55 protein-coding genes and 2 pseudogenes (1 of these 57 only partly in view) are annotated in these 55,094 nt (G+C 61.7%); 34 read left to right on the forward strand and 23 right to left on the reverse strand.

All coding sequences use genetic code 11. From position 1 onward, the window contains the following. The 5 genes and pseudogenes from ROSMUC_RS21345 to ROSMUC_RS11250 form a co-directional block, all read left to right on the forward strand. Positions 1-293 (forward strand): annotated as a pseudogene (locus ROSMUC_RS21345) (S-(hydroxymethyl)glutathione dehydrogenase); the annotation flags it as partial. A 111-nt stretch (positions 294-404) separates the two neighbouring features. Beyond that, positions 405-2,207 carry a lanthanide-dependent methanol dehydrogenase XoxF5 gene (gene xoxF5, locus ROSMUC_RS11235; RefSeq protein ID WP_037273091.1) on the forward strand — a complete coding sequence of 601 codons (1,803 nt, stop codon included), beginning with the start codon at positions 405-407 and terminating at the stop codon, positions 2,205-2,207. A gap of 82 nt (positions 2,208-2,289) precedes the next feature. Next, complete coding sequence (locus ROSMUC_RS11240) at positions 2,290-2,826, forward strand: c-type cytochrome, methanol metabolism-related (RefSeq protein WP_037273093.1); 537 nt, start codon at positions 2,290-2,292, stop codon at positions 2,824-2,826. After that, complete coding sequence (locus ROSMUC_RS11245; RefSeq protein WP_037273095.1) at positions 2,810-3,637, forward strand: substrate-binding domain-containing protein; 828 nt, start codon at positions 2,810-2,812, stop codon at positions 3,635-3,637. Before ROSMUC_RS11240 ends, ROSMUC_RS11245 begins: the two co-directional genes overlap by 17 nt. Beyond that, complete coding sequence (locus tag ROSMUC_RS11250) at positions 3,634-4,182, forward strand: PQQ-dependent catabolism-associated CXXCW motif protein (RefSeq protein WP_037273097.1); 549 nt, start codon at positions 3,634-3,636, stop codon at positions 4,180-4,182. Before ROSMUC_RS11245 ends, ROSMUC_RS11250 begins: the two co-directional genes overlap by 4 nt. Positions 4,183-4,317: 135 nt before the next feature. Here the strand turns inward: ROSMUC_RS11250 and ROSMUC_RS11255 are convergent, their stop codons facing one another. The 7 genes from ROSMUC_RS11255 to ROSMUC_RS11285 all read right to left on the reverse strand — a co-directional run bounded on the left by ROSMUC_RS11255 (position 4,318) and on the right by ROSMUC_RS11285 (position 9,287). Next, positions 4,318-5,133: a quinoprotein dehydrogenase-associated SoxYZ-like carrier gene (locus ROSMUC_RS11255; protein ID WP_037273099.1), complete on the reverse strand. Its 816-nt coding sequence runs from the start codon at positions 5,131-5,133 to the stop codon at positions 4,318-4,320. A 1-nt stretch (position 5,134) separates the two neighbouring features. Further along, the gene (locus tag ROSMUC_RS11260; protein WP_037273101.1) at positions 5,135-5,653 is read right to left on the reverse strand and encodes a DUF3280 domain-containing protein; all 519 of its coding nucleotides are present in this window, start codon (positions 5,651-5,653) and stop codon (positions 5,135-5,137) included. Positions 5,654-5,713: 60 nt separating this feature from the next. Next, a complete protein-coding gene (locus ROSMUC_RS11265; protein WP_037273103.1) occupies positions 5,714-6,898 on the reverse strand; it encodes an amino acid aminotransferase in 1,185 nt (394 codons plus the stop codon). Beyond that, positions 6,898-7,749 carry a 3-mercaptopyruvate sulfurtransferase gene (gene sseA / locus ROSMUC_RS11270; protein ID WP_037273989.1) on the reverse strand — a complete coding sequence of 284 codons (852 nt, stop codon included), beginning with the start codon at positions 7,747-7,749 and terminating at the stop codon, positions 6,898-6,900. The genes ROSMUC_RS11265 and sseA overlap by 1 nt, the downstream gene beginning before the upstream one ends. 80 nt (positions 7,750-7,829) lie before the next feature. After that, a complete protein-coding gene (locus ROSMUC_RS11275) occupies positions 7,830-8,090 on the reverse strand; it encodes a hypothetical protein (RefSeq protein ID WP_037273105.1) in 261 nt (86 codons plus the stop codon). Between the two features lie 16 nt (positions 8,091-8,106). Continuing rightward, a complete protein-coding gene (smpB, locus tag ROSMUC_RS11280; RefSeq protein ID WP_037273107.1) occupies positions 8,107-8,583 on the reverse strand; it encodes an SsrA-binding protein SmpB in 477 nt (158 codons plus the stop codon). 47 nt (positions 8,584-8,630) lie between these two features. Next, positions 8,631-9,287, reverse strand: coding sequence for a GntR family transcriptional regulator (locus ROSMUC_RS11285; RefSeq protein ID WP_037273109.1), 657 nt, complete (start codon positions 9,285-9,287; stop codon positions 8,631-8,633). Between the two features lie 136 nt (positions 9,288-9,423). Here ROSMUC_RS11285 and dctP point away from each other — a divergent pair, with 136 nt between their 5' ends. From dctP to ROSMUC_RS11350, 13 genes are all read left to right on the forward strand, one after another. Further along, on the forward strand, positions 9,424-10,410 hold the full coding sequence (dctP, locus tag ROSMUC_RS11290) for a TRAP transporter substrate-binding protein DctP (protein WP_037273111.1): 987 nt from the start codon (positions 9,424-9,426) through the stop codon (positions 10,408-10,410). Between the two features lie 73 nt (positions 10,411-10,483). Then, positions 10,484-11,032 carry a TRAP transporter small permease gene (locus tag ROSMUC_RS11295; protein ID WP_037273113.1) on the forward strand — a complete coding sequence of 183 codons (549 nt, stop codon included), beginning with the start codon at positions 10,484-10,486 and terminating at the stop codon, positions 11,030-11,032. Next, positions 11,032-12,348 (forward strand): TRAP transporter large permease, encoded by a 1,317-nt coding sequence (locus ROSMUC_RS11300; protein WP_037273115.1) that lies wholly within the window; start codon positions 11,032-11,034, stop codon positions 12,346-12,348. The genes ROSMUC_RS11295 and ROSMUC_RS11300 overlap by 1 nt, the downstream gene beginning before the upstream one ends. After that, positions 12,345-13,586 carry a malonyl-CoA decarboxylase gene (locus ROSMUC_RS11305; protein WP_037273117.1) on the forward strand — a complete coding sequence of 414 codons (1,242 nt, stop codon included), beginning with the start codon at positions 12,345-12,347 and terminating at the stop codon, positions 13,584-13,586. The genes ROSMUC_RS11300 and ROSMUC_RS11305 overlap by 4 nt, the downstream gene beginning before the upstream one ends. 12 nt (positions 13,587-13,598) lie before the next feature. After that, the gene (locus ROSMUC_RS11310) at positions 13,599-15,116 is read left to right on the forward strand and encodes a malonate--CoA ligase (protein ID WP_037273119.1); all 1,518 of its coding nucleotides are present in this window, start codon (positions 13,599-13,601) and stop codon (positions 15,114-15,116) included. A 246-nt stretch (positions 15,117-15,362) separates the two neighbouring features. Beyond that, positions 15,363-16,544 (forward strand): ABC transporter substrate-binding protein, encoded by a 1,182-nt coding sequence (locus ROSMUC_RS11315; RefSeq protein ID WP_037273120.1) that lies wholly within the window; start codon positions 15,363-15,365, stop codon positions 16,542-16,544. A 10-nt stretch (positions 16,545-16,554) separates the two neighbouring features. Next, positions 16,555-17,520, forward strand: a complete 966-nt coding sequence (locus ROSMUC_RS11320; RefSeq protein ID WP_037273122.1) for a YVTN family beta-propeller repeat protein — start codon at positions 16,555-16,557, stop codon at positions 17,518-17,520. 34 nt (positions 17,521-17,554) lie between these two features. After that, positions 17,555-17,995: a cupredoxin domain-containing protein gene (locus ROSMUC_RS11325; RefSeq protein WP_037273124.1), complete on the forward strand. Its 441-nt coding sequence runs from the start codon at positions 17,555-17,557 to the stop codon at positions 17,993-17,995. A 48-nt stretch (positions 17,996-18,043) separates the two neighbouring features. Continuing rightward, positions 18,044-18,763 (forward strand): ABC transporter ATP-binding protein, encoded by a 720-nt coding sequence (locus ROSMUC_RS11330; RefSeq protein WP_037273125.1) that lies wholly within the window; start codon positions 18,044-18,046, stop codon positions 18,761-18,763. Then, positions 18,760-19,551, forward strand: coding sequence for an ABC transporter permease (locus ROSMUC_RS11335; protein WP_037273126.1), 792 nt, complete (start codon positions 18,760-18,762; stop codon positions 19,549-19,551). Before ROSMUC_RS11330 ends, ROSMUC_RS11335 begins: the two co-directional genes overlap by 4 nt. Before the next feature lie 58 nt (positions 19,552-19,609). Next, positions 19,610-20,332: a response regulator gene (locus tag ROSMUC_RS11340; RefSeq protein ID WP_037273128.1), complete on the forward strand. Its 723-nt coding sequence runs from the start codon at positions 19,610-19,612 to the stop codon at positions 20,330-20,332. A gap of 46 nt (positions 20,333-20,378) precedes the next feature. Continuing rightward, positions 20,379-21,545 carry an FIST N-terminal domain-containing protein gene (locus ROSMUC_RS11345; RefSeq protein WP_052115325.1) on the forward strand — a complete coding sequence of 389 codons (1,167 nt, stop codon included), beginning with the start codon at positions 20,379-20,381 and terminating at the stop codon, positions 21,543-21,545. 3 nt (positions 21,546-21,548) lie between these two features. Next, on the forward strand, positions 21,549-23,756 hold the full coding sequence (locus ROSMUC_RS11350; RefSeq protein ID WP_037273129.1) for a hybrid sensor histidine kinase/response regulator: 2,208 nt from the start codon (positions 21,549-21,551) through the stop codon (positions 23,754-23,756). A gap of 10 nt (positions 23,757-23,766) precedes the next feature. Here the strand turns inward: ROSMUC_RS11350 and ROSMUC_RS11355 are convergent, their stop codons facing one another. From ROSMUC_RS11355 to ROSMUC_RS11365, 3 genes are read right to left on the reverse strand one after another with little or no spacing between them, the layout of a single operon-like run. Then, positions 23,767-24,915 carry an alpha-D-ribose 1-methylphosphonate 5-triphosphate diphosphatase gene (locus tag ROSMUC_RS11355; protein WP_037273131.1) on the reverse strand — a complete coding sequence of 383 codons (1,149 nt, stop codon included), beginning with the start codon at positions 24,913-24,915 and terminating at the stop codon, positions 23,767-23,769. A gap of 2 nt (positions 24,916-24,917) precedes the next feature. Then, on the reverse strand, positions 24,918-25,646 hold the full coding sequence (locus ROSMUC_RS11360) for an alpha/beta hydrolase (RefSeq protein WP_037273132.1): 729 nt from the start codon (positions 25,644-25,646) through the stop codon (positions 24,918-24,920). A gap of 39 nt (positions 25,647-25,685) precedes the next feature. Next, the gene (locus tag ROSMUC_RS11365) at positions 25,686-27,371 is read right to left on the reverse strand and encodes a thiamine pyrophosphate-binding protein (RefSeq protein WP_037273133.1); all 1,686 of its coding nucleotides are present in this window, start codon (positions 27,369-27,371) and stop codon (positions 25,686-25,688) included. A gap of 124 nt (positions 27,372-27,495) precedes the next feature. Between ROSMUC_RS11365 and ROSMUC_RS11370 the strand changes: the two genes are divergently transcribed. Continuing rightward, positions 27,496-27,939, forward strand: coding sequence for an NUDIX domain-containing protein (locus tag ROSMUC_RS11370; protein ID WP_037273994.1), 444 nt, complete (start codon positions 27,496-27,498; stop codon positions 27,937-27,939). On the opposite strand, the gene ROSMUC_RS11375 is transcribed toward ROSMUC_RS11370, so the two are convergent. The 3 genes from ROSMUC_RS11375 to ROSMUC_RS11385 all read right to left on the reverse strand — a co-directional run bounded on the left by ROSMUC_RS11375 (position 27,906) and on the right by ROSMUC_RS11385 (position 30,941). Then, positions 27,906-28,784: a DMT family transporter gene (locus tag ROSMUC_RS11375; RefSeq protein ID WP_037273136.1), complete on the reverse strand. Its 879-nt coding sequence runs from the start codon at positions 28,782-28,784 to the stop codon at positions 27,906-27,908. The two genes, ROSMUC_RS11370 and ROSMUC_RS11375, sit on opposite strands and share 34 nt — an antisense overlap. Positions 28,785-28,958: 174 nt before the next feature. Then, on the reverse strand, positions 28,959-30,599 hold the full coding sequence (groL, locus tag ROSMUC_RS11380) for a chaperonin GroEL (protein ID WP_037273138.1): 1,641 nt from the start codon (positions 30,597-30,599) through the stop codon (positions 28,959-28,961). A gap of 54 nt (positions 30,600-30,653) precedes the next feature. After that, on the reverse strand, positions 30,654-30,941 hold the full coding sequence (locus tag ROSMUC_RS11385) for a co-chaperone GroES (protein WP_008281664.1): 288 nt from the start codon (positions 30,939-30,941) through the stop codon (positions 30,654-30,656). A 257-nt stretch (positions 30,942-31,198) separates the two neighbouring features. Between ROSMUC_RS11385 and ROSMUC_RS11390 the strand changes: the two genes are divergently transcribed. Continuing rightward, the gene (locus ROSMUC_RS11390; protein WP_037273141.1) at positions 31,199-32,119 is read left to right on the forward strand and encodes a manganese-dependent inorganic pyrophosphatase; all 921 of its coding nucleotides are present in this window, start codon (positions 31,199-31,201) and stop codon (positions 32,117-32,119) included. 152 nt (positions 32,120-32,271) lie between these two features. After that, positions 32,272-34,299: an NADPH-dependent 2,4-dienoyl-CoA reductase gene (locus ROSMUC_RS11395; protein WP_037273142.1), complete on the forward strand. Its 2,028-nt coding sequence runs from the start codon at positions 32,272-32,274 to the stop codon at positions 34,297-34,299. A gap of 6 nt (positions 34,300-34,305) precedes the next feature. On the opposite strand, the gene ROSMUC_RS11400 is transcribed toward ROSMUC_RS11395, so the two are convergent. Then, positions 34,306-34,749: a DUF4399 domain-containing protein gene (locus tag ROSMUC_RS11400; RefSeq protein WP_037273143.1), complete on the reverse strand. Its 444-nt coding sequence runs from the start codon at positions 34,747-34,749 to the stop codon at positions 34,306-34,308. 193 nt (positions 34,750-34,942) lie between these two features. Between ROSMUC_RS11400 and ROSMUC_RS11405 the strand changes: the two genes are divergently transcribed. Next, the gene (locus ROSMUC_RS11405) at positions 34,943-35,848 is read left to right on the forward strand and encodes a LysR family transcriptional regulator (protein ID WP_037273146.1); all 906 of its coding nucleotides are present in this window, start codon (positions 34,943-34,945) and stop codon (positions 35,846-35,848) included. Positions 35,849-36,030: 182 nt separating this feature from the next. Continuing rightward, positions 36,031-36,570, forward strand: coding sequence for an NADPH-dependent FMN reductase (locus tag ROSMUC_RS11410; RefSeq protein ID WP_037273147.1), 540 nt, complete (start codon positions 36,031-36,033; stop codon positions 36,568-36,570). 51 nt (positions 36,571-36,621) lie between these two features. Here ROSMUC_RS11410 and ROSMUC_RS11415 read toward each other — a convergent pair whose 3' ends face one another. After that, on the reverse strand, positions 36,622-38,265 hold the full coding sequence (locus ROSMUC_RS11415; protein WP_037273149.1) for an ABC transporter substrate-binding protein: 1,644 nt from the start codon (positions 38,263-38,265) through the stop codon (positions 36,622-36,624). 263 nt (positions 38,266-38,528) lie between these two features. On the opposite strand from ROSMUC_RS11415, the gene aroC reads away from it, so the two are divergent. Then, complete coding sequence (gene aroC / locus ROSMUC_RS11420; protein ID WP_037273150.1) at positions 38,529-39,632, forward strand: chorismate synthase; 1,104 nt, start codon at positions 38,529-38,531, stop codon at positions 39,630-39,632. A gap of 53 nt (positions 39,633-39,685) precedes the next feature. Here aroC and ROSMUC_RS11425 read toward each other — a convergent pair whose 3' ends face one another. After that, entirely contained in the window at positions 39,686-40,555 is an 870-nt protein-coding gene (locus ROSMUC_RS11425) for a DMT family transporter (RefSeq protein WP_037273996.1), read from the reverse strand. Positions 40,556-40,638: 83 nt separating this feature from the next. Further along, a complete protein-coding gene (locus tag ROSMUC_RS11430) occupies positions 40,639-41,280 on the reverse strand; it encodes a ribonuclease T2 family protein (protein WP_037273152.1) in 642 nt (213 codons plus the stop codon). A gap of 131 nt (positions 41,281-41,411) precedes the next feature. On the opposite strand from ROSMUC_RS11430, the gene ROSMUC_RS11435 reads away from it, so the two are divergent. Further along, positions 41,412-42,179 carry a DUF1013 domain-containing protein gene (locus ROSMUC_RS11435; RefSeq protein WP_037273155.1) on the forward strand — a complete coding sequence of 256 codons (768 nt, stop codon included), beginning with the start codon at positions 41,412-41,414 and terminating at the stop codon, positions 42,177-42,179. A gap of 69 nt (positions 42,180-42,248) precedes the next feature. Here the strand turns inward: ROSMUC_RS11435 and ROSMUC_RS11440 are convergent, their stop codons facing one another. The 4 genes from ROSMUC_RS11440 to ROSMUC_RS11455 all read right to left on the reverse strand — a co-directional run bounded on the left by ROSMUC_RS11440 (position 42,249) and on the right by ROSMUC_RS11455 (position 45,533). Further along, a complete protein-coding gene (locus ROSMUC_RS11440) occupies positions 42,249-42,605 on the reverse strand; it encodes a DUF1294 domain-containing protein (RefSeq protein ID WP_037273158.1) in 357 nt (118 codons plus the stop codon). A 51-nt stretch (positions 42,606-42,656) separates the two neighbouring features. Then, on the reverse strand, positions 42,657-43,250 hold the full coding sequence (recR, locus tag ROSMUC_RS11445) for a recombination mediator RecR (RefSeq protein ID WP_037273160.1): 594 nt from the start codon (positions 43,248-43,250) through the stop codon (positions 42,657-42,659). Positions 43,251-43,317: 67 nt separating this feature from the next. Next, the gene (locus ROSMUC_RS11450; RefSeq protein WP_037273999.1) at positions 43,318-43,662 is read right to left on the reverse strand and encodes a YbaB/EbfC family nucleoid-associated protein; all 345 of its coding nucleotides are present in this window, start codon (positions 43,660-43,662) and stop codon (positions 43,318-43,320) included. A 104-nt stretch (positions 43,663-43,766) separates the two neighbouring features. Next, on the reverse strand, positions 43,767-45,533 hold the full coding sequence (locus ROSMUC_RS11455; RefSeq protein WP_037273162.1) for a DNA polymerase III subunit gamma/tau: 1,767 nt from the start codon (positions 45,531-45,533) through the stop codon (positions 43,767-43,769). Positions 45,534-45,666: 133 nt separating this feature from the next. Here ROSMUC_RS11455 and ROSMUC_RS11460 point away from each other — a divergent pair, with 133 nt between their 5' ends. The 9 genes and pseudogenes from ROSMUC_RS11460 (at position 45,667) to ROSMUC_RS11500 (ending at position 53,720) form a co-directional block, all read left to right on the forward strand. Next, the gene (locus ROSMUC_RS11460; RefSeq protein WP_037273165.1) at positions 45,667-46,155 is read left to right on the forward strand and encodes a phosphatase domain-containing protein; all 489 of its coding nucleotides are present in this window, start codon (positions 45,667-45,669) and stop codon (positions 46,153-46,155) included. 115 nt (positions 46,156-46,270) lie between these two features. Continuing rightward, positions 46,271-46,648, forward strand: coding sequence for a fluoride efflux transporter CrcB (crcB, locus tag ROSMUC_RS11465; protein ID WP_037274002.1), 378 nt, complete (start codon positions 46,271-46,273; stop codon positions 46,646-46,648). Continuing rightward, a pseudogene (locus ROSMUC_RS11470) lies at positions 46,645-47,689 on the forward strand (RluA family pseudouridine synthase). The gene crcB and the pseudogene ROSMUC_RS11470 overlap by 4 nt, the downstream one beginning before the upstream one ends. Next, positions 47,686-48,360, forward strand: coding sequence for an HAD-IA family hydrolase (locus tag ROSMUC_RS11475; RefSeq protein WP_037273168.1), 675 nt, complete (start codon positions 47,686-47,688; stop codon positions 48,358-48,360). The pseudogene ROSMUC_RS11470 and the gene ROSMUC_RS11475 overlap by 4 nt, the downstream one beginning before the upstream one ends. 3 nt (positions 48,361-48,363) lie before the next feature. Then, positions 48,364-49,086, forward strand: coding sequence for an ATP12 family chaperone protein (locus ROSMUC_RS11480; protein WP_037273170.1), 723 nt, complete (start codon positions 48,364-48,366; stop codon positions 49,084-49,086). Positions 49,087-49,290: 204 nt separating this feature from the next. Beyond that, positions 49,291-50,310, forward strand: coding sequence for an amino acid ABC transporter substrate-binding protein (locus ROSMUC_RS11485; RefSeq protein WP_037273172.1), 1,020 nt, complete (start codon positions 49,291-49,293; stop codon positions 50,308-50,310). Positions 50,311-50,431: 121 nt separating this feature from the next. Then, entirely contained in the window at positions 50,432-51,646 is a 1,215-nt protein-coding gene (locus tag ROSMUC_RS11490; RefSeq protein ID WP_037274004.1) for an amino acid ABC transporter permease, read from the forward strand. A gap of 2 nt (positions 51,647-51,648) precedes the next feature. Further along, positions 51,649-52,938: an amino acid ABC transporter permease gene (locus ROSMUC_RS11495; RefSeq protein WP_037273175.1), complete on the forward strand. Its 1,290-nt coding sequence runs from the start codon at positions 51,649-51,651 to the stop codon at positions 52,936-52,938. A 14-nt stretch (positions 52,939-52,952) separates the two neighbouring features. Beyond that, positions 52,953-53,720: an amino acid ABC transporter ATP-binding protein gene (locus tag ROSMUC_RS11500; protein WP_008281687.1), complete on the forward strand. Its 768-nt coding sequence runs from the start codon at positions 52,953-52,955 to the stop codon at positions 53,718-53,720. A 99-nt stretch (positions 53,721-53,819) separates the two neighbouring features. On the opposite strand, the gene ROSMUC_RS11505 is transcribed toward ROSMUC_RS11500, so the two are convergent. Both ROSMUC_RS11505 and ROSMUC_RS11510 read right to left on the reverse strand, forming a co-directional pair. Beyond that, on the reverse strand, positions 53,820-54,935 hold the full coding sequence (locus tag ROSMUC_RS11505) for an acetoin utilization protein AcuC (protein WP_037273177.1): 1,116 nt from the start codon (positions 54,933-54,935) through the stop codon (positions 53,820-53,822). A gap of 7 nt (positions 54,936-54,942) precedes the next feature. Then, on the reverse strand, positions 54,943-55,094 hold the 3' portion of the coding sequence (locus ROSMUC_RS11510; protein ID WP_037273179.1) for a SixA phosphatase family protein. 337 nt of this gene lie beyond the right edge of the window; 152 of the gene's 489 nt are visible here — the last part of the coding sequence; its start codon lies beyond the right edge, outside the window; the stop codon is at positions 54,943-54,945.

Raw genomic sequence — 55,094 nt, forward strand, 5'->3', positions numbered from 1 at the left:
CGCTTGAGGCGGCGCACAAGGGCTGGGGCGAGAGCATCATCATCGGCGTGGCGCCTGCGGGGGCCGAGATCAGCACGCGGCCGTTCCAGCTGGTCACGGGGCGGTCCTGGCGCGGCACGGCATTCGGCGGCGCGCGCGGGCGCACCGATGTGCCGAAAATCGTCGACTGGTACATGCAGGGCAAGATCGAGATCGACCCGATGATCACCCACACCATGCCGCTCGAGGACATCAACAAGGGCTTCGACCTCATGCACGCCGGCGAAAGCATCCGCAGCGTGGTGGTTTACTAAGCGCGGCCCCGAAGAGGGGCTGCAACCCAAGAAATGTGCCCCGGTTCCATCGCAGAGGAGGGCGGTGCGGGGCAACAGACAGACGACAAAGTTTCATCCAGGGAGGAGAAAATGAAGAAATCACTCTTGATGTCGGCGGCGTTCTTTGTCGGCGCATCCGGCATGGCCACGGCCAACAGCGATCTTCAAGCGCTGATTGACGATCCAACGCAATGGGCGATCCAGACTGGCGACTACGCCAACACACGCTATTCCGAGTTGGAGCAGATCAACAAGGACAACGTGGGCAAGTTGCAGGTCGCCTGGACATTCTCGACCGGCGTTTTGCGCGGGCATGAAGGCTCGCCGTTGGTGATCGGCGACATCATGTATGTCCACACGCCGTTTCCGAACATCGTTTATGCGCTCGACCTGAACGACAACGGCAAGATCATCTGGAAATACGAGCCCAAGCAGGACCCCAACGTGATCCCTGTCATGTGCTGCGATACGGTCAACCGAGGCGTGGCCTATGCCGACGGCAAGATTTTCTTGCATCAGGCGGATACCACCGTGGTGGCATTGGATGCAAAGACCGGCGAGGTTAAGTGGACGGCCGTGAATGGCGACCCCTCGATTGGCGAGACCAACACCGCGACGGTGCTGCCGGTCAAGGACAAGGTGATCGTTGGCATCTCGGGTGGTGAATTCGGTGTGCGCGGCCATACAACCGCCTATGACATGAATACTGGCGAACTTGTCTGGCGAGCCTATTCGATGGGGCCAGACAGCGACACGCTGATCGACCCGGAGAACACCACCCATCTGGGCAAGCCGGTGGGGCCGGATTCGGGCACCAACACTTGGGAAGGCGATCAGTGGAAGATCGGCGGTGGCGCAACCTGGGGCTGGTATTCCTATGACCCGGAGCTTGACCTCTTCTATTACGGCACCGGCAACCCCTCGACCTGGAACCCGGCGCAGCGTCCCGGCGACAACCGCTGGTCCATGACCATCATGGCGCGTGATCCCGATGACGGGATGGCCAAATGGCTCTATCAGATGACCCCGCATGACGAGTGGGATTATGACGGCGTCAACGAGATGATCCTGACGGATCAAGAGGTGAACGGTCAGATGCGCAAGCTCTTGACCCACCCGGACCGCAACGGTCTGGCCTATACGCTGGACCGCGAGACCGGCGAATTGCTGGTGGCCGAGAAGTTTGACCCGGCGGTGAACTGGACCACGGGCGTGGATATGGACCCGGCCTCCGAGACCTACGGCCGCCCGGCTGTGGTGGCGCAGTATTCGACCGAGCAGAATGGCGAGGATGTGAACTCGACCGGTATCTGCCCGGCGGCACTTGGCACCAAAGACCAACAGCCCTCGGCATTCAGCCCCAAGACCGGGCTGTTCTATATCCCCACCAACCACGTCTGCATGGATTACGAACCGTTCCGTGTGAGCTATACCGCCGGTCAGCCCTATGTGGGTGCCACGCTGGCGATGTATCCCGCACCGGGCAGCCATGGCGGCATGGGCAATTTCATCGCTTGGGACAATATCGAGGGCAAGATCAAGTGGTCGATCCCCGAGCAGTTCTCGGTCTGGTCAGGTGCTCTGGCCACGGCGGGCGATGTGGTGTTCTATGGCACGCTTGAGGGCTATCTCAAGGCGATTGATGCCTCGACCGGCGACGAGCTTTACAGCTTCAAGACGCCATCGGGTATCATCGGCAACGTGATGACCTATGAGCATGGTGGCAAGCAATATGTCGGTATCCTGTCGGGTATCGGCGGCTGGGCCGGGATTGGCCTTGCGGCTGGTCTGACCGATCCGAATGCCGGCCTGGGGGCCGTGGGCGGCTATGCGGCGCTGAGCGACTATACTGCACTTGGTGGTCAACTCACTGTCTTCAAACTGCCGGATTGATCGCGAATCCGACCAACTGACTGGCGGCGCGGCACCTAGATGTGCCGCGCCGCCGAACCTAAGAACCCAGAAGGAGCTACGAATGTTGACGTCCCGCCGCCTCTTGTCCGCCGGTCTGGCCGCATCTCTGGCGCTTGTTGCGCTACCGGTCCTCGGCGAAGAGGCCCCGTCGCCCGATGATCCAAAGTTCGCCGCCTCCTACGAACAGGAGGGGCGCTATTTCACCGCCGATGATATTCCGACCTTTAACGTGGCCGAGGATGGCACGGTGGATTGGCGTACATTCTCCGGGTTTCGGCGCTATCACGCGGAATGCCATGTCTGTCACGGCCCGGATGGCGAAGGCTCGACCTACGCGCCGGCGCTCAAGAATTCGGCTGTGAAGATGGATTACTACGACTTTTACGGGGTCGTGGCCGAGGGGCGGCAAAAGGTGAATGCGTCGGAAAATTCGGTAATGCCGTCCTTTGGCACCAATCCAAATGTGATGTGCTACCTCGATGACATCTACGTCTATCTCAAGGCGCGCGGTCTGGGTGTGGTCGAGCGTGGCCGCCCGGCCAAGAAAGAGGCCAAGTCAGAGGGTATACAGGCGGATGAAGATGCCTGCATGGGTTAAGGCACTGGCGTTTATCGCGGCTCTGTTGCCAGGGGCTGCGGGCGCGCAGATGGCGGAGTTGGTTTCGCAATCGGCGCTGCGGGTCTGTGCCGATCCGGCCAATGATCCGATGTCGACCGAGGCGGAAACCGGGTTCGAGAACAAGATCGCCGATCTTCTGGCCGCTGCGTTGGAGCGACCGGTTGAATATACTTGGTTTCCGATGGCGACGGGTTTCGTGCGCCGGACCTTGGGCGAAAAGCGGTGTGACGTAATCATCGGTTTTGCGCAGGGGCATGAGCTGGTGCAAAACACCAATCATTACATGGTCTCGGCCTATACGCTCATCCTGCCGCAGGCGGGGGATTTGTCGGATGTGGTGACGCTGGCGGATCCGCGCCTCAAAGGCAAGGTGGTGGGAATCATCGCGGGTAGTCCGCCGGGCACGCATATGGCGCGCAACGGGCTGATGGCCAAGGCGCGCGCCTATCCTCTGTTCGTGGATCGACGCGTGCAGTCGCCCGCGCAGGATATGCTGCGGGATCTTGAGGCCGGAGAGATTGACGCCGCCGTGCTCTGGGGGCCAATCGGTGGCCCGTTGGTCAAGCGGGAGCATCCCAGTTTGAAGGTGGTGCCGCTGATGCAGGAAGCGGGTGCGCCCAAGATGTTCTACCGGATCACCATGGGGGTGCGTCTGGGCGAGGATCAGTGGAAGCGACAGCTGAATTCGCTCATTCGGCGCAATCAGGCGGGGATTGACGCAATCCTGGTCGAGGCAGGGGTGCCGCTGCTCAATGACATGGGCACAGAGGCCAAGGTGCTCTTGCAATGATCCGCGCAGCTCTGGCCGTGCTGATGCTGCTGACTGGACCGGTGGCGGCGCAGGGCGTGGCAGAGCCCGAGGGCTATCGCGGCGAGCCCTACCGCGCGCCGGTGCCCAAGACATTGGCGGGGGCAGTTGTGGTCGATGCCGGCGCTGCGCATGACCTCTGGCAGGGGGGAGAGGTGGCTTTTGTCGACGTGCTCCCGCGCCCGCCCAAGCCTGCGAACCTGCCAGCGGGCACGCTCTGGCGCGACAAGCCGCGGCTGTCCATTCCAGGTGCCATCTGGTTGCCAAATACCGGATACGAGCGGATTGCACCCGAAACGGAGACCTATCTGCGGGAGGGGCTGGCAGAGGTGACGGGGGGCGATCCGAACCATCCGGTACTGTTCTTCTGTCTGGCGGACTGCTGGATGTCGTGGAACGCGGCCAAGCGGGCGCTGGAGATGGGATACTCCGAAGTTTACTGGTTCCCAGAAGGCACCGATGGCTGGGATTTTGAAGACCATCCTCTGGAAAAGATCGAGGCCCGGGCAGGCGAGCCGGGGACGTAGGCTGTCGCGATTGGCGTTGAGCGACGTTGCTCGCACATGGTGAACCGCGCGATGCATGCTGCGCCTTGGGCCCGCGCTTTGATGGTTGGGGACGACGTCAGCTCAAGGCCCGATTTCCACTATCCTGCCGTCTTCTCAATACGCCGCAAGGCTGGTGCGGGCGCTGGTCTCGGTTCCGTCGGTATCGCGCAGGCCAACCTCTGCTGTCGTGGTGCCTGTCGGTATCGAAACCCGCAAACGCGGGTTCTCAGAGAGGGAGATGCTTCCCGTCATGGTGAGATAGGGCCGGTCGTCGAGTGTGATCGCGATCGTATCCACCACGCGCATCGGCGTGAAAAGCAGCGTGATCTGGTCCATTGCCAACCCGGAATGGCTGGGATGGCTGATGTCCACGTCAAGCGCACGAACCTTGCCGGCGAGGGTGGCAAGGCGCGTGTTCACGCTCTTGCTGGCGGCGGTGAGGTCGGGCAAAAAGGCCAGTTCCATTTCGCCCAATGTGGCAAGAGCCGCGATGGGATCAGTGCCAGGCGGTGCGGCGCAGGCGCCTTGGCCCGAAGTCTTGAGAAACGCCTCAGCCATGTGCCGCTCGCCGGTATCGGTGAGGGCCACGAGGTGTAGCGGCGTTTGCCCGTTGAGCCGGGTCGTGAGGGAAAAGGCAAATTCGGCTTGTGGGGCGGTCAATTGGAATTCGGCGGCCACGGGCGCCGGGTTTTCGTCGATCACAAGCGTTACTGAGGTGATCTTTTGCCCCGGTGGCGCAACGACGTGCCCGCCCAACACGGTGCGCGCATCATCGGTGGCGCGGTAGGGCGCATCAAGCGTGACATGCGCGCTTTGCGCGAGGAGGGGCGCGTCGCCATAGAGAGCGGTCTGAATGTCGGGCCAAGCGGACTGCGCCAGTGCGGGGCCAGAAAGCAGCAGGGCCGCAAGGGCCGGGGCCAGATGTTTCATGTCATCCCTCCGCAAAAATATGGGTCTTGAAGATATAGCGCATGCCGCGCAGCCAGGAGTCATCGGTGTTTGAGCGGATATCGACCGCGCGGGCGCGCACCACCTCGCCGTCTGGCACGGCGCGCAGCACGAGGTTCATCGACAGGATCAGGTTCGAAACCTTTTGCACCTCTCCCACCAGCACGTAATCGGCATCCAGCCGCGCGGCGAGGCGGGTTTCGCAGCCGTAACAATCGGCAGGGTTGGTCACGCTGGCAAGCTCAGTGGAAATTGGCGCAAGATCGACGATGGTAAACCCATCTTCGGCAAAGCGGGCCTCGACATAATCGCGCACAAGCGCCAGTCGCGCGGTCTCATCGGAACGCACAGGGTTGTAGGCCCCTTCGGTCGATGTGTCGATGAAGGTGATCCCGAGAAAGGCGACGCGCGCCCCATCGCGCAACGGCACAAGCCCCTGCGCCGTGGCGGCGGAGGCCGACAGCAACCCGGCCAGTAGCCAGAGGAAAAGTGCCCGTTTCATGCGGCGATGTTATGCCGCGTCGGGGTGGGGCGCTATGCGACTTTGGGTGGAGGGGGCGCCCTAGACGCCCACCTCGATCATCGCCTTGGCCAAGATCGGCACTGTCTTCGCGTTGAGCCCCGCGATATTGATCCGGCTGTCGCCGATCATGTAGATCGCGTGATCGGCGCGCAGGCGCTCGACCTGTTCGGGGGTGGCCCCGAGGCGCGAGAACATTCCACGATGCTGTGCGATAAAGCCGAAGCGGTCCGAACCTGAGAGGCGCTGCAACTCTGCCGCAAGGGATTCGCGCAGCTTGAGCATGCCAAGGCGCACCTCCTCAAGCTCTGACTGCCAGTCGGCACGCAGGGCGGGATCGGTCAGCACCATTGTCACCAGTCGCGCGCCGTGATCGGGCGGGAAGGAATAGTTCTGGCGGTTCAGATAGGCGAGATTGCCTTGGGTAACTTTCTGCAAGGCGCGGTCCTGCGCCACGGCCATCAGAATTCCGGTGCGCTCGCGGTAGATGCCGAAATTCTTGGAGCAGCTGGCCGCAATCAGCATCTCGGGGCAGTTTTCCGCCACGAACCGCACTGCGGCGGCATCCGCCTCGAGACCGTCACCGAAACCCTGATAGGCGATGTCGATCATTGGCAGCGCGCCGCGCGCATTGAGCAGATCCACCACGGCCCGCCACTCGGTCATGTTGAGATTGGCGCCGGTCGGGTTGTGACAGCAGCCGTGCAAGAGCACCACATCGCCCGCGCGCAGACCGTCGAGATCGGCCATCATGCCGGTGAAATCGACGCCCACGGTTTCAGGGTCGAAGTAGCGATACATCACCACCTCGATGCCCATATGTGCCAGAATGCTCAGGTGGTTCGGCCATGTCGGATCAGAGACAAAGACGCGGGCACCGGGGCTGGCCATCTTGATGAGATCAAAGGCCTGACGCACGGCACCGGTACCGCCCGGCGTGGCAATGGCAGAAACCTGATCGCGCGCGACCGCATCACCCAGAACGAGCGCAATCATCGCGTCTGCAAAGGCCGGATCCCCGGCGAGGGCGGTATAGGCCTTGGTGGTCTCGGACTCCCAAAGCTGTTTCTCGGCGGACTTGACCGCGCGCATGACCGGGGTCACGCCCTCGGGAGTTTTGTAGACGCCGACTCCAAGGTCGATCTTGGTCTCGCGCGGGTCCTCGCGGAACGCCTGACCGAGGGCCAGAATCTTGTCGGCGGGTTTTTCTTTCAGTGCGTCAAACATCAGGCTTCTCCAGTGGCGACAGGCAGGGTGGGGAACGCGCCCCATTCGGTCCAGGACCCGTCATACAGCGCATGGTCGGTCTTGCCGATCCGCTCCAGCGCCAGATTGATGATGGCGGCGGTCACGCCAGAGCCGCAGGAGGTGATGACCGGCTTGGTCATATCCACCCCGGCGGTGGCAAAGACGGCGCGCAGAGCGTCCGGCCCTTTCATGGTCATGTCGGCGTTCAAGAGGTCCGTGTAGGGCACGTTCTTGGAGCCGGGGATGTGGCCGGCGCGCAGGCCGGATCGAGGCTCGGGCGCATCGCCGCGAAAGCGGGCGGCAGAGCGGGCATCGAGAATTTCGTAGTCGCCCAGCTTGGCTGCGGCAGCGACCTGGGTCACGTCCTTGACCATCTGGTTCTGGCGCCGCACGGTCATGTGGCGGTCGCGAATGATGGGCGGCATATCCTCGATCGGGCGACCTTCGGCCTGCCATTTCGGAAAACCGCCATCGAGCACGGCGATATTGTCCTGACCCATCAGGCGGAACAGCCACCAGACGCGGGCCGCGGAAAACAGCCCCTTGGCGTCGTAGACCACAACCTGATGCCCGTCACCTACGCCCATGGCGCGCAGTTTCGACATGAATTTCTCGACGGGCGGGGCCATGTGGGGCAAGTCCGAGCGTGCATCGCTGATGTCGTCAATGTCAAAAAAACGTGCGCCGGGGATATGCGCCGCGTCGTATTCCGCTTGCCCACTGCGCCCCTCAGAGGCCATGAACATGGTGCCGTCGAGAATACGCAGGTCTGGGTCCTTGAAATGTGCCGCCAGCCAGTCGGTGGAAACAAGCGTTTTAGGATCGTCCATGGCCATTTGCCCCCCGGTTCAAACGATTTCTGCCTACAGTCTGAGGGGCAAAAGGGCAAGACCGCGCAGCATAAGTGCGGTCATCTGCGCAACAGGCGGGCGATGGCCCCAATGGCCCAAAGTGTGACGGTGCCGCTCGCGGCGGCGACGGCGACAAGCCGGATCAGATAGGCCACGTCACCGCCTGTGGCCGGGACGATGTTCAGGAGATAGGTGCCAACAGCGCCACCGAGCGCGCCCAGGCCCGCATGAATGAGCCATCCCAGACGCGGCGAGAGCCAAATTGACGCGGCGATCATCGCCGCCGTGGCGCCGGTCAGAAGGGCGATCAGCAATTCCATCCGCCGCTCCCTTGCCCTAGCCGTGATCCTTGAGCAGGCGCTGTTTCTGCCGGGCCCAATCGCGCTTGGCCTCGGTTTCGCGCTTGTCGTGGTTCTTCTTGCCCTTGGCGATGCCAATCTTGAGCTTGGCGATGCCGCGATGGTTGAAATAGAGCACGAGGGGCACCAGCGTCATGCCCTTGCGCTGGGTCTCGCTCCAGAGGCGGGAGAGCTCTTTTTTGGACACAAGCAGTTTGCGCCGCCGTTTTTCCTCGTGGCCAAAGGTCTTGGCCTGCTCATAAGGCGCGATGTAGGAATTGACGAGCCAGAGTTCGCCAATCTCGACCATGGCATAGCTCTCGGCGATATTGGCACTGTTGACGCGCAGCGATTTCACCTCGGAGCCTTCGAGGATGATGCCACATTCGAGATCGTCCTCGATTGCATAATCATACCGCGCACGCCGGTTCTCGGCGATCACCTTGTAATTCGGATTTTCCTTTGCCTTGGCCATTGCGCTTACCTAATGGCGCGCGCGGGCGCTGTCCAGCGGGGGTGATATCATTCCGCAGCGCGGCGGAGGCTTGCCATCAGGAGATGGAATTTCTCGCCTTGAATGGCGACATGACCGCGCAACACCTCGGCGGCGCGCTCTGCCTCTCCGGCGCGCAGCGCGGCGACGACGGCCTCGTGTTCGGCCATGGATTGCGCCATGCGCCCGCGCAGGCGCAACTGCATCCGGCGAAACGGTTTCAGGCGGCGGTGCAGGCGCAGCGCCTCTTGTTCGAGAAAGCCGTTGCCCGCGTGACGATAGATCATGTGGTGAAACCGCTCGTTCTCGCGGTAGTATCCGTCGGCATCGTCTGCCGCGATGGCCTCCGTGCAGCGGGCGTTGGCGGTGTCGAGATCGGCGAGAGCCTCTTCCGAGATGCGATGCGCGGCGAGGCGGCCGCAAACTCCCTCGATTTCGGCCATGGTCTCGAACATTTCCATCAGTTCGACAAGGCCAGGCTGGCGGATGAAAACCCCGCGGCGGGGGATTTGCACCGCCAGGCCAGAGGCCACAAGCCGTTGCAATGCCTCACGAATCGGAGTGCGCGAGACATTGAATTGCCTGGCGAGGCGGATTTCATCCAGCCGGTCGCCATCGCTGAAATCGCCAGTAAAGACCAGCTCTTCCAGTGTATCGGCGATCATGTCTGCGCGGCGTATCTCCATGAAAAAATCGTAGCGAGGGCAGGGTTTGTGCGCAAGTGGGAAAATCTTGTATACAAAAATCTTGACTCTGAATTCAAAACACCAAACACTCGTCGCACGGTCCGGGCCACACGTTCGGGCAGAATGGGAGGAAGATATGAACAAGATGACTTTCACGGCGGCTGCTGCTGCCGGGATGATGCTGCTGAGCAGCGCAGCCTTTGCCACCGAACTGCGCCTGTCGCATCAGTGGTCCAACAGCGATGTGCGGCACAAGGTGGCGCAGATCGTGGCTGATGAGGTGGCCGCTGCCGGTGTCGATCTCGACATCAAGATTTTCGGATCGCAATCGCTATTCAAGGCCCGCGAGCAATACACACCGCTCAGCCGGGGTCAGCTTGACATGACCGTGCTGCCGCTCAGCTATGCCGGGGGGCAACAGCCTGCCTATAACCTTACGCTGATGCCTGGTCTCGTCAAAAACCATGACCACGCAGCGCGCCTGTCCGACAGCCCCTTTATGGAGGCGATCGAGGCCAAGATGGCCGAAGATGACGTGATGGTTCTGGTCCATGGCTATTTGGCTGGTGGCTTTGCAAGCACCGACAAATGCATCACCAAGCCCGAGGATGTGGCAGGTATGCAGACCCGCGCCGCGGGCAAGGCGTTTGAGCAAATGCTGGCCGGCGCAGGCGCGTCCATTGCGTCGATGGCCTCGTCCGAGATTTACAACGCCATGCAGACCGGCGTTTTGGATGCGGTCAACACCTCATCCTCTTCTTTCGTGTCTTTCCGTATCTACGAGCAGGTGAAGTGCTATACCCCTGCCGGCGATGTGGCGCTGTGGTTCATGTATCAACCGCTCTTGATGAACAAATCTACCTTTGACGGGTTGAGTGCCGAGCAACAAGCGGCTCTGCTGACTGCGGCGGAAAAAGCCGAAGCCTTCTATCTGGAAGAGGCTAAGAAAGAGGATGCCGCGTCGGTCGAGGTGTTCCGCAACGCTGGTGTCGAGATCGCAGAGATGACCGAAGCGGATTTCGACGCATGGCGCGCATTGGCGCAGGAAACCTCCTATAAGGCATTCGTTGAAAGCGTGCCGGACGGACAGGCGCTGCTTGACATGGCGTTTGCCGTCGAGTGATCCCCTCGGGCTGCCGCGCAGGTCGCGCGCGGCAGCCGCTTACATGCCCTCCCCCCCTGACATGAGGTAGACCATGGCTGGCCATGCATCGGGTGCCGTTGCGCGCACCGGACAAAACCCTTTTCTGCGTGCGGTTGCCGCGCTCTCTACACTGGCGGGGTGGATCTCGGCGGCGATGATCGTTGCCTCTGTGGTCATCACCTGCCAGATGATTTGGGTGCGGTTCGTACTGAACGGCACGACCGTTTGGCAGACGGAGGCAGTGGTTTATCTGATGATAGCGGCCACGCTTCTGGGCCTGTCGTATGTCCAGCGGTTGCGGGGGCATGTGAACGTGGACCTCATCCCTCTGGCTGTGCCTCGCCGTGCGCGCAAAGGGTTGGCAGTGGTGACGCTTACGCTGTCCATCGCGATTGTCGCAGTCATGCTCTGGTACGGCTTTGAGTTCTGGCATGTCGCCTGGGCACGCGGTTGGACCTCGGACACGGTTTGGGCAATTGATCTGTGGATCCCCTATCTTGCCATCCCCGTGGGCCTTGGCCTCTTTCTCTTGCAACTGGTTGCCGATCTCGTGGCGCTGCTCTTGAACATTGATGCGCCCTTTGGGCTGGAGGATGTCTGATGGACCCGCTTTTGCTTGGCCTGATTGTCGCGGTCGCGACCATCATGGTGTTGTTCTCCGGGGTATCTGTTGCCTTGGGTCTGCTGATCGTCTCGGGCGGGTTCCTGATCGTGTTCGACGGGATGCGCTCGCTTGAACTCATGCCGGAAATCTTTTTTGGCAAGCTCGACAATTTCGCCCTTCTGTCGATCCCGATGTTCATCATCATGGGGGCCTCTATTGCCTCGACGCGTGCGGGTGCTGACCTTTACGAGGCGCTGGAGCGGTGGCTGACGCGCGTGCCCGGCGGCTTGGTGATCTCGAACCTCGGAGCTTGCGCACTTTTCTCGGCAATGTCGGGGTCAAGCCCCGCCACCTGCGCCGCGATTGGCAAGATGGGCATCCCCGAGATGCGTAAGCGTGGCTACCCCGATGCGGTTGCCGCAGGCTCTATCGCGGCGGGGGGCACCTTGGGGATTCTCATCCCGCCCTCGGTGACGATGATTGTCTACGGTATCGCCACCGAGACCTCGATTGGGCGGCTGTTTCTGGCCGGGGTTATTCCGGGCCTGATGCTGGTGGGTCTCTTTATGGCGTGGTCACTCTATTCCACATGGCGCTCGGGGGATATCAACCTGCTCACGGGGCGCAGCTATAGCTGGCGCGAGCGGATCGAGATCCTGCCACGCGTCCTGCCGTTTCTCTTCATCATCCTTGGTGTGCTCTATGCAATGTATGGCGGGATCGCCACGCCATCCGAAACGGCGGCAGTGGGCGCGCTCTTGTGCCTCGTGATTGCGATGGTGATCTACAAACTGTGGTCGCCTGTGGCTCTCTGGGTGGTGCTGCGCGACAGCACGCGCGAGAGCGTGATGATCCTCTTCATCATCGCGGCGGCTGGGGTCTTCTCCTATATGCTGTCGTCGCTCTTTATCACGCAATCCATCGCCGAATGGATCGGCACGCTGGATGTGAACCGTTGGGTGTTGATGGGAGCGGTCAATGTGTTCCTTCTCGTCGCTGGCTTTTTCCTGCCGCCTGTGGCGGTTATCCTGATGGCGGCACCGATCTTGTTGCCGATCATCACGACGGCGGGATTTGATCCGATCTGGTTTGCCGTAGTGCTGACGATCAACATGGAAATCGGGCTGATTTCGCCGCCTGTGGGCCTCAACCTCTATGTGATCAACTCCATCGCGCCGGATATCAAGCTCAAGACCATCCTCTATGGCTCTTTGCCCTATGTGGGCTGCATGGTGTTGGCGATTGTTCTCTTGTGTCTCTTTCCCGGTCTGGCGACGTGGCTGCCGGATGCGGTGATGGGAGCAACACGATGAGCGTTCTGGCCGATCTGCTGGCGACCGTGTTCGAGCGGCGCTATCGCGGCGCGTCAGAGCCGGATCACAAGAACCGTAGCATCGAGAACCTGTGTCGTGACCTCCTGGGTAGTTCTGGCGAGGTGTCGGGAATGGCGCTGGCGCGGCTCATCCTGGATCGTTATGCCGGGATGGAAGGTGATGAGAAGCTGAGCTTTTTCAGGTTTCTGACCGACGGCATGGGCGTAGATCCCGAGAGCGTGCGCAACGCGCTGGACGCATTTGAGGCAGGGCCGGACCGGGACAGCTATCGCGCCTTCATGTCAGCAGCGGAGCCACCAAGGCAGGAATTGGCGCGCCGCCTCAATCAGGTGCCGGGGGCCACGGCGCAGCTTGTGGCGATGCGGGCCGATCTCTTGCGGTTGGCGCGGGACAACCCGGCGCTGGCCGTGGTTGACTTGGACCTCAAACATCTGTTCGCCTCATGGTTCAATCGCGGTTTTCTGGTGCTGCGCCCGATCAATTGGTCATCGCCCGCCGATGTGCTGGAAAAGATCATTGCGTATGAGGCGGTGCATGCCATTGACAGCTGGGACGACCTGCGTCGGCGGCTCGCACCCAAAGACCGCCGCTGTTTCGGGTTTTTCCACCCTGCCATGCCAGACGAGCCGCTGATTTTTGTTGAGGTGGCGCTGAGCGAGGGGATTCCGGGGGCGATTCATGACGTGTTGTCCGAAGAGCGGGCCGTGATTGGCGCGCATGAGGCGGATACGGCGGTGTTCTATTCAATTTCCAACTGTCAGTCCGGGCTGGCGGGAATTTCCTTTGGCAACTCGCTGATCAAGCAGGTGGTGGCGGACCTTTCGCAGGAACTGCCGGGGCTTAAGACCTTTGTCACGTTGTCGCCGATTCCGGGGTTGACCCGCTGGTTGAGCGAGACCCGTGCCGTGCTGCCCGAAGAGGCAGAGACCCGCCGCGCCGTGACGGCCCACTATCTGCTCAAGGCCAAGCGCCCGGACGGCGGTCCCTATGATCCGGTCGCGCGGTTCCATCTGGGCAACGGCGCCTCGGTGCACGCCATTCATGCCGGTGCAGACCTGTCGCCCAATGGTCAAAAACAATCAGGCGGGGTGATGGTGAATTACCTTTACGACCGCACGCAGATTTCGCAGAACCACGAGCGATTTGCAGGGGCAGGCGCGATTGCCGCCTCTGCCGAGGTGACAGCGTTGGCCGCCGCCGCGAAAAAGACAGAGTGAAGGACAAGAGCCATGGCCAATCCCCTCTACGATAACCTGTTCGGACGCCATGCCGGGCAAACTGCGCCTTTCCTGCATTTGGCGGATGGCGCTGTAGTCAGTTATGACGCGTTCCTGCGTCTGACGGCACGCTATGCCCATGCGCTGCGCGGCGCAGGATTGGCCCCCGGCGACCGTCTGGCGGCGCAGGTCGAGAAATCGCCCGAGGCGCTCGCGGTCTATGCCGCCTGTGTGCAGGCGGGGATCGTGTTTCTGCCGCTCAACACGGGATATACCGGCGATGAGTTGGGTTATTTCGTGGGTGATAGCGGTGCCAAGGTTCTGTTGTGTGACGAGGCGAAAGCGGGCGCACTGCAGGGGGTGGCGGAGCGTGCCGGGGCGGTGCTGATGACGCTCAACGCCGATGGCACGGGCACATTGCCAGAGGCGGCCAAGGATCTGCCCGAGCGTTTCGAGACCACCGCGCGCGGGCCGGATGACCTGGCGGCGTTTCTCTATACCTCGGGCACGACAGGGCGCTCCAAGGGGGCGATGCTGACACAGCGCAATCTGCTCTCCAACGCCGAGGTCTTGGTGGACTATTGGCGGTTTACGGCTGATGATGTGCTCTTGCATGCGCTTCCGATCTTTCACACTCACGGCCTCTTTGTGGCGACCAACATCATCCTCTTGGCGGGCGGGTCGATGATATTCCTGCCCAAATTCGATCAGGATCAGGTGATCGTGCAATTGCCGCGCGCCACCTCGATGATGGGGGTGCCGACATTCTACACGCGCCTTCTGGATGATCCGCGTTTTACCCGTGATCTGGTGGCGCATATGCGGCTGTTTACCTCGGGTTCCGCGCCTTTGTTGGCGGAAACCCATGTGGCGTTCGAAGAGCGCACGGGCCATCGCATCCTCGAGCGTTATGGCATGACCGAGACCAATATGAACACCTCGAACCCCTATGAGGGCGCGCGGCGGGCGGGCACGGTCGGCTTTCCCTTGCCGGGGGTGGAACTGAAGATCACCGATCCGCAGACAGGTTCCGAGGTGCCGCAAGGCGAGATTGGCATCATCGAGGTGCGGGGGCCGAATGTCTTTGCGGGCTATTGGAACATGCCCGAAAAAACCGCCGAGGAATTGCGCGAGAATGGGTTTTTCATCACGGGCGATCTGGGGCTGATCGACGATCAAGGCTATGTGCAGATCGTCGGGCGCAACAAGGACCTGATCATTTCGGGTGGGTACAATATCTACCCCAAGGAAATCGAGTTGTTGCTGGATGAGCAGCCCGGTGTCTTGGAAAGCGCAGTTGTCGGCGTGCCGCATCCCGATTTCGGCGAGACGGTGGTTGGGTTTCTTGTGCCGCAAAAGGGGGCGGCGCTTGATCTGGAGGCGATTGCCGGGGCGGCCGCCAAAAGCCTTGCGCGGTTCAAGCATCCCCGGAAATTGATCGTGCTCGACGAATTGCCGCGCAACACCATGGGCAAGGTGCAGAAGAACATCCTGCGGGCAGAGTATGCGGGATTGTTCACCCCGGCGTGAGAGGGGCGGAATCGGAGGGATCAAGGCCCGGCTGCCGATGGTGCCGGGCCTTTTCATCTCGGCCTGTGCGACCAAAGTATGATCCATATCAAGTGTCTGAAATAGTTATAAAATAATCCGTTTCATCTGCGGCTATCCGCGCGGCGGCGCGTGGCCGGGCGAAAATGCCTTACAAACCCGTCGGTTTTGCTAGGATACCCGCATGGGGCGATCCCGCCACCGCCATGACATTGACGGAGACCGCGCATGTTCCGCTTAGCCCTGCTCGTTCTTGCGGGCCTTATGACCCTCGCACAGCCCGCCCAAGCGCAAGAGGTCAAGGCCGTCGTGCTGCGGGTGGATTACCCGGCGCTGTTGCCTGTGTCGCGGCTTGATCTGCGGCCTGAGGATCTGGGATTTGCCGGTGCGCAACTGGCGACCGAGGACAATCAGACCACAGGTCAATTCATGGGCCAGACCTATGTGACACAAGAGGCGACTGCGACGCCCGAGACAGCGCTGGCTGAGTTCGAGCGCTTGCAGGGCGAAGGGCTGCGGTTCTTTGCGGTGCAGGCGCGGGCCGAAGAGTTGCTGGCGATGTCAGAGGTGGCGGTACCGGATACGCTGATCTTCAACACTTTGGCACCGGATACCGCGCTGCGCAGCGCCGAATGTCGGGGCAATATCCTGCATATCGCCCCTTCACGGCAGATGCAGAGCGATGCCGTGGCGCAGTTCCTGATCTGGAAGAAATGGCCGCGCTGGGCGCTTATCCATGGCTCCCACCCCGAGGACGTGGCGCTGGCCGAGGCCTACCGCGCCTCTGCCGTCAAGTTCGGCGCGAAAATCGTGGATGAGCGTGAGTTCACCGACACGGGCGGCGCGCGGCGCACCGATACCGGGCATGTGCAGGTGCAACGACAGCTGCCGGTCTTAACGCAGGACTTGAAAGAGCATGACGTGATCATCGCGGCGGATGAAACCGATGTTTTCGCCACCTACCTGCCGTTTCACACATGGCGGCCCTCGCCCATTGTCGGATCGGCGGGGCTGCGGCCCTTGGCCTGGCATCCGGCGCTGGAGGCCTGGGGCGGAACTCAGTTCCAGAATCGGTTCGAAGAGTTGACGGGCCGCTACATGCGCCCCGAGGACTACACCGCCTGGCTTGCGCTGCGGGTGCTGGGCGAAGCGGTGACGCGCACCAAGAGCGCCGATCCCGCCGAAATCCGCGCCTATGCGCTGAGCGACAAGTTTGAATTGGCGGCGTTCAAGGGGCAAAAGCTGACGTTTCGGGCGTGGAATGGCCAATTGCGCCAGCCGATCCTGCTCGCCGATGGGCGGATCATGCTGAGCGTGTCGCCGCAAGAGGGGTTCCTGCATCAACGCTCGCTCTTGGATACGCTTGGGCTGGATCAGCCCGAGAGCGCCTGCACCGCCTTTGATCAATAGGAGAGAGCACATGAACCGAGTGGCCCTTGCGACCGCCCTTCTTGCCCTGATGACCGGCCCTGCGCTGGCGGGCAAGGTGTTTGTCAGCAATGAACGCGGCAACACCATCACCGTGGTCGATAGCGAGACATGGGAGGTGATCGCCGAATTCCCCGCCGGAAACCGCCCGCGCGGGATCACCGCAAGTCCCGATGGCAAGCATCTCTATGTCTGCGCCTCGGATGACAATGTGGTGCGGGTGTTTGATACGGCGACGTATCAGGAATTGCACACGCTGCCCTCTGGCCCCGACCCCGAGCTTTTTGTGCTGCACCCTTCGGGCAACCCGCTTTATATCGCCAATGAGGATGACAACCTAGTCACAGTGACGGATGTGAACACACACACGATTCTGGCCGAAGTGCCGGTGGGGGTGGAGCCGGAGGGCATGGGGATTTCGCCGGATGGCAAATATGTGGTCAACACGTCCGAGACCACAAACATGGCGCATTTTATCGACACCACGAGCTATGAGATCGTGCAGAATACGCTGGTGGATCAGCGTCCGCGCTTTGCGCAGTATACGACGGATGGCAAATACCTGTTTGTGAGCGCCGAGATTGGCGGCACGGTCAGTGTAATCAATCCCGATGGCGGTGAGATCGTCCACAAGGTGACGTTCGAGGTGCCCGGCATCCCGCCGGAACTGTTACAGCCGGTGGGGGTGCGCGTTACCTCGGACGGCAAGAAAGTCTTTGTGGCTCTGGGCCCGTCGAATCGAGTCGCGCTGGTCAATGGTGAGACCTTCGAAGTCGAGAAATACCTGCTGGTTGGACAGCGCGTCTGGCAACTGGCCTTCGATGCCGAGGAAAAATACCTCTACACCACCAACGGCAATTCCAACGATATTTCGATCATAGATGTCGCGGCCGAAGAGGTCGTTAAATCGGTGCAGGTGGGGCAACAGCCATGGGGCGTCGTCGTCGTGCCCGATTGATCCGAGCCAATCCAACAGCAAAGAGGAAAGAGTGATGAAACATCTGTTGACTGCCGCTGCGGTTGCCATGCTGGCAGTACCCGCCCAAGCCGCACCGCTCTGTGATGATCTGGGCTTTGCCGGGCTTTTGGCGAAATGCAACCGTGGGGATGAAATCGAGGTCACTCTGGCCTCGGGCAAGCCCTTGGGCGAGGGGCCGATCACCCTACAATCGGGGGCCTATTACGAGATGGAGATCACCGCCGATGGCAGTGCAGAACTGGCGCTGACGGGGCCAGAGTTCTTTCGCGCGATCTGGATGGACGAGATCGTGATCAATGACATCGAGATCCGGCCAATGGCAATCGACAGTTTCGAGTTTGACGATGCGGGCACGGCGGAGTTTTCCTTTATCGCGATCAAGCCGGGTCGGTATAACCTCTTGATCCCCGGCACGACGGGTGAGAGCCAGCGGCTCGAGTTCATCATTCAATAAGGTCGCGCTCGGGTCTATGGTAGCCCCCAAAGCAGGTAGGAACGCGGCATGACGGGGCTGAGGATCGAGGGGCTGGGATTTTCCTACGGGGCCAAGCGGGCCTTGGACGATGTGAGCTTTGAGGTGGCGCAGGGCGCGTTCTGCGCCCTTCTTGGCCCCAATGGTGCGGGGAAATCGACACTCTTTGCCCTGCTCACGCGGCTTTTCACGACGCGTGAAGGGCGGATCCGGGTGGCGGGCCATGACATAGCCACCCATCCCCGCCAGGCGCTGGCGCGGATCGGGGTGGTGTTTCAGCAACAGACGTTGGATCTCGACCTGAGTGTGCGGCGCAACCTGCGCTATTTCGCGGCCCTGCACGGCCTTGCGGGGCGCGCTGCGGAGATGCGGATCGAGGCGGCGCTGGAGCGGATGGCGATGCTTGAACGTGCGGATGAGTTGGCGCGTGATCTCAATGGCGGGCACCGCAGGCGCACCGAGATTGCCCGCGCGCTGGTGCATCAGCCAGCGGTTCTGCTGTTGGATGAGGCGACCGTGGGGCTGGATGCAGAGGCGCGGCGCGCGATTACGGGCCATGTGCATGATCTGTGCGCGAATGACGGGCTGACTGCGCTCTGGGCCACGCATCTGACCGATGAGGTCTGGCCGGAAGATCGCTTGGTCATTCTGCACCGGGGCCGCGTGCTGGCCGACGGCCTCTCACGTGAGATTGCCGGGCAGGACGGGCTGACCGAGCGTTTCCTGAGCCTGACAGGGGCGCCCGTATGAGGCCGCTCTTGATCGCTCTGGCGGCAATTGTGACGCGCGAGGCGTTGCGCTTTGCGCGGCAACGCTCGCGCTTTGTCTCGGCCCTCGTGCGGCCCCTCGTCTGGCTGGTGGTCTTTGCCGCCGGCTTTCGGGCCGCACTCGGACTTTCGATTATCCCACCCTATCAGACCTATATCACCTATGAGACCTATATCGTGCCGGGGCTCTGCGGCATGATCCTTTTGTTCAACGGGATGCAATCGTCGCTCAGTCTGGTCTATGATCGCGAAATGGGCTCGATGCGGCTGTTGTTGACCAGCCCTTTGCCGCGTTGGTGGCTCTTGTTCGCCAAGATCCTCGCGGGGACCGCCGTGTCGGTGCTGCAATGCTACGCATTTCTGGGCATTGCGGCGGCGATGGGGATCAAGATGCCGGTGATGGGCTATGTCTACGTGCTGCCCGCGCTGGTCCTTGGCGGGGTGATGCTTGGCGCGCTTGGTGTGGCGCTCTCGTCTTTTATCAGTCAGATGGAGAATTTCGCAGGCGTGATGAATTTCGTGATTTTTCCCACGTTTTTCATGTCCACGGCTCTCTACCCTCTGTGGCGAATGGCGGAAAGCTCTATGCTGTTGCGCGACATATGTGCGGTCAACCCGTTCAGCCATGCCGTCGAACTGATCCGCTTTGCGCTCTATGAACAGTTCAACGGTATGGCGCTGTTGTGGACGGCGCTGGCAAGTCTGGTGTTCCTTGGTCTGGCGCTCTGGGGCTATGATCCGGGGCGCGGGTTGATGCGGCGGCGGGGCTGAGAGGTCTCAGACCTTGGTGTGAGTAGGCCCGCGCGTGGGCCTTTGCTAGGATAATAGAATGACACCGAAAACGGCGCATATTCCCGGCACCCGTCCCGCACATGCGGGACCGGGGCGTTTTACAACGGCGCTCATTGTGGATGATCATCCGCTGTTTTGCGATGCGCTGTCGATGACGCTGAAATCGGTGGCCGGCATTGCCCGGATCGACACCGCGGAGAGCCTCGATCAGGCGCTGGCGATGGTGGCTGAGAATGGCCCACCCGACATTATCGTGCTCGATCTCAACCTGCCGGACGTGAGCGGGCTGGATGGTCTCGCGCGGCTGAGGGCGGTCGCGGGCGCGACACCGATTGTGGTCGTATCCTCGATGTCCGAGAGTCGGATGGTCTGTTCGGTCATTCACGCAGGCGCGGCGGGGTTCGTGCCCAAACACAGCCAGCGGCCGGTATTTCGTGCCGCGTTCGAGGCGATTGCCGCGGGCGAGATTTTCCTCCCCGAGGGGGTTGTCCTGACCAAGACGCAAGAACAGCCGGTGAATGATCGCGACGAGGCGGTTGAACGTCTGGCGCATCTGACGCGGCAGCAGGCGCGCATCCTTCAGTTGATCTGCGAGGGGCGGTTGAACAAGCAAATCGCCTATGAGTTGTCGATTGCCGAAACCACGGTCAAGACCCATGTCACCGCCATCATGCGCAAACTGGGGGTGCAGACCCGCACCCAGGCGGTGCTGATCGCGCAGATGGCCAGCTTCTCTAACGTCTTGCGCGAGGCGGAGTAAGCGGATTACGCTCTGACTGGGGTGGAGGACCCCGAGGGGAGGAGCCATGGACAGCAGCCTGTCAGAGCTGGCGCTGTGCGATCACGCTATCGTTGCGCGTGCAGAGGTGCCGCATGATTCCGACGACGCCATTGGCACCCTGCGCCGGGCCATGGGTGACATGCGGCTCGCATTGGTGCTGTTCTTTGTCACGCCAGAGGCGGATTTCGAAGGGTTGATGGCTGAGGCCGCGCGCATCTTTGTCGATAGCCGCTGTGTCGGCTGCACCACCGCCGGTGAGATCGGGATGAGCGGCTACGCAGAGGGCAGCATCGTTGCCGTGGGGTTTGCCGCCGATCATTTCCACGCGGTGTTGCAAGTGGTGACGCCGCTGTCAGAGCTGGACAGTACCGCCTGTGTCTCCCAGACGGTGCGGGCGCGGGCGTGGCTTGCCACGCAGGCGGGCGAGAGCCTGCCCAACGAATTCGCCTTTCTTGCGGTCGATGGCTTGTCGCTCAAGGAGGATGAACTGGTTGCGGCCATCGCGGCGGGGCTTGGGCCGATGCCGCTCTTTGGTGGATCGGCGGCGGATGGTGAGCGTTTTTCGCAGACGCTGATTTCCTGTGACGGGGTGACGCTGCGCAATGCCGCCGTGGTTTGCCTCATGCGAACCGATTGCCCGGTGCGGGTGTTTCGGCTCGATCATTTCCAGCCGACCGACCGGCGCATGGTGGTGACGGATGCCGACCCCGCGCGCCGCATCGTCCATCAGATCAACGCCGAGGTGGCGGCACAGGAATATGCCCGCATTCTTGGCTGCCGGATCGACGAGCTAACACCCTCGACCTTTGCCGAAAACCCGGTGGTGGTGCGGATCGGCGGTCAGCATCACGTGCGCGCCATTCAGCGCGCCGAGGCGAATGGCGACTTGCAGTTCTTTTCCGCGATTGACGAAGGGTTGGTTCTTACCCTGGCACAATCGCAGGACATGGCAGCGCATCTGGATCGCGAACTGGCCGGGCTGGGGATTGAGACTGCGCCGCTGACGGTGCTGGCCTGCGACTGTATTCTGCGCCGGACCGAAGTGCAGCAGCGCCAGATCGGCCCCGAGATTTCGCGCATTCTGGCCGCGCATCGTGTGGTGGGATTTTCCACCTATGGCGAGCAGATCAACGGCCTGCATGTCAATCAAACCATGACCGGGGTGGCGATTTATCCCCCCATCGGGCGCTAGGCCATGTCGGCGGCGCTGATTGACAATTCCGACCCGCTGGATCGGCAGAACGGCAAACTGCTCAAGATCATCGAAGTGTTGATGCGCCGGGTCGAGCAGGTGACGGATGACGGCGGCGCGGCCTATGCGCATTTCGAGCGGGCGGTCATCCTCGAAGATCAGATCAGCGAACGCACCCGCGATCTCGAACACGCACTTGACCTGCTGAACGAATCCAACGCGCAACTGGCGCAGGCGATCCGGCAGGCAGAGCGGGCGCGCTCGGACCTCGCCAATGCGATCGAGACGATTCAAGAGGGCTTTGCGCTCTTTGACAGCGACGGGCGGCTGGTGCTGAACAACAGCCGCTTTGGTATGTATATGCCCGACTTGGTGGCAGAATTGCGCCCCGGTCTGGAGTTTGCCGATTACGTTCGCCACGCGAGCCAGAGCCGGTTTCTGGAATTGCCCGACATGCAGAGCCGAGGTGATTGGGCGGCGCGACGGATGCAGTTGCATCAGGAAAAGCATGTGATGTTCAACCTCAACCTGACTGGCGATTGCTGGGTTCAGGTCAGCGAGCATCGCACCCGCGACGGACAAACGGTGATCCTGCAAACCGACATCACCGATATAATCCGGCTGGAACGGCGCGAGCGTGGCAAGCTTTTGGACGATCAGGCGCAGTTGATCCGGGCCACGTTGGAGCACATTGATCAGGGGGTGTGCATCTTTGATCGAAGCGGGCAGTTGCGCGGCTGGAACCAGAACGCGGGCAGCATGTTGTCGATCCCGATCTCGCGGTTTCGGGTGGGGATCGAGTTTGATGTCATTCTGCGACGCATCGGCAGCGATTTCGAGATCGAGGGCGGTCTGACCGCGCGTGACATTGCAGCTTGGGTGGCGGCACAGGATCGGCGCGCGCCGCTGCGGTTCTATATGCGCTCAGGCACGCACAAGACTCTGGATGTCTTTGCCCGGCAAATGCCCGACCGGGGCTTTGTCATCAGCTTCTCGGATGTGACGGCAGAACGTGCTGCTACGCGCGCGCTTGCCCATGCCAATGAGCGGCTGGAACAGCGGGTGCGCGACCGCACGCTGGAGTTGGAGGATGCGCTTGGCAAGGCCGAGCGCGCCAATGCCTCGAAATCGCGGTTTGTAGCGGCGGCAAGCCATGATCTGCGCCAGCCGCTTTCGGCGGCGCGGCTCTATCTTGCGTCCTTGCAAGAGGATCTGACCAGCGACGATCACCGGGTGTTGATGGATAAGGCGCAGCGGGCGTTAACCAGTGTCGAGGATATCATCGACGCGCTTCTGGATATTTCGCGATTGGAATCGGGGCATGTCGAGGTGGATGTGACCCACGTGCCGCTGCGCCGGATCACCGATCAACTGATCGACGAATTCGCGCCTATAGCCGCACTCAAGGGGTTGGATCTGCGCTATGTGCCCCGCGACGCCGTGGTTGAGAGCGACGCAAGCTATCTGCGGCGCGTGTTGCAGAACCTGATTGCGAATGCGATCCGCTACACGCCCTCTGGCCGGGTGCTGGTGGGCGCGCGGCGGCAGGGGCGCAATCTGCGGCTTGAGGTGCGCGACACCGGACCGGGGATAGCCCCCGCTGATCAGGATCGTATTTTTCAGGAATTTCATCGGCTTGATGCCCATGTCAGTGCAGCTGAAGGCATGGGGCTCGGGCTGGCTATTGTGGATCGGGCCTGTGCACTCTTGGGGCATCCGTTGGAACTGCGGTCTGATCTGGGCTGTGGGGCCTGTTTCAGCGTGACCGTCCCGTTGGTGTCTGTGGGGCGGAGCGGACCAGAGACCCGGGGCGGTGGCGGGGCAGTACGCGTGCGGGACACGTTTGAAGGGCGGATCGTGCTCCTGATCGAGAATGACCCGGACTTGCGCCACGCTCTGACCCTGCTCTTGCGCGGTTGGGGCGCGGATGTGGTCGAGGCGGGCAATCTCTTTGAGGCGTTGACGCAACTGGCAGATCTTGGGCTCAGCCCCGATGCGATGCTGGTCGATTACGAGCTGGACGAGGGCGTGCGTGGGCCGGATGTGATCGCGCGGATTATTGCGCGGCACGGGGCCATCCCTGCGCGGATCATCACCGGGCATCTGACGGCGGACATGCGCGCACATTGTGACGGGGAGGGGCTTGAGGTGTTGCCAAAACCTATTGATCCGGCACAGCTTGAGGCGTTTTTGGCGGCGGCGGTGGGGTGAGGCACGCGGCCTATCCGACAAAGCGGCTTGCCGCGTCGCCCGCCATGTAGCTGATCCGACCCTGCGCGATGGTCGCCATTACGCGGCGCGTCTCTGGCGCTAGGACAACCAAATCGGCCCGCAGACCTGGCCGGATCGCGCCGCGGTCCATCAGCCCCAAGAGCTGCGCCGGACCCGTTGAAATCAGCCCCCAGGCGGTCGACAGATCGCAAATTCCGCCATCGGCCAAGAGAAAGGCCGCGCGTCGCAGTGAGGGGTAATGATAATCCGAGGCCAGCGCATCCACCAGCCCCATGGCCACCAGATCGACGGCGCTGACATTGCCCTTGTGTGACCCACCCCGCACCAGATTGGGCGCACCCATGATGACATGATCGCCGCCCGCGCGCGCCTCTTCGGCCGCCTCAAGCGTTTCGGGAAACTCGGCGATGGTCATGCCGCGCGCGCGCGCGCGCCTGCGGCCCTCGGCCGTGGAATCGTCATGGCTTCCCAGTCGGACGCCGCGCGTGGTCAGGCGGGCGGCGAGACGCTCCAATGCGGGCCCGACCTCGGGCATGCGGTCATGCAGGCCTTGGATGAATTCCAGATGCTTTTCGGGGTTGCGCCCGATGCGCAGCGCCTGTCCGGTCAGCCCCTGTGGACGCTTGCCCGCTGCAAGCGCCTTGTGCGGCAGGTGATCGTTGAACACGAGATAGCCGATGCCATGCCGCGCGACCATGTCTTCGACCGCGCCATAATCGTCGAGCAGCGATATCTCACAGCGCAATTGGGCGTGTAGGTCGGTTTCGACATGATCGCGCACCTCGGCCAGGGCCGCAAAGACCTGATCGGCGAACTCTGGTCCCCGCATGCCGCCTTCCCAGCTATAGAACTGCGCCAGAACGGCGGTGGTGATGCCATTAGCGGCCAATTCCGCCTCGGTCGCGATCATGCCTTGGGCGAGGTCCTTCATCGCGCCGCGCCGGGGGGCCAGATGCCGTTCGAACCCGTCGCCATGGACATCGACGATGCCGGGCAGGATCATGTAGCCGCTCAGGTCCACGATACGGCCCTGCGGGGTATCGGCAATCCGCCCGCCACTAAGCGAGAGGTCGCAGATGCTCAGCCCCTCTGGCGTCAACACCTGTGCCCCGCGCAGTGTGATCTCGAGCGCCGTCATCGTCACCTCCGTCCCAAGAGCACATCGCCAAGGGTCAAGCCATGGTTGAACTGCCCATGTTCCAAAAACTCCTCGACCTGCGCGATCACGAGGGGGTTGTTCATCAGAAATGTATGCGTGACCGGAAGGGTGATGTGATCCGCCATCCCTTCGACCCGTGTCGAGGCGACCGAGACCTTGCCATCGTCTGGCCCCTCGATCAGGCTGGAAAAATAGGGGTTGAGCGAACGGGTGCCTGCGATCACCCCCAGCTCGAAATCCACCGGCGGCAGGTTTTCCGGCACACCGCCGGGCCCGGTTTTCAATTGCAGCCCCGCTGGTCCGTTGAGCCAGCGAAAGAGCTCGAGCCCGCCCAGTTCATCGACCAATTCGCTACCATGGTTCGGCGGAGCAAGCATCACGACGCGCCCCATCTGTGCGGGCCGGTTATCCTTGAGCCAGAGCCGCAAGAGGATGCCGCCCATGGAATGCGTGACGAAATGCACCCGCGTCGCGCCACAGACCCGCACCGCAAAGGGCAGGGTTTCGCGCGCGAGCCGTTCGATTTCCTCTTCTGTAGAGGGGTAATCGGGGCTGAACACGTCATAGCCGCGCGCTTCGAGCACCTCTTGCAGGATCACAAAGGACGCATCAGAGCGCGCCAGCCCATGCAACAGCACCACGCAATCGGCCCGCGCCGCCGTTGTCCAAAGGGCCAGGATAAGGCCGGTAAGGATGCTCCATCTGTTCATGCCGACCCCATAGGCGCAAATGCGCGTTGTGAACAGAGGTTACATGCCGTCACGTTTGCGCAGGCCCGCCGCGCGCATCTGGCTCAGCGTCACGCGTGGGGTCAGAGCCTCGGGCGAGATCACGAGATCGAGCACGGCACCGGTCGGCGAGGCACAGGCGCGCGCAAAGGCATCTGCGAAATCCTCGGTTCGCTCTACCCGTTCGCCGTGAAAGCCATAGGCGCGCGCAAGGGCGGAAAAATCCGGGTTGACCATCTCTGTGCCCGAGACTCGCTCGGGATAGTTCCGCTCTTGATGGGCGCGGATGGTGCCGTAGATGCCATTGTTGAGGATGAGGATCACAGGCTGGGCACCCGCCTGCGCGGCGGTTGCCAGTTCCTGACAGGTCATCTGGAAATCCCCATCCCCGGCAAAGCAGACGACGCGGCGCTCTGGATGTACGACTTTGGCGGCAACAGCCGCCGGGATGCCATAGCCCATGGCCCCCGATTGCGGGGCCAAGAGGCGCATGGCGGGTCCGTATTTGAGGAACCGGCCAGACCAGGTCGCGAAATTGCCCGCGCCATTGGTGATGATCGCGTCTTTGGGTAGTACGTCACGCAAATAGGCCGTCACCTTGCCCATGTCGACGGGCGAGGGCAGGTCGGGCAGATCAAATCCCGCCTCATAGCCCGCGCGCGCCTCGGCCTGCCATTCGGCCCAATCGCCTGTCACCGGCCCACCTGCGTTCAGCGCGCGCGCAAAGGCATTCGGACCTGCCTGGATGCCCAATTCCGGTTGATAGACCTTGCCCAGTTCCAGATCGGAGCCATGCACATGGATAAGACGTTGGCGCGGCACTGGCAGATCAAAGACCGTATAGCCATCGGTAGAATTTTCACCAAAGCGATTGTTCACGGCCAGAATCACATCCGCTTCGGCCAAGAGACGGCGCACATTTGGCACCATGCCCACCCCCGCTTCGCCGCAAAAGACCGGGGCGTGATTGTCGAACTGGTCCTGATAGCGAAAGACCGAAACGACCGGAATGTTCGACCCGGATGCAAAGTCCTGCAAGGCCGCGCGCCCCGCTTCTGTCCAGTTGCACCCGCCGTAGAGGATCAGAGGCCGCTTTGCCCCCGCCAGCATGTCGCGGGCGCGGGTCACGGCCTCGGCGCCCGGCTCCGGCTCTGGATAGTCCCCCGGCCCGGAAAGCGCGGCGACATCTGTCACAGCCGTCAGCATATCCTCGGGCAGGGCCACCACAACTGGCCCCGGTCGCCCCGTCACGGCGGTTTTCCACGCCCGCGCCACAATCTCGGGGATGCGACCCACCTGATCAATCTCGACTGCCCATTTTACCATCGTGCCAAATACGGCGCGGTAGTCGATCTCTTGAAACGCCTCGCGCCCCTTCATATCGGTGCCGACTTGGCCGACAAAGAGGATCATCGGCGCGCTGTCCTGCATCGCGGTATGCACGCCGATGGAGGCATTGGTCGCCCCCGGTCCGCGCGTGACCCAGCAGATGCCGGGACGGCCCGTCAGCTTACCATAGGCGGCGGCCATGAAGGCTGCGCCGCCTTCTTGACGGCACAGGGTGAAATCAAGCCGCCCGGCGGTGTCGTGCAGTGCATCCAGCACCGCAAGATAGCTCTCGCCAGGCACGCCAAACGAATGTCGCGCGCCCAGTGCCAGCAAACACTCCACCAGCAATTTCCCGCCGTTGCGTGTGTTGGTTCTCATGTCCCGCTCCCCTGTTCTGGTCGCGCGCAAGCTGACCAAAGGCGGGTTCAAACACAACCCCTTTTCAGCGCATGGCCCGCCACCTAAGGTTGGCTCGCGTCGTTCTCTTGTTTCAGGTCCGCCCATGCCCTTGCCCCGTCTAGCCGCCCGTGCCGTGATCGTCGAGGATGGGCGGCTGTTGCTGGTCAATGCCTATGCCGATGCCGGCAGCACGCTCTGGTGCGCGCCGGGTGGTGGGGTGGAGGCGGGAACATCCCTGCCCGAGAACCTGATACGCGAGGTTCATGAAGAGACCGGATTGACGATCCGCGTGGGCCCGCCCTGCCTGATCAACGAGTTTCACGCGCCTTCAACCGGCTTTCATCAGGTCGAGGTCTTTTTTCGATGCACGCTTGTTTCGGGTACGCTCTCGGACGATTGGCGTGATCCGGAACAGATCGTGACCCGTCGCCGATGGGTGACAGAGGCAGAGATGGGGGACTTGCGGATCAAACCCGACAGCCTTGCGCGCGTCGCGTTTCAGCGCGGGATGGGCTACGATCCCTTGGAGGAAATCGTCGGTCCCTGAGCGCGCCGGGAAATCACCGAGACCGCAACGCCGCCCAGCACCAGCGCGCTTGCCAGCACGAATTCTACAGTGAGTGCCTCACCCAGAAAGAGCATGCCGCCTGCCATCGCAATCACCGGCACGGTCAGTTGCGCCACCGCCGCGACCGATGCGGCCAGCCGCGGCAAGAGGCTGTACCAGAGCGCATAGCCCAGCCCGGATGTCACCGCCCCCGACAGCACCGCAAGCAGGACGCCCTGCGGCCCGATCACGATCCCCTCGGCCCCCTTGGGCACCAGCCAGCCAACCAAGAGGCCCATGGGGGCCGCCCAGATGAAATTCGCCGCCGTGGCCATCAGCGCATCTCCCGAGCGCCGCCCGTTCAGGGAATAGACGCCCCAGCCCACGCCCGCCGCCGCCATCAAGAGGCCGTGGACCACGCTAACCTGTGGTCCCGCGCCGGGCCAGAGCAGCCACGCAAGCCCGCCAAAGGCCATTGCGGCCCCGATCCAGCGCTGCCTTGGCATCGCCTCGCGCGCCAACACCCCCCCCGCGAACATGGTGATCTGCACCACGCCAAACAGGATCAGCGCGCCCAGCCCGGCATCCAGCGCCCGGTACGCCAAAGAAAACCCGTAGAGATAGATCAAGAGCGCCAGCACCCCGATCGCGCGCCCCGGACCCCAGAGCCGCAGCCCGCCGCGCAGCATCAGGCACAACAGGCCCAGAACAACCGCGCCAGAAATCAGCCGGATCACCCCGAAACTGACCGCATCCATCGTCCCACCAGCGATGGCCATCCGGTTCAGGACCGAATTGGCGGCAAAGGCGATCATGGTGAGGGCGGTCAAGAGAAAGAGGCGCATGCCCCTTGCTACCTGCTGGGGCGCACCGCGTATAGTCAGAGTATCGTGAGGCGCATTGCTTTCACTGTTCTTCAAATACTCAAAGTCGATACCGCGCCGGCGTGCACACCATGCAAAAAGAAAAGGGGCCGCCCAAAGGCAGCCCCGATCCGATAGCATTTTGCCGAGCGTGGCTTACATCATGCCGCCCATGCCGCCCATGTCGGGCATGCCGCCGCCAGCGGCATTTTCCTTTTGCGGCTTGTCGGCCACCATCGCTTCGGTGGTGATCAAGAGGCCAGCGATCGAAGACGCATCTTCAAGCGCGGTGCGGACAACCTTGGCCGGGTCGATGACGCCAAACTTGAACATGTCGCCATATTCATCGGTCTGGGCGTTGTAGCCGAACTTGGCATCGGAGCTCTCGCGGATTTTGCCTGCGACGACGGAGCCGTCAACACCAGCATTCTCGGCGATCTGGCGCAGCGGTGCTTCGAGCGCGCGACGCACGATGGCGATACCGGCGTTCTGGTCGCTGTTGACGCCTTCCAGACCGGCCAGTTTCTTGGCCGCCTGAACCAGAGCCACGCCACCGCCGACAACGATGCCTTCTTGCACGGCTGCGCGGGTTGCGTTGAGCGCGTCATCGACGCGGTCCTTGCGCTCTTTCACTTCGATCTCGGTCATGCCGCCGACGCGGATCACGGCAACGCCACCGGCCAGCTTGGCCACGCGCTCTTGCAGCTTTTCGCGGTCGTAGTCCGAGGTGGTGTCCTCGATCTGCTGACGGATCTGGCTGACCCGTGCTTCGATCTCGGCCTTTTCGCCTGCGCCATCGACGATGGTGGTCGCGTCCTTGGTGATCGACACTTTCTTGGCGCGGCCCAGCATGTCCATGCCGACATTCTCAAGCTTCATGCCGAGGTCTTCGCTGATCACCTGACCACCGGTCAGAATGGCGATGTCCTGCAGCATGGCCTTGCGACGGTCGCCAAAACCGGGGGCCTTGACGGCAGCGATCTTGAGGCCGCCGCGCAGTTTGTTCACGACGAGGGTTGCGAGGGCTTCGCCTTCGACATCCTCGGCAATGATCAGGAGCGGTTTTTGCGACTGGATCACTTGCTCGAGCAGCGGCACCATCGGCTGAAGGCTCGACAGCTTCTTCTCGTGCAGCAGGATGAGGCAGTCTTCTAGATCTGCAACCATCTTGTCGGCGTTGGTCACGAAATAGGGGCTGAGATAGCCACGGTCGAACTGCATGCCCTCGACCACATCGGTCTCGGTCTCGAGGCCCTTGTTCTCTTCGACGGTGATGACACCCTCGTTGCCGACTTTCTGCATCGCTTCTGCGATCTGGCGGCCGATTTCGGCTTCGCCATTGGCAGAGATGGTGCCAACCTGCGCCACTTCGGCGCTGTCGCTGACGGGGCGCGATGCGGCCTTGATGGCCTCGACAACCTTGCTGGTGGCCAGATCAATGCCACGCTTGAGGTCCATCGGGTTCATGCCGGCGGCAACCGCCTTCATGCCTTCTTTGACGATGGCCTGAGCCAGAACCGTCGCGGTGGTGGTGCCGTCGCCGGCCTCATCATTGGTGCGGCTGGCGACTTCTTTCACCATCTGCGCGCCCATGTTTTCGAACTTGTCTTCCAGTTCGATTTCCTTGGCAACCGACACACCGTCCTTGGTGATGCGCGGGGCGCCAAAGGATTTGTCCAGAACCACGTTCCGGCCTTTGGGGCCGAGGGTGACTTTGACAGCGTCGGCCAGAATGTTCACGCCCTTGAGCATGCGATTGCGGGCGTCGGTATTAAAGCGTACGTCTTTTGCAGCCATTTGAGGTGCTCCCGTGTTTGATTTCCGGTTGGATCAGCGTGAGGGGGAATGCCCTTACGAAATCACGCCCAGAATGTCGCTTTCCTTCATGATCAACAGCTCTTCGCCGTCGACCGTCACTTCAGTGCCAGACCATTTGCCGAACAGAATGGTATCGCCGGCCTTGACGGCCATTGCGATCAGTTCGCCATTGTCCTTGCGGGCGCCATCGCCGCAGGACACAACTTGGCCCTGGCTCGGTTTTTCCTTGGCGCTGTCGGGAATGATCAACCCGCCCGCGGTTTTAGCTTCGCTCTCAACGCGGCGGACAAGCACGCGGTCATGCAGCGGTTTAAATGCCATCTCTGAGGCTCCTTGGCTCAAAGTTACTCCCTGATGATCCCAGCTCGGGGATCATTAGCACTCATGGGGTTCGAGTGCTAACGGCGCATAGCTAGGGAGTGCGCCGGGGCGAGTCAACCGTTTTGATCCGCAAAAATCGCGTTTTGTGCGTGATCCGAATTGGGATTTTATGCCGCAGCGCAGCATCGGGCAGGTGACAAGTTGTGCCCACCCTCCTATAAGGCGCGCAAACCCGTATCAATGACAGGATTACCCCAATGACCACGCTTGTTTTCGGCCATAAATCGCCCGACACCGATTCCACCGGATCGCCCATTCTCTGGGCCTGGTATCTCAATGAGGTGAAGGGCGTGCAGGCCGAAGCTGTCCTCTTGGGCGAGCCCAACACCGAGGCCGCCTTTCTCTTGCAGAAGTGGGATCTGCCCAAGCCGCGCATCATTTCCGATGTCGAGGCCGGTCAGCCCTGCGTGATCGTTGACACCAACAACCCGGCAGAACTGCCTGCCAATGTGAACAATGCCGACATTCAGGCGATCATCGACCACCACAAGCTGGTGGGCGGGCTGGAAACCAAGGGCCCGATCGACATCACCGTGCGCCCGCTGGCCTGCACCGCAACCATCATGCTCGACCTGATGGACGATGATGCCGCGAAAATGCCCGCTTGGGCCAAAGGCACGGCGCTGACCTGCATCCTGTCGGACACGCTTGAATTCCGCTCGCCGACCACCACCGCGCATGACCGCGCCGTCGCCGAGAAACTGGCCGCTGATCTGGGCATTTCGATTCCTGATTATGCCGCCGAGATGTTTGCCGCGAAATCCGATGTATCGGCCTTTTCCGACGCTGAATTGCTGCGCATGGACTCCAAGGAATACGAGGTCGGCGGCAAGTCGTTCCGCGTGAGCGTTCTGGAAACCACGGCGCCCGCCATCGTGCTCGACCGCAAGGCTAGTCTGATGGAGAGCATGAAAACCGTCGCCGCCGAGGATGGCGTCGATCAGGTGCTGCTCTTCGTGGTCGATATCCTGAACGAAGAGGCCACGCTTTTGGTGCCCAATGATCTGGTCAAGACGGTTGCCGAAAAGAGCTTTGGCGCGACCGTGTCGGGCGATGCCGTGGTCCTGCCGGGTATCATGAGCCGCAAGAAGCAGATCATCCCCAATCTGACGCTCTGAACGTCACATAGAGATTTTGAGTAGGGCCGCCGATGGGCGGCCCTTTTCATTTTAGAGGATCGAATCTGGCCGCAGACGCCATAACGCAGCGTTCCGGGGTGACAAGATCGTGGTGCCGCGCCATGGTGCGAGGCAGCCAAGGGAGGTTAGCCATGTCCGAATATCCGCATCTTCTCAGCCCGCTCGATCTGGGCCATGTGACGCTGAAGAACCGCGTTCTGATGGGGTCGATGCACACCGGGTTGGAGGAAACCCGCGACTGGAACCGGGTGGCAGAGTTTTATGCGGCGCGGGCGCGCGGCGGTGTGGGCCTCATGGTCACGGGCGGCATGGCCCCCAATCGCGAGGGCGGCGTATTTCCCGGCGCGGCGGGGCTGTTTACGCCCGAGGACATCGCCAATCACCGCATCGTCACGGACCGGGTGCATGAGGCGGGCGGTCTCATTGCGATGCAAATTCTGCACGCCGGGCGTTATGCCTATGGCAAGGAATGTGTGAGCGCATCGGCCATCAAATCTCCGATTTCCCCCTTTACGCCCAAGGAACTGGATGAGGAGGGGATCGAAAAACAGATTTCCGACATCGTCACCGCCGCCGTGCGTGCGCGCGAGGCAGGCTATGACGGGGTCGAAATCATGGGGTCCGAGGGATATTTTCTCAACCAGTTCCTTGTGACCCATACCAACAAGCGCACGGATCGCTGGGGCGGTTCGTATGAAAACCGCATGCGTTTGCCAATCGAGGTGGTGCGGCGGGCGCGGGCGGCGGTGGGCTCTGATTTCATCATCATCTATCGCCTCAGCATGATTGATCTGGTGCCGGGCGGCAGTACCCACGCAGAGGTGGTGCAATTGGCGCAAGAGATCGAGCGTGCGGGGGCCTCGATCCTCAACACCGGCATCGGCTGGCACGAGGCGCGGATTCCCACCATTGCGACCAGTGTGCCGCGCGCGGGTTTTGCCTGGGTCACGAAAAAGCTGATGGGCAAGGTGGGGATTCCGGTCATCACCTCGAACCGGATCAACACACCCGAAGTGGGCGAGGCGGTGCTGGCCGATGGAGCCGCTGACATGGTCAGCATGGCGCGGCCGTTTTTGGCGGATGCAGAGTTCGTCAACAAGGCGGCGGCGGGGCGCAGCGCAACGATTGCCCCCTGCATCGCCTGCAATCAGGCGTGCCTTGATCACACATTTTCGGGCAAGCTGACGTCTTGTCTGGTCAATCCGCGCGCCTGCCATGAAACGGAACTGGTGATTGCGCCCGCGGCCACGCCCAAGCGGATTGCCGTGGTCGGTGCGGGGCCCGCCGGCCTCTCGGCGGCGATCACGGCGGCGGGGCGGGGGCATCAGGTGACGCTCTTTGACCGGGCGACAGAGCTTGGTGGTCAGTTGAACATGGCCAAGGTCATCCCCGGCAAGGAAGAATTCCGCGGGCTGGTGGACTGGTTTGGTGTCATGGTCCACGAGGCGGGCGTTGATCTGCGTCTGGGGCAGGAGGTGACGTCGGACGATCTGGACGGGTTCGATGCGGTAATCATCGCCACCGGCGTGATTCCCCGCGATCCTGGTATTCCGGGTCAGGACGGGCCGAATGTGGTCAATTACATCGACGTGCTGCGTGGCGGCGCAGAGGTGGGCCGCCGCGTGGCTGTGGTGGGCGCAGGCGGCATCGGGTTCGACGTGTCCGAGTTTCTCGTTCATAAGGGGATCAGCCCGACCGAAGATATCGCGCTCTGGCGTTCCGAATGGGGGGTGGGTGATCCTGCAGAGGTGCGCGGTGGCCTGGCCGAGCAAGGACCGCAGCCCGAGCCGCCCGCGCGCAAAGTGACGCTCTTGCAGCGCAAGGCAGAGGCCCCCGGCAAGCGTTTGGGAAAAACAACGGGCTGGATTCATCGCGCCGCGCTCAAGATGAAGGGCGTCGAGATGATCGGCGGCGTCAATTATGAGAGCATTGACGCGGCAGGGCTGCATGTAAGTTTCGGCGCGGCGCGTGAGCGCCCAACCTTGATCGAGGCGGACACTGTCGTGCTCTGCGCGGGTCAGTTGAGCGAGCGCAGTCTGGCCGACGCGCTTGAGGCGCGCGGTGTGGCTGCGCATGTGATCGGCGGCGCGGATCTCGCTGCCGAACTCGATGCGAAACGTGCGATTGATCAGGGCACGCGACTGGCGGCCACGCTCTGACGCGGGCTATTCGACGGTGATCGTGATCACCTCGGACACGACGGGCGGGTTGTGCGGCACATGGTTCAGGTCTCCCATGACCAGTTGCAGCGTGTGTGTGCCCGGTGCGAGATCCAGCGTCACCTGTGTCTGACCGCCGCCGAAATGGCGATGATTGTCATCTGCGGGCAGGCCCACGTTCATCTCTTCGGCACCGTCCGGCCCTTCGCCCAAGGGCGGGCGGTCGACCAGAACATGATGATGCCCTGTTGCCTCTTTGTCGGTGCCGGCAGGGGCCACGCCCATGCCCTTGAGGCCAAAGACGACCGTCACGGGGGCGCTGACGGTAGCACCATCCTCGAGATTGACGAAATAGACCTCGGCCCCCTCGGGCGCGGGGGTGTCCCCGGCGAAAAGGGGGGGTGTGAGGCTCAGAAAGACGGCGGCAGTCAATGCAATGATGCGTGTCATAGTAGCTCCTCCCATGGGCATGCTATCATAAGTGGTGCGATGGCTCAGCCCGTCAACAATCACAGCTTGGTGTTTCCGTGTTTCCAGCTGGCGAACTATGCCGACATTATCCAGATATTGTCCGGCAAGCGCCCCAGTTGTGCCTGATTTTCCCGTCACAAAGACAATCAAGATGCAATTCAGAGGGACTAGGATGGATCGCCTGACCGAAATGGAAGCCTTTGCCACCGTAGTGGATCAAGGCGGATTTACAGATGCGGCGCGCAAAATGGGCATTTCCAAATCCGCCGTGTCCAAGCATGTCTCGTCGCTTGAGGCGCGTTTGGGGGCACGGTTGCTCAATCGCACGACGCGGCGCGTCAGCCCGACCGAGATCGGTCTGGCCTATTATGATCGGGCGCTGCGCGTTCTCAATGACGCAGGAGAGGCCGATGCTCTGGTCAGTTCTATGCAGTCGGACCCTTCGGGTCTTTTGCGCATCTCCGTGGCAACGGACTTTGGGGTCAATCATCTGAGTCCGGTTCTAGGTCAATTTCTAGAGGAATTTCCGGACATCACCGTCAACATGGTGCTTAATAACCGCTATGTTGAGCTCATTTCCGAAGGCTTTGACATGGCCGTCCGCATCGGCGAGTTGGAGGATAGCACCCTGCGCGCCCGCAAGCTGACCGAGACCACCAAGCGCATGATCGCGAGCCCGAGCTATTTCGAAAAACACGGGCGCCCGCAAAAGATCGACGACCTGAACGAGCACAAGCTTTTGCATTACTCCAGCCAAGCTGGTGGCGCGGTGTGGAAGTTGACGGCACCCTCCGGGGAAAAGCGGCAGGTGCGCACGGCCGGAGGCCTCAGCGTGAATGACGGGCAATCCCTGCTCAATGCCGCGATTTCTGGGCTTGGCATCGCTTATCTGCCCTCGTTCCTCTATTCCCGCGCTATGGCCGATGGGTTGGTCGAAGATGCCATGCCCGAATTGCCGCTCGAATCGCAGGGTATTTACGCGGTTTATCCGCCGGGCCGCTTCACCCAACCCAAAGTGCGGGCATTTATTGACTTTCTGGTCCATCAATTCGCCGATAAAGGCCCGGTGGACTGGTAATCGCGTCCTCCTCGCCACGAGTGGCGAGTATCTGCCCCGGCTGCGGTCTGCTCGCTGCGCCGGGGCTTTTTATTTGGGTCTGAGGTGCCGCACAGGCCCTGTGCAACCACTTCATATTGTCAATTTCCCTCCATCGCCCCAGTTTAACGTGTGACACGGATTAACCCTTGAGAGGATGAATAATGGCAAACCCAAAACTCCTGTTGATTTCCGGATCGCTGCGCAAGGGATCGTATAATCGCATGCTGCTGGCTGAGGCGGCAGAGGCGTTCGGCCCCGCAGAGATCAGCGAAGGCAGCCTTGATCTGCCGCTCTACGATGGCGATCTGGAAGAGGCGGAGGGCGTGCCTGAGGCCGTGAAGCACCTCGCACAGCAGATCAAGGACGCCGATGCCGTTGTGATCGGCGCGCCTGAATACAACAAGGGCATCACGGGTGTGCTCAAGAACGGGCTTGATTGGATCAGCCGGGTTCCGGGGGCAGCGTTTAAGGACAAGCCTGTGGTGGTCGTCTCGGCCTCGGCGGGGCGCACGGGCGGCGAGACGGCGCAATTCATGACGCTCTCTTGCCTTACACAGTTGCAGGCGCGGTTGGTGCCAGGTACGGCGATTTTGATTGCGGGAGCGATGAACGCGTTTGATGATGCGGGCAAGCTCAAGGATGAAACATCGCGCAAGTTGCTGGCGGATCGTATGGCCGCGCTGCGGGTCGAAGTGGTCTGAACGAAAAAAGGCCGCCCGTGAGGGCGGCCTAAGTCTAGGCTTTGGGCGCGGTCAGACGTCGAGCCAGACCTTTTCATAGTGCATTTCGCGGAACTGATGCGCCTGCACACCTTTGACCTTGTCGGTGTGGTGCAGCGCCTGATTGCGCCAGAAAGGCTGAATCACGGCACCGCTGTCTTGCAGCATCGCTTGCAGCTTGGCCGAATATTCGCGGCGCTTGTCAGCGTCGAAAATGCCCAAGGCCTCATCCAGCAGCGCATCGAAATCGGGGTTTGTGTGGCCCGATTCGTTCCAGGCTTCGCCCGATTTATAGGCTAGTGCCAGCACTTGAACGCCCAGCGGGCGAGGACCCCAGTTGGTGGTCGAGAAAGGATACTTGGTCCAGTCATTCCAGAAGCTGGCCCCCGGAATAACCGTGCGTTTGACGTTGAACCCTGCCTGACGCAGCTGATCGCCGATGGCGTCAGTGGTGGTGGTCCGCCAGTCGCCATCAATCGAGATAATGTCGATCTCGGTATCTCCATGCCCTGCGGCGCGCGCCATTTCGATAGCCTTGGCCGGATCCGCCGTAATTGCCGGCAGTTCAGCATATTCCGGATGGAAGGGTGCCACATGATGATTTTCGGCCGGAATGCCCTCGCCATTGATTGAAATGGCCAGCAGCACGGCATTGTCGCAAGCCAGTTGGATGGCGTTGCGCAATTCCTTGCTGTCATAGGGTGCGGTATCGGCGCGCATGCGCGCGACGATGGTGTTGGCTGTGGGCTTGGATTGCTTCACCAGACCAAGCGCATCGTAGGATTCAATGAAATCGGCGGTGGATTCGTCGTTGATGTCGATTTCGTCGCCATCAAATGCCGCCACGATAGACGCGTTGTCCTCGCCAAAGTCGATAAAGCGGATCCCGTCGAGATAGACGTCGCCGCCCCACCATTTGCCATCTTCGCGGCGCTTGTATTCCGCCGCCACGCCAATTTCGATCGACACAAGCTCGAACGGGCCGGTGCCGATGGGAGCCTTGGCCAAGTCGCCATCTTCACCAAAGCTGGGGTGGACGCAGAGTGCCGGATAGTCGGACATGCCCGCGATGATGGTGATATCGGGGCGCGGCAGGTTGAGGCGGACGGTATAGTCATCGACCCGCTCAATCGCGCCCTCAATTGCCTTGTTGGTCTCGGGGTCAATCAAGGTCCCCATGCGCGAAGCCATGGAATTGCCTTCGGCGGCCTTGTCGCACCAACGGTTGAGGTTGTGGATGATGTCATCAGCGGTGAAGGCATCGCCATTGTTCCAAACGGCATTCTGACGAACCTTCAGCGTATAGGTCTTGGCGTCGTCGCTGACCTCCCAGCCTTCCAGCAGCATCGGCTGAAAGCTGAAATCAGAGGCCCAACGCACCATCGGTTCGCAGAATTGGCGGGCAAGGTTGCCCGGCTCGGTCCATGCATATTTGCGCGGATCGGTGATATCCATCACGCGGCTGGCCACGCGCAGCACGCCGCCTTTCTTGCCCTCATGCTCGTGCGCCTGTGCCGGAGCGGCGAGGCCCAGGAGGCCGTAAGCTGCCGTTGCCGAGGCACCAAAGGTCGAGGCAAGTGCCACGAATTCACGGCGGCTCATCTTGCCTGCGCGAGTGTCCTCGGCCATCTTGGCGACGATTGGGCGCACAGTCTCGTGCGATAGTTTGTTGGTCATTATCTTCTCCCTGTTGATCTTTATGTTGAGCGGCTGTCGTTTTTTGGACAGTCTTGTCGCTAGTGTTAGCAGGGCCTGCGCTCTGCACCAGTGTTTTCTGATTGATCCGGTTTCAATTGATTTGGGCAACCTCACCAGTCTGACACGGGGCAAAGACTACCTTGATTCGATCCCATAGATCGCCTGTTTGCGACAAAAGCCCGCCAAATTGGCTTGAGGCTGGCGCGGGCCGGGGCTAGATCAGCGCCAAAGGAGCCCCGCGCATGAGCCTCAACACGTTTGGACATCTGTTTCGTTTTACCACCTGGGGCGAAAGCCATGGGCCCGCGCTTGGGGCAACGGTGGATGGCTGTCCGCCGGGGGTGGCGCTGGACGAGGGGATGTTGCAGCACTGGCTGGACAAGCGCCGTCCGGGGCAGAACAAGAACATGACCCAACGCAACGAGCCGGACGCGGTGCGCATCCTGTCGGGCGTCTATGAGGGGCAGAGTACGGGCACGCCGATCCAGTTGATGATCGAGAACACCGATCAACGCTCGCGCGATTATGGCGAGATTGCCAAGACATTCCGCCCCGGACACGCCGATATTACCTATCACCTCAAATATGGCCTGCGTGATCCGCGCGGTGGTGGTCGGTCTTCGGCGCGCGAGACGGCGGCGCGGGTGGCGGCAGGCGGTGTGGCACGCGCGGCCTTGGCAGCATTGGTGCCGGGGGTCGAGATCAAAGGCTATATGGTCGCCATGGGCGAGATGGAATTGGACCGCGCGCGGTTCGACTGGGCTGCGATTGACGGCAATGATTTCTGGCTGCCCGATGCGGCAGCGGCTCCCGCATGGGAAGACTATCTGCAAACGCTGCGGAAGAAACACGATTCGGTCGGCGCGGTGATAGAAGTGGTGGCACGCGGAGTGCCCGCTGGTCTTGGTGCGCCGATCTACGGCAAGCTCGATACGGATCTGGCCGGCGCGATGATGTCGATCAACGCTGTCAAAGGCGTCGAGATTGGCGAAGGCATGGCCGCCGCGCGCCTCACCGGGAGCGCCAATGCCGATGAGATTTTCACGGGTGAAAACGGCCCGGAATTCGCCTCGAACCACGCGGGCGGTATCCTTGGCGGGATTTCCACGGGCCAAGAGATCGTTGTGCGGTTCGCGGTCAAGCCAACGTCTTCGATCCTGACCCCGCGCCAGTCGATCACTGTGGATGGAAACCCTATCGAGGTCGTGACCAAAGGGCGACATGACCCCTGCGTCGGTATCCGCGCGGTGCCGGTGGGCGAGGCGATGATGGCCTGCGTGATCCTAGACCATCTGCTGTTGCACCGTGGTCAAGTCGGTGACGGGCCGCGCGGAAGGATCGGCTGAGACCGTTTTCTTGAAAAGAAAACGGTCCGGAATCTTTCGAAAATTCCGGGCGCTCAGACCCGCCCTTGCCGGGACAGTTGCACCGCCAGAATCCCGCCCATGATCACCAAGACCCCGATCAGGTCGCCCAATCGCAGGGCTTCGTTCAAGAGCACAGCGGCGATCGCTACGCCAAAGAACGGGTTGAGGAAATGAAAGGTGGCGGCGCGTGTTGCGCCAATGCGCTCGACGAGCAGGAACCAGACCAACGTGGCGGCGAGGCCGGGAACGAGCGTGGTATAGAGAAACGCCACGACAAGCCGCGTGCTCCACTCGATTACGAGGGGTTCGGTGGCAAGGCCGATAGAGCCGGTCAGGACCGCGCCCACCATCATCTGCAATCCCACGACCATCAGAAAATTGCCCCCCGATGCCGCACCGCGCACCGCCAGCGTGGCAAAGGCCAATGCAAAAACCGCGATCACGCAGAGACCCACGCCATAGAGGTCCATCCCCCCCTGAAGCCGTGCGCCCATGATGATCACCACGCCGCCTAGCCCGGCAAAGAGGCCGAAAATACCGATCTTGCCCAGCCTCTCGCCCAGAAAGGCCCAGCTAAAGAATCCAACGATCAGCGGCATGGTCGACGCGATAATAGCCGCGAGTGATGCCTCGATCGTCTGCATCGCCACAAAATTCAGCCCGAGATAGAGCGCGTTCTGGCAAATGCCGAAAACGATCGTCGCACGCCATTGCGCGCGTGTCAGCCTCCAGCTCTGGCCCAGCATCAGCGCGATGGCGATGCCGATCAGCCCCGAGATCAAAAACCGCAGGCCAAGCGCACTCAGCGGTGGCGCGGCAGAAACGATGATCCGCGCCGAGGTAAAGGCCGAGGACCACATGAGCGCAAAGCCCAGCCCCATGAGGATTGCCCGGATGTCCATATCTTGCCTGTCCCGTCTGATGCGCGCGTTTGGCGCGACCATTCAGGAATTGCAAGCGGGGTTCAAGGGGCGATGCGGGATGATCACCGGATCGGATCAAAGAGCGCGTCGCGCATGGCGCAGTCGCGCACCACATCGACGCCGCAGGGCACCGGGGTCAGATCGCGCGAAAGACAAAGCCGCGCCTCTTGGATGCGTCCCTCGCGACAGGTGATGGTCAGCATGTCAGGCTCCAACCCCGGATTGGCCTTGAGAAACGCCTCTTCGACCACCTTGGCGGGCAGTTTCACTGGTTTGGTGAGCTTGCGAAATACCTCTGGCCGGGTGACACGGTCAAATGCCACGCGCGACAGCGCGAAATAGTCGGCGGCACTCAACCCCGAGCACGAGCCGTGTTTCTTCCATTGATACCAGGCAAGGCCCGCGCTTCCCATCACATCTTCCATCGCGCGGGTTATGGCGCGGGTGGGGGGCGCATGTGCGCTTTGGCAATGTTCTGGCCAGCCACGATGATACTGCGGCCAAAGCCCATGCAGAACCCAGCCGGTATCGGCGGCATCGTAACATTGTGTCGCGTCCCGCGCATCGCCCTCAAGCGCGCACCAGGTCGGCGACCAACTGAGGCTAAGTACATAGTAATCGAAGACGCCCGACCGGTGGGATTGCGCGGCAGCGGACAAGGGCAGCAAGAAAAGGCAAAGAAACAAGGCAACGGACACACGCATTCTTAGGTCTTTCATTTTATCGGCAAGGCCAGTATAAGGCCGCCAAGTTCCCCTACAATGGAAACCCGTTCCGGCCCGCCGGAACCGCCTTTCAGGCGCCGGGGAAGTTTTGGGTAAAGGAGACCTGAGAAATGTCAAAGCCGATCATGGCCAAGGCCACAGCTGTCTGGCTGGTGGACAACACGACGATCAGTTTCAAGCAGATTGCAGATTTCTGCGGCATGCACGAATTGGAAGTGCAGGGGATCGCCGATGGCGATGTGGCCGCAGGTGTTAAAGGCTTTGATCCGATTGCCAACAATCAGTTGACGCAGGACGAGATCGACCGCGCCCAAGCAAGCCCGCTACACAAGCTCAAGCTCAAGTTCAATGCCGCTGCCCAAGGCGAAGAGACCCGGCGCGGCCCGCGGTACACTCCGCTGTCGAAACGGCAGGATCGCCCCGCGTCGATCTTGTGGCTCGTCAAGTTCCATCCCGAACTGGCCGACAGCCAGATTGCGCGCCTTGTGGGCACGACGAAGCCGACCATTCAGGCGATTCGCGAGCGCACACATTGGAACATCGGCAGCATCCAACCGATCGACCCCGTGGCGCTCGGCCTGTGCAAACAGTCCGAGCTGGATGCCGCTGTGCAAAAGGCCGCGGCGAAAAAGGCCAAGGAGGGGGCGGCGCTGACCGATGACGAGCGTCGCAAGCTCTTGAGCACCGAGCAGAGCCTCGAGGCTGATCTCGAGCCGCGCATGCCGACGGCAATGGAAGGGTTGGAGAATTTCACTCTCGGACAGGATTACCACCCGGAAGTGCGTGAAAAGAAATACGACGCAGACAGCTTCTTTAACCTGCCGGCCTCGGATGATGACGACGATGAGGAAGAGGACAGTGGCCGCCGTCGCCGTTGAGCCGGAAATTTTTGCAAATGTTCGAATGGCCCGTGAGGAAACTCCGGGCCATTTTCATGTGAACGGCGGTCAGGCTGCGGCTATCAAGCTGGCGGCAAGGCCGAGGACATAGCTGGTGGCCTCTGTCAGAATGTTCATGACCGAGGCGCGAAATTCGGGGAGGACGAGCGCCCCAAGAAAGCCGATATGCAGCACCGCAATGGCATTGAGCGAGGTGCGAAACGGTTCCTTGCGGGTCTTGTGGCGAAAGATGCCTTGGCCGGTCTTGGCCCCCAGCGATCCGCCGATCAGGCAGAGTGTCAACAACGTGCTCTCGGGTATGCGCCAGCGCCGCTCGATGGCGCATCGCTTGTCCCACCAGAACAGCGCCAGCGTGAGCAGGTTGAGGGCCAAAAGATAGAGCAGGATCAAGGTCAGTGGCGACATGGCTTTGAATATTGGTTCATCGACTTGGGAGCGCGTAAAGATCAGGGCGGGTCACAGACGCTTGCGGGCCGCGAGGGCCGCGCTGATCGTGCCGTCGTCGAGATAGTCCAACTCGCCGCCAATGGGAACACCTTGTGCGAGGGACGTAAGCGTGACTTTGCCGTCAAGCTGATCCGCGATGTAATGCGCGGTGGTCTGCCCTTCGATCGTGGCATTGAGGGCCAGAATCACCTCGGTGATTTCCTCTGCCTCGACCCGCGCCATCAGGGCCGGAATACGCAAAACCTCGGGGCCAACCTGATCCAGCGCCGAGAGTGTACCGCCCAGCACATGATACCGCCCTTTGAAGGCCTGTCCACGTTCCATCGCCCAAAGATCGGCCACATCCTCAACCACGCAGATCTGGCCATTTGCGCGTTTGGTATTGGTGCAGATGTCGCAAATCTCGGTGGTGCCGATATTGCCACAGGTGACACATTCCCGCGCTGTATCCGCGACGGTCTGCATCAATCGCGCCAGAGGCGAGAGCAACAATGCGCGCTTGCGGATCATGTGTAGAACTGCGCGCCGGGCCGACCGGGGGCCAAGCCCCGGAAGGCGGGCCATCATGTCTATGAGGGCGTCTATGTCGCGGGTGCTGCTCAATCTCTGGCTCCGCTCAGGGGACAGGCGTTGGTGTTTTTGAGTATTTAGGCCAAAAAGAAACAGCGTCTCAGAAAGGCAACTTCATGTCCTTGGGCAGGCCCATGCCTTCGGTGATCTTGCCCATTTCCTCTTGCGCGCGGGCCGATGCCTTGGCCTGTGCGTCCTTGATCGCGGCGAGGATCAGATCCTCGACGACCTCTTTGTCATCGGAGTTGAAGATAGAGGGGTCAATGTCGAGCGCCTTGAGCTCCCCCTTGGCGGAGCAGGTCGCCTTGACCAGACCGGCACCGGATTCACCCGTCACCATGATCGTGTGCATTTCTTCCTGCAACGCGGCCATCTTCTTTTGCATTTCCTGCGCGGCCTTCATCATCTTGGCCATGTCGCCCATCTGGCCCAAACCTTTGAACATGCTGTGATCTCCTGTGGCTTTGGCCCTCGGGTCGGGCCATGGAATGAGGATGCTGTCTTTAAACATATCTGCAGGGGAATGGCGACATGCAAGAGCGGCGCGGTTCAGTCCTCTTCAAACGGATCCCATTCATCCTCAACCTCTGGCAGAGCCTCGGTCTCGGCGTGGGTTGCGATGTCTTGGACCGTTTTAACGCGAGCGATCTTGGCTCGTGGAAAGGCAGCAAATACCGCCTGCACCAGCGGATGTTGCCGGGCCTCGGTCTCGGCTGCATCCTCGGCCGCGTGGCGCGCCTCGAGAATGGTGGGGGCGGTGGCCGAATTCACGAGAGTTACGGCCCAGCGATTTCCGGTCCAGCGTTGCAGTGCGCCGCCGAGACGCTGCGCCAGATCACCGGGGGCATCTGGCGTGGGGGTGAATTCGATCCGGCCTGGGCGGTAATTGGCAAGGCGGATAGAGCCCTCGACCTCAAGAAGGAGTTTCACGTCGCGATTGGCGCGAATGAGCTCCAGCACATGCTCGAAGGTGGGATAGCGCGCCAGCGCCTCTTCCGGGTCTTGGGCCAAAAGGGGCGAGGCGCCGCCTTGTGACACGGGGCCAGTCGGGCCGGAATGGGTAAGCGTGTAGCTTTGGCCTTGGGCATGGGGGGTTTGGTTCTGAGCAGTTTGAGGGCGTGCGCCCCCGCCACTGCCGGGTCCGGTGGGCGGCGCGTCTTGCAGGCGGCGCACGAGGTCCTCCGGTGTGGGCAGGTCGGCCACATGGGTCAGACGGATCACTGCCATTTCGGCAGCCATCATCGCATTGGGCGATTGCCCGACCTCATCCAGCGCCTTGAGCAGCATTTGCCACATCCGGGTGAGAACGCGCATCGGCAGCGATGCGGCCATGTCGAGCCCGCGTGCACGCTCGTCCGGGCCGATGGTGGGATCGTTGGCTGCGTCAGGGGTGATTTTTACAACGGAAACCCAATGGGTTATCTCGGCCAAGTCGCGCAGGACCGCCAGCGGATCGGCACCTTCGGCATATTGCGCGCTGAGTTCGGAGAGCGCGCCAGCCGCATCGCCCCGCAGGATCATGTCGAAGAGGTCGAGCACCCGACCACGGTCCGCGAGCCCGAGCATGGCGCGCACCTGATCCGCCGTGGTTTCGCCGGCGCCATGGGAAATCGCCTGATCCAGCAGAGAGGTCGCATCGCGGGCGGAGCCCTCTGCCGCGCGTGTGATAAGGGCCAGCGCGTCATCGGTGATTTGCGCACTTTCCCGGTCGGCGATGCGGCGCAGCAGCGCGATCATCACCTCGGGCTCGATCCGGCGCAGGTCAAAGCGTTGGCAGCGCGACAGCACCGTCACCGGCACCTTGCGGATTTCGGTGGTGGCGAAAATGAACTTTACATGCGCGGGCGGCTCTTCCAGCGTCTTGAGCAAGGCGTTGAAGGCATTGACTGAGAGCATGTGCACTTCGTCGATGATATAGATCTTGTAACGCGCTGATGCCGCGCGATAATTCACGCTTTCGATGATCTCGCGGATGTCGCCCACGCCGGTGCGGGAGGCCGCGTCCATCTCCATCACATCGACATGTCGGCCCTCCATGATGGCGCGACAATGTTCGCACTGGCCGCAAGGCTCGGTCGTGGGGCCACCCTGCCCATCGGGGCCGATACAGTTCATGCCCTTGGCGATGATGCGGGCCGTCGTGGTTTTGCCGGTGCCACGAATCCCAGTCATTATAAAGGCTTGCGCGATGCGGTCGGCCTGAAATGCGTTCTTGAGGGTGCGCACCATCGCGTCTTGTCCGACCAGATCGGCAAAGGTTTCGGGCCGGTATTTCCGCGCGAGAACCTGATAGCCGGGGGTTGGGGTGTCGGACATTGGGTGCCTTTGCGGGATTCGGATACGCCCGTAACGTAAGGCGGGGGGGCGGAGGCGTCCACCTTGCTTTTTGCGAGCGATATGACAAAGCTGAAGGCAGGCAGAGGAAAATTGCGATCAAGGTGTTGGCTGCGTGAGTGATTTCATCATCTACGCCCTGCGGGTTGGCGGGGGCACTCTGGCGCTGGCGCCCTTGCCGGGGGCGGCGGGGAACTATGCCGCCGACCTCGCGCATATCCGTGACTGGAAGCCAGCCATGGTGGTATCCCTGACCACGCCCGCCGAGATGTTGAGTGCGGGGGCCGAGACCCTAGGCAATGACGTGCAGGAGGCGGGGACCCGATGGGTGGCATTTCCAATCCCGGATTTCGGCGTGCCGGACCCCAGTCAGATCGAGGCGTGGAGTAAGACCAGTCACGATATTTCCCGCGCTCTGGCCGGGGGCGGGCGGGTTCTGGTGCACTGCCGGGGGGGCTGCGGACGGTCGGGAATGGTGGCGCTGCGCTTGATGATTGCGCAGGGTGAGGAGCCTGAGGCGGCGCTGGAGCGATTGCGCCATATCCGGCCCTGCGCGGTGGAAACCGAGGCGCAATTGCGCTGGGCGCGGCGTGGGGCGGGCTGAGCGTCGGCTTACGAACCTTACAAAATCGTGCGAATTTGTGCAGGTCTGGTGCCTTGCGCTGCTAGACCGGGTGGCGCGCTTGACAAACCACCATCCGCGCGCGACAGACGCGGGCATGATGACAGCTTTCCTTCAGGTGGCCGTAGGAGGCGCGATCGGCTCTTGCTTGCGCTACAGCGTGGTGCTCCTGGCACAGCGTTGGACCGCGCCGGGTTTCCCGGTGGGCGTGCTCGGTGTTAATATCGTCGGGTCGTTCCTGATGGGGCTGGCGGTAGTGATCCTTGCGCAGCGGGGGACAGGGCAGATGAGCCCCTTGGTCATGACCGGCCTCTTGGGCGGGTTCACGACGTTTTCGGCGTTCTCGCTCGAAGCCTTCAGTCTCTGGGAGCGAGGGCAGGCGATGGCGGCTTTGGGATATGTCGGCCTGTCGGTGGGATTGTCCATCGGGGCCTTGATTTTGGGCGTCTGGCTGGCGCGGGGGTTTTTCGCATGAGCGGTGTGCAGACGCGGGTTGTTGGACCGGATGAGGGCGATCAGCGGTTGGACCGGTGGATCCGGCGGCTGTTTCCGCATGTCGGCCAAGTGCAGATCGAGAAGATGTGTCGCAAGGGCGAGTTGCGGGTTGATGGCGGGCGGGTGAAACCGGCGACGCGGCTGGAAGTGGGACAGAGCGTGCGTGTTCCCCCCTTGCCCGATGTCGATGAGCGCCCCACGGGGGCCTTGGCGCGGATCAGCCCGGCGGATGCCAAGATGATCCAGTCCTGTGTTATCTATCGCGACGATCACATCATTGCGCTGAACAAGCCGCCGGGCCTGCCGGTGCAAGGCGGCAGCAAGCAGTTGCGGCATGTGGACGGGTTGGCGGAGGCGCTGCGTTTTGGCGCCGAGGACAAGCCGCGTCTGGTGCATCGCCTGGACAAGGATACGTCGGGCGTATTGCTTCTGGCGCGCACCCGCGAGGCGGCCAAGGGCCTGACGGCAGCGTTCCGGCATCGCAACACGCGCAAGATTTACTGGGCGGCCGTGGCGGGCGTGCCCACGCCGCGCATGGGCACGATCCGATTTGGTCTGGTCAAGGCACCGGGCCATGGAGCCAAGGGCGAGGGCGAAAAGATGCTCTGCCTGCATCCGCGCGACATTGACGCCACGCCGGGGGGCCAAGCCCGCGACCACCGATTATGCCGTGATCGAGGCGGCGGGCGCGCGCACGGCGTGGATGGCGCTGATCCCGGTGACGGGGCGGACACATCAGCTGCGCGCGCATATGGCCGAGATCGGGCATCCCATCGTCGGCGATGGCAAATATGGCGGATCAGGGCAGGAGAACCTTGGCGATGGCTGGGGCGCGCAGCTGGGCGGTGATGTGAGCCGCAAGCTGCATCTGCATGCCCGGTCGCTCAAGATCGAGCATCCTGTAACGCGGGCCATTCTGCATATTACCGCCCCCTTGCCCGAGCATATGGCGCGGACATGGGACCTGTTTCAATGGGTGCCGTCCGAGGCGCCGGAGGACCCGCTCGAGGATATGGCATGAGCCGTCCCTTGCATCTGGTGATTTTTGATGTCGATGGCACGCTGGTAGATAGCCAAGGCGATATTCTGGCGGCGATGCGGTCCGCGTTTGATCGCGCGGGAGAGCCTGCACCGGAGCGCGAGGTGATCCTGAGCATTGTCGGTCTGTCGCTTGATGTGGCGATCCCGCGTCTGGCGCCGCACCTGCCCGGCGATGTGCAGGCGCGCATCGTGGCGTGGTATAAAGAGGCCTATATGGGATTGCGATTAGAGACTGGCGTGCAAGCCTCCTCTCCGCTCTATCCGCATGCGCTCGATACGCTCAAGGCGCTGCATGCGGTGCCCGAGACCTTGCTGGGCGTGGCCACCGGCAAATCGGCGCGGGGACTCGACAAGCTTTTGGATGGGCATGACCTACGGTCGTATTTCGTCACGCGGCAGGTGGCGGACCATCATCCGTCAAAGCCGCATCCCTCGATGCTGCGCGCCGCGCTGGCAGAAACCGGGGTGTTGCCGGAAAACGCGGTGATGGTGGGCGACACGAGTTTCGACATGGAGATGGCGCAGGCGGCGGGGATTGCGGGCATTGGTGTAGCCTGGGGTTATCACCGGCCTGACGCGCTGAGGGCTGCGCGCGAAATCGTGCAGGATTTCCGGGCGCTGCCCGAGGCGATTGCGCGGGTTTGGGGGTAGGCGATGAGCGAATGGAAAGCCAAGCGGTTCTGGAAAGAGGCGGGGGTTGTCGAGGAGGAAGGCGGATTTGGTGTGCGCCTGGATGGGCGCGCGGTGCGCACCCCGGCCAAGGCCGCGCTGATCGTGCCAACGCGTGCCCTGGCCGAGGCGATTGCCGCCGAGTGGGACGCGCAGGAGGGCAAGATCGACCCCGGCACGATGCCCTATACCCGGTCTGCCAATGCCGCCATCGACAAGGTGGCGCGGCAGAAATCCGAGGTGGCAGAGATGCTGGCGGCCTATGGCGACAGCGATCTGATCTGTTATCGGGCAACCGGCCCCGTGGAACTGATCGAAAAACAGGCAAAGGCGTGGAATCCGCTCCTGGATTGGACCGAATCGGTCCTGTCTGCGAAGCTACTTGTGGTTGAAGGCGTGGTGCATGTGCCGCAGGATGCGGCAGCGCTGGCGCGGTTGCGGGCGCATGTTGACGCCCTTGATATATGGGCATTGACCGCATTTCACGATCTTGTGAGCCTGAGTGGCTCGCTTGTGATCGGATTTGCCGCGCTGGACGGGTTTTACCCCGCAGAAACGCTCTGGAACCTCTCGCGGGTGGATGAAACCTGGCAGGCAGAGCAATGGGGTAGCGACGAAGAGGCCGAAGAGATGGCGGCCAGGAAACAATCTGACTTTATTCACGCCAAGCGGTTTTATGATCTTTCGCGCAAGGATCGGGCAATCTGATCGCTGGGTGGCTGACGCAACGGCAAGGGCCGGTTTGGCCGGTGTTCCACATAGGGTTTGGTGAACAAAGACTTGACGTTTCGTGATGAATCCACACAAACTTGGCGTCACTGAGAGGGGTGAAAGCCCTGCCAACAGTGTCACAATGGGCCGATTGGCCCGACAAACCGCTCTTGAAGGGCGGATAATCAGGAAGAGGTAAACATGAAAAAAACCGTATTTTTGGGCGCGCTGACGGTGGCCGGCCTTGCGGCTGGCGCTTCTGCGGCTGCCACGTTGGATGACGTGAAGGCCCGCGGCAAGCTGAACTGTGGTGTGACCACCGGCCTCGTGGGCTTTGCCGCTCCCGATGCAAACGGTGTTTGGGAAGGTTTTGACGTGGCTGTGTGCCGTGCCGTTGCCGCCGCCGTGCTGGGCGATGGCAATGCCGTTGAATTCGTGCCGACCACCGGCAAGACACGCTTTACCGCGCTTGCCTCGGGCGAGATCGACATGCTGGCGCGCAACACCACCTGGACCTTTTCGCGCGACACCGACCTCAAGTTCGATTTCGTCGGCGTGAACTACTATGACGGTCAGGGTTTCCTTGTGCCCAAGTCGCTGGGTGTGAGCTCTGCCAAGGAGCTGGACGGCGCGACGGTTTGCATCCAGACCGGCACCACCACCGAGCTGAACCTTGCGGATTTCTTCCGTGCCAACAACATCAGCTATGAGCCGGTGCCGATCGAGACCAACGCCGAAGGTCAGCAGCAGTATCTGGCAGGCGCCTGCGATACCTACACGACCGATGCGTCGGGTCTGGCATCGACACGCGCCGCGTTCGAGAACCCGACGGATCACGTGATCCTGCCGGAAATCATCTCGAAAGAGCCGCTGGGCCCGCTGGTGCGCCATGGCGACAACGACTGGGGTGATATTGTGCGCTGGACGTTCTACGCGCTGGTCGCTGCCGAAGAAATGGGCATCACCTCGGCCAATATCGGCGAGTTGTCGGCGGCACCGGGTGCAAACCCGGAGATCAACCGTATCCTCGGCACCGAAGGTGAACTGGGTGCGATGATCGGCCTCGACAACGAGTGGGCCAAGCGCGCGATTTCCGTCGGCGGCAACTACGGCGAGATCTTTGAAAAGAACATCGGCGAAAAGACCCCGATCGGTCTAGCCCGTGGTCTGAACGCACAGTGGACGCAGGGCGGCATCATGTATGCCCCGCCGTTCCGTTAAGCGAACCTGACGAGGGGCGCGGGATACTTCCCGCGCCCTTTTCACCTTAAGACCACTTAAAAATCGGCCCACGGCAGAGATGCCGATAAAAATCCGGGTTGAAACACAGGGAAAATCCCAGATGACAACGATGACCGACCCTCCTAAGGCGTCGTTTCAGCTATCTATGCTGATTTACGATACGCGGTATCGCTCTTACACCTTCCAATTCATCGCGCTTGTTTTGTTGATGCTGCTGCTTGGCTATCTTGGGGCCAACCTTGTCAGCAATCTGGCCGCGCAGGGGCAGAACATTTCTTTCGACTTCCTGAGCAGCCCCGCGAATTACGACATCAACCAGCGGCCCATCGAGTACGACAGTCAGTCGAGCCACTTGCGCGCCTCGGTGGTGGGGGTGATCAACACGTTGATCGTGGCGTTTCTGGGCTGTGCGACGGCGACGGTTTTCGGGGTCACGGCCGGTGTGCTGCGGCTATCGCCCAACTGGCTGGTGCGCAAGCTGATGGCCTTTTATGTCGAGATCTTTCGCAACATCCCGGTGCTGATTTGGATCCTCATCATCTTTACCGTGATGACGGCTGTGATGCCCGCGCCCAACCAGTTTCGGGGTGAGAACCCGGATGCGTCGATGCTGTTCGATGCCTTTGCCTTTACCAATCGGGGGGTCTATGTGCCCGCGCCCGTCTGGGGGCCGGGATCGCTGGTGGTGGTTCTGACATTCCTTGCGTCGGTGATCGGCGTCTTTGCCTATCGCCGGTATGCGACCAAGCTGCTTTATGACACCGGGCGGCTCTTGCCGATGGGCTGGCCCTCGCTGGTGATCCTGTTCGTGCCGACGGTGTTGATCTATTTTGTGCTTGGTCAGCCGATCAGCCTTGCATACCCGGCGCTCAAGGGGTTCAACTTTGATGGCGGTCTTCATATTCGCGGCTCTTTGATCGCGCTGTGGTTCGCGCTGGCGATCTATACCGGCGCCTTCATCGCGGAAAACGTGCGCGCGGGTATTCAGGCGGTAAGCAAGGGGCAGACGGAAGCGGCGGCGTCGCTTGGCCTACGGCCCAAGCGGATCATGAACCTGGTGATCCTGCCGCAGGCACTGCGGGTGATCATCCCGCCACTGATTTCGCAATACCTGAACCTGACCAAGAACTCTTCGTTGGCGATTGCCGTGGGTTACATGGATGTGACCGGCACGCTGGGGGGTATCACGCTAAACCAGACGGGGCGCGCGATTGAATGCGTGCTGATGCTGATGTTGTTCTATCTGACGATCAGCCTCGCCATTTCGGCGATCATGAACGTCTACAACAACTCGATCAAGCTGAAGGAGCGTTGAGCATGTCCCGTGATCAATTCGCCTTTGTGCGCAAGCACATGCTGCCCGAAGCGCCGCCGCCTGCGACGCAAACCGGCGCTATCAAATGGCTGCGTGAGAACCTGTTTTCCTCGCCGGGCAATGCGTTGCTGACGATTGTGTCGGCCTATGTGGTGTTTCAGATTGTTATCTCGGCGACACCGTGGTTTCTGAACGGGGTTTGGGACAGCCCGAGCCTGTCGGCCTGTCGAGAGATTCTGGATGGCAAGACCGGGGCCTGTTTCGCGGTGCTGAGTGAGCGTTGGAACCAGCTCTTGTTCGGGTTCAAATATCCATCCGAGTTATACTGGCGTCCGGGTCTGGCGTTCTTGCTGTTGTTCATTGCTGCTGCACCGGTGCTCTTTGGCAAGATATTCCCGCGCAAGATGCTGATCTTTACCGGGCTTTACCCGTTCGTTGCCTATTGGCTGATTTGGGGCGGGTCCCTGATGGTGCCGATCTTTGCCCTCTTGGGCGTTCTGGTCGGTGCCTTCGTCTATCGCCGCATGGTGACGGTCAACGCTGGTATTGCCGTGATCGTCGCGTTCGTGGCGGCGCTCGTCTTCTGGATTCTGTCGGGCTATGTGACCGCGCCGATGGAAAATGTGCTGGCGATTGAGGCTGTGGCCTCGCGCGATATGGGCGGGTTCATGATCAACCTGATGCTGGGGGTGGTCTGTGTGTCGCTGTCCTTGCCCCTGGGCATCCTGCTGGCCCTCGGGCGGCAATCGAGCATGCCGATCATCAAGTGGATCTGCGTGGTCTTTATCGAGTTCATTCGCGGTGTGCCGCTGATCACGCTCTTGTTCGTGGCCAATGTGGTGCTGGCATATTTCCTGCCGCCGGGGACGAATTTCGACCTGATCCTGCGGGTGATCATCATGATCACGATGTTCTCTTCGGCCTATATCGCCGAGGTGATCCGGGGGGGGCTCGCCGCGCTGCCGCGCGGGCAATACGAGGCGGCGGATAGTCTGGGACTGGACTATGCGCAGGCGATGCAGCTGATCATTCTGCCGCAAGCGCTCAAGATCTCGATACCGGGCATCGTCAACGTGGCGGTGGGCCTCTTCAAGGATACGACGCTGGTCTCGGTCATCTCGATGTTCGACATCGTGGGCATGATCCGGGGTCCGATCCTGGCCTCGTCCGAGTGGAACGGGGTCTATTGGGAGCTCTTTGGCTTTGCCTGCGTCCTCTTCTTCATCACCTGCTACGGTATCTCGCAATATTCCCAGTGGCTGGAGCGTCAGCTTCGCACGGATCATCGGTAAGGAGGGTCACGGATATGGCCGCAGAAACACAAATGAATGTCTCGGATCAGGTTGCCGTCGAGATTACCAAGATGAACAAATGGTATGGCGCGTTTCACGTGCTGCGCGACATTGATCTGACTGTCTATCAGGGCGAGCGGATCGTGATCGCGGGTCCGTCGGGATCGGGCAAATCCACGCTCATCCGGTGCATCAACGCGCTGGAAGAGCATCAGAAGGGCAAGATCACGGTCGATGGCACGCTCTTGTCGAATGACCTCAAGAATATCGACAAGATCCGGTCAGAGGTTGGCATGGTGTTCCAGCACTTCAACCTGTTTCCGCATCTGACGATTCTGGAGAATTGCACGCTGGCCCCCATTTGGGTGCGCAAGACGCCCAAGCGCGAGGCCGAGGAAGTGGCGATGCATTTCCTGGAAAAGGTCAAGATCCCCGAGCAGGCCAATAAATATCCCGGCCAACTCTCGGGCGGGCAGCAGCAACGGGTGGCGATAGCACGCTCCTTGTGCATGCGGCCCCGGATCATGCTCTTTGACGAGCCGACATCGGCGCTCGACCCCGAGATGATTTCCGAGGTGCTGGATACGATGATCCAACTGGCCGAAGAGGGGATGACCATGCTCTGCGTGACCCACGAAATGGGGTTCGCGCGCAAGGTGGCGAACCGGGTGATCTTTATGGATCAGGGGCAGATCGTGGAGCAGAACGAACCGGAAGAGTTCTTCAACAATCCGCAGTCGGACCGGACCAAGCTGTTCCTGAGCCAGATTCTGGGGCACTGACGCAAGGATGGGGGCGCTGCCCCCGTCGCCTGACGGCGACTCCCCCGAGGTATTTGGGGCCAGATGAAAGGGGTGGCGCTCGTGCCGCCCCTTTTTTCGTCAGACCCAAGTGCTGCGGCGTGCGCGCAGATGTTGGACGGCTGTGCGCAGGTCATCGGCGATAGGGCCGGGGCGCGGGGCGTCGCGCAGCGTATCGATGAGGCTGTCGTCGGGTAGGGCCGGGCGGCGCGTCCATGAGAGGGCCGCAAGGATGGCGCGCGCGGGTTCGGGCAAGCGGTCGGGGATTTCGTAGGTGTTGAGCGTGGCCCAGACACCGGACCAGAGGCGGCCCACGGTCCAGGGATTGTAGCCGCCGCCGCCCAAGGTGAGGAGGCGCGGGGCGAGCGGGCGCAAGAGCGCCACCGCTTCCCAATGGGCGTTGTTGGAGAGGCAGAGGCGCGACAGCGGGTCTTCGGTCACGGCATCGGCACCGCATTGCAGGACGATGGCTTGGGGATGGAAGGCCTGCACGGCGGGAAGAATGACCTCGTGCAGGGCCATGGCAAAGCCGCTGTCATTGGTGGCGCGGGGCAGGGGCAGGTTGATGGCATGGCTGCCCGCGCGGTCGTCCAGCGTGCCGGTGAAGGGCCAGCGCCCGGCCTCGTGGGTGGAGATCATCAGCACGCGGGGCTCATTGGGAAAGGCCGCCGCGACCCCGTCGCAGTGATGCGCGTCGATATCGACATAGGCGATGCGGCTGAGGCCCTGGGCCAGAAACGCCTTGATCGCCAGCACCGGGTCGTTGAGATAGCAAAACCCGCCCGCGTGATCGGCCATGCCGTGATGGGTGCCGCCGCCGGAATTATAGGCCACGCCGCCCATGGCCAGAAGGTCGGTGGCGAGCAGGGAGCCGCCGGCGGCGGTGGCGGGGCGGCGGAACATTTCCCCAAAGATCGGGTTGGAGAGCGTGCCGATCTGGTGGCGGGCGCGGATTTCTGGTGTAACCTGACCGGATGTTTCGGCCGCTTGCAAGGCCGCGATATAGGCCGGGGTGTGCCATGCGGTCAGCGCCTGCGGCTTGGCGCGGGGGCTGGTGCGATACTGCGACTGCGGCAACCAGCCGAGAGCGCGGCAGAGGTCGATCACCGTGGGCACGCGCGGGATCGAGAGCGGGTGGCGCGCCCCGTAAGAGGAGCCGCGATAGATCTCTGATCCGATAAAGACGGGCGGTTGCATCTGCCGGTTATGGCAGGTCGTGGGGCGTGAGGAAATGCAGCGCAGAGCCGGTGCCGGGCTGGAGGGCGGACCAATCGGCGATGTCGAACTGCACCAACAGGGTGGCCCCGGTTGGGTAGTCTTCGAAACGATCGTGATCCGGAGCCTTGGCCACCAGAA

Origin of the sequence: Roseovarius mucosus DSM 17069 (assembly GCF_000768555.3) — a bacterium.
In the GTDB taxonomy this organism is placed as follows: domain Bacteria; phylum Pseudomonadota; class Alphaproteobacteria; order Rhodobacterales; family Rhodobacteraceae; genus Roseovarius; species Roseovarius mucosus.

Excerpts from the sequence above, each read along its gene's own strand:
- ROSMUC_RS11500 (WP_008281687.1), top strand. The coding sequence starts at position 52,953 with ATGGCCGCAGAAACACAAATGAATGTCTCGGATCAGGTTGCCGTCGAG.
- ROSMUC_RS11490 (WP_037274004.1), top strand. The coding sequence starts at position 50,432 with ATGACAACGATGACCGACCCTCCTAAGGCGTCGTTTCAGCTATCTATG.
- ROSMUC_RS11480 (WP_037273170.1), top strand. The coding sequence starts at position 48,364 with ATGAGCGAATGGAAAGCCAAGCGGTTCTGGAAAGAGGCGGGGGTTGTC.
- ROSMUC_RS11390 (WP_037273141.1), top strand. The coding sequence starts at position 31,199 with ATGACCACGCTTGTTTTCGGCCATAAATCGCCCGACACCGATTCCACC.
- ROSMUC_RS11340 (WP_037273128.1), top strand. The coding sequence starts at position 19,610 with ATGACACCGAAAACGGCGCATATTCCCGGCACCCGTCCCGCACATGCG.
- ROSMUC_RS11345 (WP_052115325.1), top strand. The coding sequence starts at position 20,379 with ATGGACAGCAGCCTGTCAGAGCTGGCGCTGTGCGATCACGCTATCGTT.
- ROSMUC_RS11410 (WP_037273147.1), top strand. The coding sequence starts at position 36,031 with ATGGCAAACCCAAAACTCCTGTTGATTTCCGGATCGCTGCGCAAGGGA.
- groL (WP_037273138.1), bottom strand. The coding sequence starts at position 30,599 with ATGGCTGCAAAAGACGTACGCTTTAATACCGACGCCCGCAATCGCATG.
- ROSMUC_RS11250 (WP_037273097.1), top strand. The coding sequence starts at position 3,634 with ATGATCCGCGCAGCTCTGGCCGTGCTGATGCTGCTGACTGGACCGGTG.
- ROSMUC_RS11300 (WP_037273115.1), top strand. The coding sequence starts at position 11,032 with ATGGACCCGCTTTTGCTTGGCCTGATTGTCGCGGTCGCGACCATCATG.
- ROSMUC_RS11455 (WP_037273162.1), bottom strand. The coding sequence starts at position 45,533 with ATGTCCGACACCCCAACCCCCGGCTATCAGGTTCTCGCGCGGAAATAC.
- ROSMUC_RS11505 (WP_037273177.1), bottom strand. The coding sequence starts at position 54,935 with ATGCAACCGCCCGTCTTTATCGGATCAGAGATCTATCGCGGCTCCTCT.
- ROSMUC_RS11320 (WP_037273122.1), top strand. The coding sequence starts at position 16,555 with ATGAACCGAGTGGCCCTTGCGACCGCCCTTCTTGCCCTGATGACCGGC.
- ROSMUC_RS11475 (WP_037273168.1), top strand. The coding sequence starts at position 47,686 with ATGAGCCGTCCCTTGCATCTGGTGATTTTTGATGTCGATGGCACGCTG.
- ROSMUC_RS11430 (WP_037273152.1), bottom strand. The coding sequence starts at position 41,280 with ATGCGTGTGTCCGTTGCCTTGTTTCTTTGCCTTTTCTTGCTGCCCTTG.
- ROSMUC_RS11255 (WP_037273099.1), bottom strand. The coding sequence starts at position 5,133 with ATGAAACATCTGGCCCCGGCCCTTGCGGCCCTGCTGCTTTCTGGCCCC.
- aroC (WP_037273150.1), top strand. The coding sequence starts at position 38,529 with ATGAGCCTCAACACGTTTGGACATCTGTTTCGTTTTACCACCTGGGGC.
- ROSMUC_RS11305 (WP_037273117.1), top strand. The coding sequence starts at position 12,345 with ATGAGCGTTCTGGCCGATCTGCTGGCGACCGTGTTCGAGCGGCGCTAT.
- ROSMUC_RS11485 (WP_037273172.1), top strand. The coding sequence starts at position 49,291 with ATGAAAAAAACCGTATTTTTGGGCGCGCTGACGGTGGCCGGCCTTGCG.
- ROSMUC_RS11440 (WP_037273158.1), bottom strand. The coding sequence starts at position 42,605 with ATGTCGCCACTGACCTTGATCCTGCTCTATCTTTTGGCCCTCAACCTG.
- ROSMUC_RS11435 (WP_037273155.1), top strand. The coding sequence starts at position 41,412 with ATGTCAAAGCCGATCATGGCCAAGGCCACAGCTGTCTGGCTGGTGGAC.
- ROSMUC_RS11395 (WP_037273142.1), top strand. The coding sequence starts at position 32,272 with ATGTCCGAATATCCGCATCTTCTCAGCCCGCTCGATCTGGGCCATGTG.
- ROSMUC_RS11415 (WP_037273149.1), bottom strand. The coding sequence starts at position 38,265 with ATGACCAACAAACTATCGCACGAGACTGTGCGCCCAATCGTCGCCAAG.
- crcB (WP_037274002.1), top strand. The coding sequence starts at position 46,271 with ATGATGACAGCTTTCCTTCAGGTGGCCGTAGGAGGCGCGATCGGCTCT.
- smpB (WP_037273107.1), bottom strand. The coding sequence starts at position 8,583 with ATGGCCAAGGCAAAGGAAAATCCGAATTACAAGGTGATCGCCGAGAAC.
- ROSMUC_RS11275 (WP_037273105.1), bottom strand. The coding sequence starts at position 8,090 with ATGGAATTGCTGATCGCCCTTCTGACCGGCGCCACGGCGGCGATGATC.
- sseA (WP_037273989.1), bottom strand. The coding sequence starts at position 7,749 with ATGGACGATCCTAAAACGCTTGTTTCCACCGACTGGCTGGCGGCACAT.
- ROSMUC_RS11400 (WP_037273143.1), bottom strand. The coding sequence starts at position 34,749 with ATGACACGCATCATTGCATTGACTGCCGCCGTCTTTCTGAGCCTCACA.
- ROSMUC_RS11450 (WP_037273999.1), bottom strand. The coding sequence starts at position 43,662 with ATGTTCAAAGGTTTGGGCCAGATGGGCGACATGGCCAAGATGATGAAG.
- ROSMUC_RS11260 (WP_037273101.1), bottom strand. The coding sequence starts at position 5,653 with ATGAAACGGGCACTTTTCCTCTGGCTACTGGCCGGGTTGCTGTCGGCC.
- ROSMUC_RS11370 (WP_037273994.1), top strand. The coding sequence starts at position 27,496 with ATGCCCTTGCCCCGTCTAGCCGCCCGTGCCGTGATCGTCGAGGATGGG.
- dctP (WP_037273111.1), top strand. The coding sequence starts at position 9,424 with ATGAACAAGATGACTTTCACGGCGGCTGCTGCTGCCGGGATGATGCTG.
- ROSMUC_RS11425 (WP_037273996.1), bottom strand. The coding sequence starts at position 40,555 with ATGGACATCCGGGCAATCCTCATGGGGCTGGGCTTTGCGCTCATGTGG.
- ROSMUC_RS11335 (WP_037273126.1), top strand. The coding sequence starts at position 18,760 with ATGAGGCCGCTCTTGATCGCTCTGGCGGCAATTGTGACGCGCGAGGCG.
- ROSMUC_RS11350 (WP_037273129.1), top strand. The coding sequence starts at position 21,549 with ATGTCGGCGGCGCTGATTGACAATTCCGACCCGCTGGATCGGCAGAAC.
- ROSMUC_RS11355 (WP_037273131.1), bottom strand. The coding sequence starts at position 24,915 with ATGACGGCGCTCGAGATCACACTGCGCGGGGCACAGGTGTTGACGCCA.
- ROSMUC_RS11310 (WP_037273119.1), top strand. The coding sequence starts at position 13,599 with ATGGCCAATCCCCTCTACGATAACCTGTTCGGACGCCATGCCGGGCAA.
- ROSMUC_RS11245 (WP_037273095.1), top strand. The coding sequence starts at position 2,810 with ATGCCTGCATGGGTTAAGGCACTGGCGTTTATCGCGGCTCTGTTGCCA.
- ROSMUC_RS11240 (WP_037273093.1), top strand. The coding sequence starts at position 2,290 with ATGTTGACGTCCCGCCGCCTCTTGTCCGCCGGTCTGGCCGCATCTCTG.
- ROSMUC_RS11315 (WP_037273120.1), top strand. The coding sequence starts at position 15,363 with ATGTTCCGCTTAGCCCTGCTCGTTCTTGCGGGCCTTATGACCCTCGCA.
- ROSMUC_RS11285 (WP_037273109.1), bottom strand. The coding sequence starts at position 9,287 with ATGGAGATACGCCGCGCAGACATGATCGCCGATACACTGGAAGAGCTG.
- ROSMUC_RS11365 (WP_037273133.1), bottom strand. The coding sequence starts at position 27,371 with ATGAGAACCAACACACGCAACGGCGGGAAATTGCTGGTGGAGTGTTTG.
- xoxF5 (WP_037273091.1), top strand. The coding sequence starts at position 405 with ATGAAGAAATCACTCTTGATGTCGGCGGCGTTCTTTGTCGGCGCATCC.
- ROSMUC_RS11495 (WP_037273175.1), top strand. The coding sequence starts at position 51,649 with ATGTCCCGTGATCAATTCGCCTTTGTGCGCAAGCACATGCTGCCCGAA.
- ROSMUC_RS11405 (WP_037273146.1), top strand. The coding sequence starts at position 34,943 with ATGGATCGCCTGACCGAAATGGAAGCCTTTGCCACCGTAGTGGATCAA.
- ROSMUC_RS11330 (WP_037273125.1), top strand. The coding sequence starts at position 18,044 with ATGACGGGGCTGAGGATCGAGGGGCTGGGATTTTCCTACGGGGCCAAG.
- ROSMUC_RS11375 (WP_037273136.1), bottom strand. The coding sequence starts at position 28,784 with ATGCGCCTCTTTCTCTTGACCGCCCTCACCATGATCGCCTTTGCCGCC.
- ROSMUC_RS11295 (WP_037273113.1), top strand. The coding sequence starts at position 10,484 with ATGGCTGGCCATGCATCGGGTGCCGTTGCGCGCACCGGACAAAACCCT.
- ROSMUC_RS11360 (WP_037273132.1), bottom strand. The coding sequence starts at position 25,646 with ATGAACAGATGGAGCATCCTTACCGGCCTTATCCTGGCCCTTTGGACA.
- ROSMUC_RS11265 (WP_037273103.1), bottom strand. The coding sequence starts at position 6,898 with ATGTTTGACGCACTGAAAGAAAAACCCGCCGACAAGATTCTGGCCCTC.
- ROSMUC_RS11385 (WP_008281664.1), bottom strand. The coding sequence starts at position 30,941 with ATGGCATTTAAACCGCTGCATGACCGCGTGCTTGTCCGCCGCGTTGAG.
- ROSMUC_RS11325 (WP_037273124.1), top strand. The coding sequence starts at position 17,555 with ATGAAACATCTGTTGACTGCCGCTGCGGTTGCCATGCTGGCAGTACCC.